Here is a 57,194-nt window from a genome sequence, read left to right on the forward strand (position 1 = left end):
AGCCGGAAGGCTCGCCCGAGACTGCGGCGTCGTCGGGAGAGTCGGCACCCGAGTCGACACCGACGACCGAGGAAAGCTCCACCGCCGAAGCGACACCGACCGTCGTGGCGCCCGTCGACGCCGGTGCGGCAGCGGAGGCCTTGAGAGCAGCCAACCCGAACATCGCAGCGGTCACCGTGTACGACGAGACGAACGACCCCAACAACCTGATCGGCCGTCCCGGCCAATACACCTCCGCCGCACAGATCACAGACGGCCGTGCTGCCGGCGGCGAGGGAATCGACGCCGGTGCGGTGGTAGAGGTCTTTGCCACCCCGCAGGAGGCTCAGGCCCGGTCGACCTACATCCAAGAGACCCTCGCTGAGCTCGGTCCGGCGTTCGGGACCGAGTGGCATCACCTGCAGGGCACGCACCTGTTGCGAGTCAGCGGCACGCTCGTCCCGTCGGCGAACGAGGAGTACGCCGTGGCATGGAATGCGTTGTTGCCCGCGCCGTGAGCAGTGTTCGCCGCGCACAGCATCGAGTCCGACGCGAGGACCTCGAGACGAATCCAGGCGTCCCAGGAACGACAGAACTCCCGGTCAGATCGCTCTGACCGGGAGTTCCGGTACTGCCCAGGCGGTTCCTTGGAGAACCACCCACTGTGCGCGAGGGGGGATTTGAACCCACATTCGTGGGAGATCTCCCAGAGTCGGGTTCTGCCGTCCACGACGACGCCCAAGGCTGGTCGCTGCCGACGTTCAGGTACCCGCGCCTCTTCACCACCGCCGGATCGTACGATCCGGCTCGGCGCGATCAGTATCGGCCCATGTCGTACCCAGGGCATCGACACCTGGTCTCCACCTGCGCAACAATCACGCCGTTCCGCCCGCGAGCGGTCAGTGCACGACGACGGGGGTCAATCGGAGTGTCCGGCGCGCGAAAGGAACCACCGCCCCTCAGCCCTGCCACCGTCTCCGCGACTGTTCGTGGATCCTGCGCGATCGGTGGGCTCTGCCTCATCGTGATCGGGTGCGTCGGAATCTTTGTCTCCGACAACGGAACTGGCACGGCAGCGGCACTTGCCGCAGGAACCGCGCTGCTGCTCGTGGGCGTCCTCGCGGACCGAATCACAACGCTCGAAGCAGGCGGCGTTAAGGTCCAGCTCGGCCAGGTCGCCGGCAAGCTCGAAGCAGCTGAGCTTGCCGACCAGTCTGGGGATCACGAGCTCGCCGCGCGTCTGCGCCACGAGGCAGTGGAACTGATCACGGGCAACGCCGCTCAGACGGCGCAGTTCAGCCAGACACGGCAGGCTCCTTCCGGCTGGCGACGAACCGCGGAGCTCGAGCGCCAGATGCACCGATGGGCCGACGAAGCCCGAACCATGTCGCCAACGCGTGCATCGCTTGAGGGCGTGTTCGCAGATGGCTCCGAGGCGAACCGAGCGATGGCGCTGGCCATGATGACCGGTGCACCCTCGGCGGCGAGCTACACGACTGCCATCGACGCCATCACGGCTCCAAGGTCGGCCTTCGAGCAGTACCACGGCCTCGTAGTCGCTCGTCTCCTCGCGTCGCGAAACCCGACCGCGGATGAGACCCAAAGGCTTCGTGAGGTCGTCCAAGTAGCACTGCAGTCGGGTGCCCTTGGAGCGCCCAACTCGGACCGCGTCACCCTGGCGAAGCGCATCCTCGAGCTGACGCCGAACGAGTAGCGGCCCGCAGCGATTGCGCTCCTAAGAGCCCGAGGAGTGCGGCGTCAAGACTGCTTCGCGGAGTGCCGATGCAGTGAGCACCGTTCTTGAAGGGACGCCGCCGTGAGCGATCGGGTGCCACTGCCACGCACCATCGAGCAAGCAGAGGGCCGTGCCGCATTCCTAGTGCTCCTCGAGCTCGTCGGGCGCGAGGTGAGCAGCCTCTGCCAACCCATGCTCGCTGACGAATACGGGCAGGAGTGGCCGCTGACTCTGCAACGCATCTATCTGCCATCGGCGCGGCACGCATCCCCCATCGACCTGTCACTGCTCCTGAAGGAAGTTCTGCGCCAGCCGGGCAGGTCCGGCATCCCGAAAGGGGTGTGCCGCAGCGCATTGAGCCGCGACGCCGAGTGGCTTGACACAGCCCGCCGCGTCCTCCGACTTCGTCACGAGGTCGCGCACCCGGACGACCAGGCGGCCGGCTGGGCGGTGCGAGGAGCAAGGGACCTGGTTGCATTGACGAGCGAAGTCGGGTTGGAGTGCGCGCCCGACTGCGGTGCACTCCTCACACGTCTCCTCGCCCTTCGCGAGGGCACATGGAAGGCAGTCCAGGAGGAACCTCCTGAGCTCGTCGCGTTGCGGGTGCTCGCTGAGGACGACCTGGCCAGGATTCAGCAGCTCGAGGCCGACATGCTGTCCAAGGATGAGCGCATTGCCGAACTCGAGCGCGTCGTAGAGACCAGCGCGCAAACGCCGACACCCACTTCTGCCGACGAGGTAGTGGAGCCTGCTACCGCACCTGCGCGCAGTCCTCACCGGCCGTCCGCCGCACCCAGGACATCCCGGCCGCGCACGCGGACTACGTCTCCACCGGTGCGCGCCTCGGCTGCCGTCACGGTGCCTGGCGCGATTGTCGCCGCACGTCTCACTGAGACTCCCGAGGCGCACGACACTCGCTGGGATGCAGCCCTGCGGCGGCTCGGAGATCGTGCGGTCGCCACCTCCGCACCACTACCCGCATCGGGACAGCCGTGGCCGTTCGCGCTCGGCAAGCAGCGTTGGGTGCTGTCTGCGGCGCGACGACGCATGACTCGCAACGCCGACAAGGCGACCCTCGAGAGCTTGGTCGGTCAGGCCGCAGCCGACGAGCTCGTCGAGGAGTTCCTGGCAATCCGCCCCGTCGGCGGCAAGGTGTTCGTTGACGAGGACCTCGACGCGGTCGCTTGGCTCAGCGGGACGTGGGTGTACCTCGGACGCCTGCGCGATTCGGCCCAGCCCAGCGTTGTCGCGCCTGGCACCGTCATCCCGGGGCCTCCGCAGGGTCGCAAGTACAAGATGACCTTGGACGGCACGATCACGTCGGCCGCCGGCGGCCCCACCCTCCAGTCTAAGATCGGCTCACGGGCAGAGGGGGTCGCGGATCGTGTACGCACAATCAAGCCCTCCGGCGGCCGCGTGTGGGTCGACCGCGCGACGCGTCTGATGACTGCCGTAGTCGGTGGGCGGACCGTGGTTGTCACAACACTCGAGCCGCAGGATTGGTTCGCTTGGCTGGTCGCCTGACCGCACCACCCTGCATTTCCCTACCCGCCAGCGCCGACGCGGCGTTCTACTTCGCGTTCGAGCGACGCGCACACGGTCCCGGATCACGCAGCCAGTGGCACGATGTATGTAGTTGTTGCGTACCCGAGCTAACTGAATTGCGTCGTGGGTGCGAGCGAGAACCTGCGCCGAGCACACCGGGGAAGGGACGGGGATGACGTGGCCAGCGGTAGCCAGCCCATCGCAAGCTTCGGCGCCTACGGCATCGTGCGTGAGCGCTCACGTGGAGAACTGGCCGCGTTTGCCGCCAAGGTCTCATCCGACATCGGCCAGAACGCCCCACGGTTGGCGGCTGCTCGGTTGCGCGCCGGTGCAAGGGTGGCACGGGTCCGCTATGACCTCCTTATTGCGGGAGCGGACCTTCGCCTGACCGACAAGGACGTCGTGGACCTGGACGCCTATGAGGCGCTGCAGACTTCAGGTGGCGCACGTCCTCATCACGACAAGAAGGGGCGACGCATCGACGATTCCGCTCCGGGGGTTCTGATCGGACGTGCGAATCTTCGCGAGGCACCTCACCCCTTTCCCCCGCCCAAGATCGTGCGGGGTGGGCTTCCGGGTTCTGGGCGCCGCTGATACCTTTCGGCGGTTCACCGCGAGGGCAAACCCTCAGAGGTCCTTTCGTGGAAACTTGCGCGTCGGTCTCCGCTACCGCGAGCAGATGCAACTGCTCCGTCGGGCGGCTCCGATCGTGCGGAAGTTCCACTGCCTCGCCGAGACTCTGCCAGACCTCCCGCTATCAGTTCGTCGCTTCGGGGAACCGCTGCCCCCGCGACACCGCCAATGTCCCGCGAGTGCTGGACGCGACCTCGTCGGTGCCGGAGCCGTGCCGCTCGAAGTCGTCGTGATCAGGTACCAGGAGCTGACGGACGTCGTGGGCTCCGATGGTTATGTGCGTGGCCCAAACGTTCGCTGTCGAGTACGACACGACGCCTCCCAGCTCATCCCAAGCAGGTTCGGGACTGACCTGCGTCGATGCAACGAGTCTGGCCGATCGCCGCGAGCCGTCCAAGGACCGTGCCCACCGGTCATGGAAGTAGGACTGGGTTCAGCAGCCGTTGGCGAACGCGCATCACGACTCGGCAGAGGGAAGAACACATCTTGTTGGCCTGGCACTTGCCGGGAACAACCCGACCAGCGTTGGGCTCGGAGCCTCCATAGCCGAGCACATCAATGTCGTACCCGCTGGTTGGCGAGAGCCGACGACGGGCTGCCAGGCTGCCTTCACACCGCGCCGCTTTGCCGGCGTGACAAGCTCCACCGCCGCTGGGGTGACCTCGAACGCTCCCGTGACGACCTGGGCGATGTCTGCACCCCCAGCGAGCACGATCTGCCCGTCTCCGGCCGTCACCGCGACCACAGCGTCACCGACGGTTACGTCCAGGCGTCCACGGGCAGCAGCCGGCAATGTCAGCCGACCTGCGACGTATCGCGACGCGACCTCGAGCGGGCTGGTCGGCAACCCGACGCTGACGTATACACGGCCCGGTTCGACGCGGAGGACGACTGCAACGTCGTCTGCCCAGCCGAGCGCCGGAGCCAACTTCGTGATCGAGAGCCGGTTCTGTGCGTCAAGTACGCAACAGACCAGACCCCGCTCGACGCCATCTCGCTCGGCCCACGGGGACGACTCCTGACCTGCGGTGTGCCAGAAATGCTCGGGGTCGGCGACGGGAGCGGCGCCGGTGCCGCGGATCGCGCGCAGGCGCGTCCGGATGCTGTGGTGGGTGACAAGTCCGTGAACCATGTCCGGATTGGTTCCCGGTAGACCGAGTTCGACAATCGCCCCGTCAGTCTCCGACCCATGGCTCACGACGTGGGATGGCTGCGCTTGGCCGCCGCCCCCGGACTGTGAGGAGTGCGGAGCTACCGACTCGGCATCCTCGGGGGAACGACAGAGAGTCGGGAACCCTTGGGTCCCCGACTCTCGGTCTCCCTGGGAAATCTCCCAAGGATCTGTGGGTAGTTGCAGAAACTCGCTGACCTCGCGCAGAACTGCAGCTTCGCGAGACCGAGGCACACCCTGAGCGACGTCTCAGGCACACCTTGCGAGGGCGTCGACACGCGTGCTCCTCGAAGGATGGCAAAGGGGCCCGGTTACAGGAGCCTGACCGGGACATGCCCTCTGTGGTTCCGAACCCCACAAACGTCGACGAACGATCGCGACGATCGCGTTGCCGACCCCCTTGCGGGTTAGGCTTCGAGAGATACTCAGGCGATCTGCAGGCGGTACGCCTTCGCGACGGTCTGCAGGTCCTCGTCGTGGGCGCTGATCAGCCGGGCCGGGTACTCAGTCGGGTAGATCGTGGCGTTCGGGCGCAGCCACAGGGCGTAGTTGCGGCCCCACCCGCGCTTGGACTCCCACGTGACCCCCAGCGGGTGTGCGCGTCCGTCCAGCTCCAGGCCATAGAGCACATCGGCGATCGCGGTTGTCAGCTCCCGATCCTCGCCAAGGAGGTGCGCCGTCGTCAGCCCGCTCTCAGGCACGCCGTACCGCGTCAGTCGGGTGCCCATCTTCTGCTCCAGGACAGCGATGGACCGGCCAGCGAGGATGTCGATGAACTCCCCCTGAGGGAGCTCGACCGGCCAGAGGCGTCGGTCGGCCCGCCACTGCGCCCAGTCCTCCTCGGGGACGTCGTCAATCTCATCGGCGCCCATGAAGTTGGCGTCGGCGCTGGGCGCGGGGAGGCGCTTGTAGGCACCCAGCGCTTCGGCGTATGCCGTCTGCGGGGTCTCACCGAAGTACGCCGTGCGGCCCTCGACGTCGAACCTGCTCCAGCACCGCCGAGGGTAGGGCGCGTTGTGGTGGGCGAGCAGCGAGTAGACGGGGAGTCGGTCAGGCGGGTTCAGCGGGCCGTGCTTGAACCGTGCGACCCGCCAGACCACTCGGGCCGCAGGCCGCATGAGCGCCAGAGTTGTCGCTCTGTCGATGCGCCTGCTGTCGTCCCCGGTCATTGAGTCAGCCCGTCCAGTCGTCATTCACCTGTGCGTCGATCGCCCGGACGACTTCGACGTCTCGGTCCTCGCGGATCGCCGAGATCGGTGTGCTCTCTCCCAGAAGCGGGTTGCCCCCAAGGAACCAAGAGCGAGCGACGCCTGGGCCGTCATGTGCGGTGATTGCGGTTAGCGCTCGGTGCGCGAGTCGCAGCCGTCGCTCGACCGCGGCGTCCCGCACGACACGGGTTCCGGCGATCCACTCGCCGGGCGCCTTGCGATCCTTGATGCCGGCTGCAGCAGCAACGAGCGTCGGTCCAAGTGTGTCGACGAGTTCACGGACGGCCTGGGGCAGGTCGACCTTGAGCGAGTCACGGTGATTCTGAGCAATTGTGAAGTTGGTTGGCATGAGGTGGCGGCCTCCTTGGCCTACTGCCGGTTCGGACCCAGCTTGCGCCTTGCTGCCGGATGGACCCGGCCGCTGGCTCCGGATCCGGCGTCCGACCACGCTAGCACTAACCACCCCTCAAAGCACCTGCAGCCACCCATGGACCACCCTTCGATCCCGCTCATCCACCCGGCGCTTAAGACGCCGATACGATCCGGGCAACCACTCGTCCGGCCACGAGAACGTCAATACTGCATCAGTAATGACATCCTTCTGACATGCGGACAGGGCGAACCGTGCTCGCTCGCGAGGCGCTGCGGGAGTTCGCGGAGGAGCAGAACGGCATGCTTACCCGGCGCCAGGCGGTGGAGGACCTGGGACTGAGCTCGGGTGCGGTCGACAACCTCGTCGCGCGGGGTCGGCTGGATCGGGTCGCGCACGGGATCTACCGCTACCCGCACCTGCCGGGGATGGCGGATGAGCAGTACCAGGTCGCCTTGCTACGGACCGGGGACCCCGATGCTGCGCTCAGCCACGAGACGGCCCTGCAGCTGCACGAGCTCAGCGACGTGAACCCCGCCCGCTACCACGTGACCGTGCCGCAGCCCCTTCGAATCCGGCGCAGCGACAACGACCGGTACGTCGTGCACGTGCAACCGCTCACCGCCCGCCAGGTCACCTGGTGGCACCAGATGCGGATCGTGACGCCGGCGGCCGCGATCGAGCAGTGCCTGGTCTACGGGACGCCGACATATCTGCTGCGCCAAGCGATCGACCAGGGCCAGCGCATCGGATCGGTGCGAAACGACGACGCCACGCGACTCCGGGCTGCACTGGAGACACGGACATGAGTCGCCATCCCCGTCAGTGCAACGCTACCCAGACCACGCAACCTGGAGCCTCTGGAGTCCTCTGGCGGTGCGGAGTAGCGCGTCGCCCTGTCCTGCGAGGGCCTCTGCCCCTCCCTCATCGAGGATGATCCGGCTGTCCGTTGCGGTCTTGACTCGGAGTGCGAGCTGAGCGGGCAGGTTCGATCGGATCGTCGTCGAGATGACATCGGCACTGGGCCTCTGCGTCGCAGCGATCACGTGGATCCCAGCGGCGCGAGCCTTCTGCGTCAGCCGCCGCAGCAGCGCCTCGATCCTCGTCTTGTCGTCGGGGTCGCTGGTCAGATCGGCGTACTCGTCCAGCACGATGACGATCCACGGCTTTCGGTCTTCGACCGCCACCGCTTCGTTGTACTGAACGAGGTTGCGGGCGCGAAGGGGACGCATCAGTTCGTACCGCCGCTGCATCTCAGCGACGGCGTCCTCGAGAATCTCGAGCGCGTCGACGGCGTCGCCCCCGATGAGGCCCTCGGTGTGCGGGTCATCTTCGAAGTCCAGTAGTTCGGTTCCCTTTGGATCGACTAGCTTGAGCCGCAGCGACTCGGCCGGGTACCTCGTCAGGCCGTGGAGGATCGTCTCCAGCGCGACGGACTTCCCGCTTCCGGTGGTACCTGCCACAAGTAGGTGGGGTGAGTCCGGTGACGAGAAGTCCAACTGAACGGGCTGTCCGGCGATGTCAGCACCAATGGGCACGACGAGCCGGCCGACTTCAGGCGGACAGACCTGCCAGAGGTCGCTCGCCAGCACTGGATAACGCTCGTCGGGCGTCTTCGGGACCTCGAAGACGATGGTGCCGCGGTCGAGCGAAGTACGGATCTGGTGACCTGCCGGGAGCTGAAGCGAGAGGGCGATCTCGTTGACACGGTTCACCACTCGGTCGACTGTGACCCCGGCCTTCGGGGCCACCCGAAGGACGTAGAAGCCGGGTCCTTCGAGCCATGGTTCGGCGTTGGCAGGGGCAACCGGCACGTTGTGTACTCGAAGCACGTCCAGGACGCGCTCGTACCGCACTCTTAGCTCAGCGTCCCCCAGTCCGGCCGCCCGGCGGCTTGGAACGACCATCTCGATTGCGGCTTCGACTGCACTGCTGGTGTCGTCGCTTGCTGGCGTAGGCGCTGGCTCGCTAGCGATCAGCTCGTGCGCCATCGCAGCATCTCGTCTTGCGGCTTGCAGCAGAGCAGCCGCTCCAGCCGATGGCTCGATTCCGGCGACCAGGTCGCTGATCACCTTCCGCAGTTCGGGCTGGTTCAACCTGACCAGGGTGTGCGCGCCGAGTTCCGACGCGCTCGGCGCATCGTCCAGATTGGCCGCCGCCACAGCAACGGCTACGCCCCGAACTGAATCGAGCATGACCTGTCCTGTACGAAGCGCTCCGATGATCCGCGCCTCGGAGGACTCACCGCCGAGATCGAGGTACCGGCGGGCCGGCAGCTCCGCCGCAGACTGGCGGATCGCACTCGTCTGCTCGACCGCGGCGGCGAGTTCCTGGAACCAGAACTCCCGGTCGTCTGGCGGAGCGTCCCCCGAGCGGAAGGCCGCTTGACACAGTTCGGTCGTGCGATCGAGCTGTTGCTCGGCTGCGCCGATGTCGAACGACTGTCTGAACTTCGACTCGACCACCAGAATCTCGAGGCGGACTTCGTCGTCCTCATCCAGGGTCAGCAAGAAGCGGCCCAAGTCAGCCCTCGTCCGCTGGCTCCGGCCGAACCAGCTCTGCTGCTCATCGAAGCTGATCCAGACTTCCAACCCCGGACGATCGGTTCGGACAGGTATCTGCTGGGCGACAGCGAACCTGCTCGCCACGAGCCCGACGATCTCGTTCGTGGCTCGCCCAAGGCCTAGTGCACGAAGCACCGCCCCGGGCACCACGTTCCGCCCGACTTCGTAGATCCGCTCCGCTGTTGCGCCGGCGGACAGCGCATCGGCAACACCGATCTCCTTGAGCTTTCGACCCAGGCGCTGCACCACGAACCGTCGCCCCGTAGCCGAGCTCACGATGAGTGTGTAGGCCTCGTTCTTACCGACCCCGGGTCGCACGAGGATGACGTCTGGCTTGTCATCGAGGGCATCGATCTGATCGCGTCCGATGAATGCGTCGAGTGTCACGACCCAGTGCGCGACCTGATGCAACTCCTGGAACAACTTCTGATGACGGTCGAACCTGACTTGCATCTCGAAGTAGTCGGTGTTCCCGATCGCTTGAGGTGCTACGGCTGAGTGCGCGTCGTGCCGGACACACAGAGTCGACCACGTTTCGAGCAAAGGATCGCGCTGGCCAGGAAGCATCGCTCGGACGACGTTCTGGCTGGTCTCTTCGATGTCGTGAGTGGATCGATGCAGCCACGGGTCGTAGGAGCCCGAGATGCCGGCGGACGCGTCCCTCGTCTTCTGATTCAAGGTGGTGCGCGTACCGAAGAGTGCTGGCGCCAGGGCGAGATCAACACGGTCCCGGAACGCCTCGAGATTGGGCTCGGTTTCAGGTACCCAGTCACGGAGAACTAGTTGCACGTCAGGCAAGAGTCGCTCGTCGCCGACTTCGTCGTCAGCGAACTCCGCGTCGAATGCTCGGATGATGTCGTGATGCCCAGCAGGGTTCGTCAGAACCAGGAGTTCGAATCGGATCCGTGGGATCCGCGCCCTGATTCTGCGGGCCAGCCGGAGCGGCAGTCGGGGCGACTCCTCGCGATCCAGCAAGAGCAGCGACAGGCCGTCCAGCTTGTGCGGGTACGTCTCGACGTACGACGCTTTGACCTTGACCAGCTCTTCGACAGCAGCGTCGTCGACCGCGGCGAGCCAGTCCCGGGACTCTCTCCCGTTCTGGCGGAGTGGCACGTACTCCTCATGTCCGCCCGACTCCCGAACGGCGATAGCGACGATCTCGTCAGGTCCGACGACAAGGGGCGGCGTCCTGTGTGGCGAAACGCGCTGCAGCCACTCGAAGAAGAGCTCGTTGTTCTCCGGGTTCAAGTCGAGTCCGGTTGCCAGACACTGGACCAGGAGTTTCGACATTCGGCGTAGGTGCCGAGCGAGCCACCGCAACCGAAGCGGGTGTGTCGCCAGCATGACCAGTCGACTCTGGCTCAGCTGGAGGACGTCGGTGAGGACCACCGACGCGAGGTCTTCATCAGGTGCGTTCGCTGGCACAAGAGTTTGTCGAGCCTCGTTGAGGATGGGTTCCCACTCGGCCAGGTACTGATCGAGTGAGTCCGCATCGATGCCCGAAACCCAACTCCTGAGGTGGTCGTCTCGAAGGTCCGCCAGCCGAGACGAGACCGGGCCGGAGTTTGGTGCCTGGATCTGGCGTTCCCACTCCCGAGGATCGTTGAAGCCCTCGAAGAACGTTTCGAGGTCGCCGTCGAACTGCTCGCCAGGGACCACCGAGTAGCCGACAACGAGAGCGGCGAAGGCAGTCAGTCCCGGAGTGGCCAACGGGTCCCATCGGAACCGTCGGACGCCGACGTCCGAGATCGACACGACAAGCCGGAGTGGGGCCCACGACACCGGTGCTTCGAACTCGCTTTCCTCATCGAGTTCAGGCGGTGCGGAAGCGTCAAGCAGCGAGTCGTCCACTCGGAGGGTCAGCCGTCCCTCCTCTGCGCGTTCCCGAACGCCACTGAGCGTTGGGCCGTACAGGAAGGCGAACAGCCACCTCGACCAGGCTCCGACGTCGTCCGGTCCCTCGACGCGTAGCTCCGCGGCTGCATCGGAGTTGTCGTCGAGAACACTCAGAGCGTGGAGCAGCGCTCGGAGCGGGTCTGGCTCGATCTGCGAGTCGGGAAACGCGACCTTCTCGACGCGCCGACGGAGGGCTGGCGGCAGTGTTTCAACCAGTGGGCGAAGTGCCTCTGGCGGTTCGGCCCGGAGGAGTTGCTCAGCGGCTCTCTGCTCGCTGTGATCCAGGCCCGCCTCCACGTCGAGGTCGTCGAACTCAGAGAGCCGGGATTCCGCCTGTGTGGCGATCGAGGCTCTGACCTGCTGTCCCAGCCCTGCCCGCTCTGCACGCCGCTCGTACAGCTCGAGCCACAGACTGAGGTCCACGCCGGCGCGGGCTCCCGCCCCGCCTCCGAGTACCACCTCCCGCATTCGATCCCGCGCCTGCGGGTCCGAGAGACCGAACCTCTCCAGGGCCGACGTCGACAGTTCGGCTGCGGCGATGCGTGCGAGCACGTCGTCGTCCGAAATGAACGGCCCGCTCGGCTGTCTGCTCTGGCTGACGTTGACGTTCCTCGCCAAGCGCGACCGTGCTGCTGCGTCGCTCACGAAGAGATCGACGTCAGGGAACAGATCCAGCTCACGAAGGCTCTCTGCCGCCGCACGCTCCACCACATCAGGCGTACGCAGAGGTGCTTGCTGAACCTCGAGACAGGAGGCGATGACGTACGCAGTCCAGCGCCGAAGTGAGAGTCGGCCGCTGGCACCGATGGCTTCTCTCACGACGCTCAGGACTGCGGCCAGGTGGCTTGGGGGCTCGCCGGATCCGCCGGCGAACGCCCAAGCCGCGCGGTTGACCAGATCGAAGCGGGCGCTGTCGTTCCCGTCCTCTTCGTTCAGCAGGCTCATGTCATCTAGGCGATTGACGGCCGCGAGCCCTTCTTCGTCTCGCTGGGCGTCCCAGTCGAAGAGGACGATTGCCGGAACGTTCTGGTTACGCCAGTGGGTGAGCGTCTGGCCCTCCTGCAGGAGGTACTCCGCTGGTACCCCCGGAACGGGCGCCTTGGTCCCGACCTTGATGACGAGGCCTGACGAGCCGCGCTCACGACCGATCCGCTCCAGCGCACCCACCGCGGCGATGACCTCGTCGTTCGCGAACCCTGTTACTCGCAACGCCGGCCTCGGACCGAACCCCTGCGTCAGCAGCGAATCCCAAACGACGGTCGCGACGACCGCTCCCACCACGTCGGCGACGCCCGGCGTCATCTCGGCTCCCCATGAATGATGCTCGTGGCGTCGGAGTAGTGCGTCAGCAGGCCGGCTGACGCGAGTCGAAGTTTGAAGGCTTCCGCGTTGAGCGCGAAGACGCCAGCGTCAATGTCCGTGGTCAGGCCAGCGGACCGAGCCGTTCGGTCGTCGACGACGAGCCCGAGTTCCGTGTGGAGGCGTTGGCAGAAGCGGTAGAACTCGACCTCCTCGCCGGGGGCGAGAAGGGCAGCTACGAGCGCCTCCAGCATCGGCGGTTTGAAGGTGAAGTGCCGACGCCCGCTGGTGGAGTTGAGGGCACCGACAGCAGCGAGAGTTTCGGAGAAGAACGCGCGAGGCGACTTCGTGATGTTCGCGTTCGGTTGCGCGAACTTCGCCCAACGCTCGGCCTGATCGACGTCGCCCCGCTCACTCGCTGCCTGCTGGTGTTGGGCTGCCCTCTCCGTCAGTGCCTTCGCGATGTTCCAGCGAAACTTGTCGAGGCTCTCCTGGGAACGTCGCCTGAGTGGATTAGCATCGTGAGTCGCGTCCAGCAGGATCATCGCGTCCGGCTCGCCCAGCGCTCGTCGTGCAAGGTGCAGTTGATGCCGCGCCAGGCAGTACGGCACCCAGTGCATGAGACTTTCGGTCCTCTTCGCACGAGGAACCTGAGTTCGACTGACGATCGAGTGGACACCACGCCTGAGGAGCTCGGGCCACGGGCTGTCGGCGTCTCGCGGTTCGCTCTCCGATTCGGAAAGGTCGGTGAACTCTGTCGGTCGGGCCGCGTCATGAGACTGCAGCGCTGCAGCAACCCGTCCGAGCGGAGTGCCGCTGTCGCCTACGAGGACGGCGAGCCCGTCCCGGGCTTCTGTTCGTCGAACGCCGTCCGGGTCGGAACGCAGCACGTGGTACGCCCAGCCACCCCCGTCCCGGAAGACGTAGCGCTCGATCGCAGGAGCTCCCCGTCTCTGGACAGCGTCGTAGTGGACGAGCTCTCCGACGAACGGGTAGAAGTGCGACGAGAACCATCGTGGGGTGCGCCTCCTGCCAGGAACCTCCACGAGCAAGGACGACAGCAGAGCGGAGAGCGTCTCGTAGGCAGCATCTCCCTGTACCGCGGAGGCCAGAACCTCCTGCTGTAGCTCTTCACCGACTGCAATGCGCCGAGCAAGGTCATGGGACGCGCGCACGTACGTGACATGCCCGCTCGTCGGAGCGAGCAACTGATTCGGATCGAGCAGCATCACACCGCGCGCGATTGCCAGCAGCTCCAGTGCGACATAGAACCCTCGGCCCTGCTCCTGCACATTCACGCCGAACAGTTCTTGGACCAGCGACGCGCCACCGCGATCGTGCGAGGTGGCCATCACGCACCGCCAGACCTGATGCGATCGCCTACGTCGATCGTGAGCGTGCGGCGTTCGCCACCAACGAGAACACCGATGTCGTCTTCGTCGGCGGCTGTAGGCGCGAGGGCGGCCAGTGCACTGGTGAGACTCCGGATCTCGGCCTCGTGCTGGCCGCGGCTGCTCAGGCCAGCGGCCCATCGGATGAGCAGCTCGAATCGCATCAGGTCGAGTTGGACAGGGATGACGGCGCCCCCTGCTCCTGGGAGGCGCACGTAGACAGATCGGCTGGACCACTCGACCGCCCGAGGAAGTTGCGGTTGCACGGTCCCGGCAGCGGTCCACTGCTGGTTCTGCGAGACGATCTCGACGCTGCGGCCTTGGATCCGCTTCGCGATGACGGCAGCGCGACTTCGATGGGAGAAGAACGCAGGGTCGAGCACCAGGAAGTCCGGCGAGTCCGCCGGTCGATGGACTCCCTGGACCGCCTCAAGACCTCGAAGCAGCGCATCGCGCACCTTCACGAGGCCGGCCTGGGTTCCCTCGTTCACGGCGAGAAACTCGTCGCCGGATTCGAGGCCGAGCCGACTCAGCCGGTTTCGGCTGGTTCCTTCGAAGTAGTCAAGACGGCGTAGGAAGACGATCGCCGATCGCAGGAGCTCTGACTCGCGCTGGGCCGCAGTCCGAGATTTCGGGCTGCCCTCGTCTCCTGACGGCTCCGGGGGGAGGAATGGAACGTTCGCGGTCTCGGGGTCCAGAGTGTCGTCCACCCACCGCAAAGCGGTCTTGCCGGGATCGAGGCGCCGGATGGCTCGGAAAGCGGGCACCTGCCGTCGCTTCTGCGACGTGAGTAGGTCCCCGAAGAGAGCCTGGTGGTAGAGGTAGGGAAACTGCCACGAACGGTCTGAATCATCGCGGCGGTACCGCTTGTGGACGTCCTCACAGACGAGACCCCCGCTGATGGAGTGTGCGGTTAACGCCAGGGCTTGCCGAGTAGTGACGACGGCACCCGTCCGTTCCGCCGTACTGAAGACGTGGCGGAAGGCCGTCTGCCGCTCTGTGCCGCGTCCCTCCTCGGCCAACGCCCCGTGATTGGCGTAGATCGGGCAGACGGGTCTGGCGTCGCACTGCTGGCAGGCTCGCCACCGACGGCGATCCGCTCCCCACGCGTTGACTGCCCAGTCCACCAACCCAGCTGAGGCGTCCGGGGCGACCGATTGGTAGTTCAGGTTGATCACGTACACGGACGAGTTCTGGTCAGCAACCGTGCCCTTCTCGATTCCTGCCTCGAGGGTCTGCGTGATGACCCTCGCTCGTCCGGACTCGTCGGCGGCGACAGAACTCCTTAGATGGCCTTCGTTCGCGCATACGATCGCGACACCGTCCTGTGGCGAGTCGAGCAGGCTGACCAGGAGCGCTGAGGCGGGATCGGTCTCGAGTCCGCTCAGGTCGACCATGAGAGACAGCGGCCGTCCGGACTTGGTGTGGGCAGCCGGCGCCGAAGCGTCGCCAAGAGAACGGACTGCGTCGGCGGCCTGCACGGGCGATCGTCCGAGCTCCTCCAGAAGTCGAGCGCAGAGACTGGTCTTGCCGTGCCCGGCATCACCAGTCAGCACGATGAGACGGGTTGCTGGCATCTCGATCAGCTGCTCGAGATAGCTGAGGGTCGAGACGCGGAACGATGGCTCGTTAGGGTTGGTCTGTTCGTAGATGAGCTCGGCGCTGTCGGGCTGGAAAGGCTGAAAACGACGCAGTCGACTGACGTGGGTGTTGACCTCGAGCGCCATCGCTGTTCTTCCCCCCGTGGACTGTTCCTCGTCTCAAATTGAACCTACCGCGACGGTACGACGGGGCTGCTCGACTTGAAGGTGCGCGTCGCGGCACTAACACGGATGAACCAGGATGGCCCCGACAGTGCCAGCGGGTGCCCCGGCCGAATCGGAGGTCGCATGGAAGCGTGGGCGAGCACGGAGAAGGGTCGACACCTCCGCGGGCGCTCGTCGAAGAACACCGCTCCTGAGCTGGCGCTACGGCGCGAACTGCACAGGCGTGGACTACGGTTCCGCCTGCATGTCACGTTGGAACGAGGCTGCAACCCGGACCTCGTCTTGCCTCGTCATCGCTTGGCGGTGTGGGTCGACGGATGCTTCTGGCATGGGCACAGCAGTCACACGTGGACCCCGAGAACAGGCCCGAACGTCGATCTCTGGAGAGCGAAGATCGAGGCCAACCGTGAACGGGACGTCCGCGCACTCGCACTCGCGTCCGAGTCGGGCTGGACAGGCATCCGCGTGTGGGAGTGTGAGATCAAGGCCGATGTGTCCGCGGCAGCCGATTTGGTCTCCTCTCGGACTGCCCCTCTGACGTGAGCGAGTCGCACACCATGTGGGTGCGCTCGAGTACGCTCGGAAGCTGGACTGGACCCAACCCCGCGCAGCCGTCAGGAGTGATGTTCGTTGTCGACGGTGCACCCACTCCGTCGCAGGCATCGGCCCGCCTTCGAGAGTGGATCGAGGACTCTCTCGGTAGTCGATCTGTTCGCCGGGTGTGGGGGACTCACGCTCGGAACGGCTGAGGCGGCCCACGCGCACGGCTTCGCGATTGACGTGCGGCTCGCCGTCGACTTCGAAGATGCGGCAATCCGGGCCTACCAAGCGAACTTCCCGTCCGCGAAGACGCAGGTGGCAGCCGTTGAGGCGATCTTCGACGGTGATTTGGGCAGCAAGCCGAGCGGGTCAGAGCTCTCAGTTGCTCGCTCCGTGGGCACTTTGGACGTCCTCGTTGGCGGTCCTCCGTGCCAGGGCCACAGCAGCCTCAACAACCACACGCGGCGAGCTGACCCGAAGAATCGCTTCTACCTGAGAATGGCTCGTGCTGCGGAGGTACTCCGCCCGAAGGTCGTTCTCATAGAGAATGTGCCCGCGGTTGTCCATGACTCTGAGGGCGTCGTGGACCGAGCCACGAAAGCGCTCAACGCTGCCGGCTACACCGTGACGAACTCGATACTCGAACTCGTGCGTCTGGGCGTCCCCCAGAAGCGGCGCCGCCACGTCCTCCTGGGCATCAGGACCGGACTCGTCGGCGATGACATCGACTTGGGGGAGGTACTCGCCGCTGGCACGCAGAGGTCGCGCGACCTCCGTTGGGCAATCGGTGATCTCGCGAACCAGACCTCGAACTCGTGGGTGGACACCCCGTCGAGACCGAGCGCCGAAAACTCGGCACGCATGCAGTGGCTGATCGACAACGACGAGCACGACCTCCCGAACCGGCTGAGGCCACCGTGTCACCAGGGCGATCACTCGTACGTATCGATGTATGGCCGCTTAAAGTGGAAAGAACCCGCGCAGACAATCACCAGCGGGTTTGGCAGCCTCGGCCAGGGAAGGTTCATGCATCCGTCTCTGTGTCGAACCCTCACTCCCCACGAGGCCGCTCGAATCCAGGGCTTCCCGGACTACTTCACATTCGATGCAGCGGTAACCAGAACCGAGCTGTCAGTCATCATCGGCAACGCAGTGCCCCCTGCCCTGGCCGCGACTCTCATAGCACGGCTCATCGCTGCCGACGTCTTCGGCGAGCCCGACACATCGCGGCCCGCTCCAGAGTGACGCCAGCCTCAAGCCCTGCGGGACCTGGTGACGAGGGTGCGCACTAGGGCGTGTCTCCCAAGTCCGCGTTTCGGCCCATCGTGGGGCTAGGTTGCTTGATCTGGGTCAGCGTTCACGCTGGTCAGAGCGTGATTCGGAATGTCCGTTCGGGACGAACACGTGTTTCTGGAGGGTGCGCAGGACGTCGCTGGCGACCTCTTGTGTGTGATCCATAGCGCGCAGCCCCCCATCGGGTTCGGTGTCGTCGTCGACGATCTCGTCCTGGACTCCGGCCTCGATGAGGTCCATCACGGCTCGACCCGCCCAGCGCGACAGGGCCGGCTGGTCCGGTGCCGCGAGGACCTCGATCGCAACGAGCTCCGCGACGGCGGTCTCTCTCCAGCGTTCCGCCTCGGTCTTGGTCGAGGACCACGGGACGTTCGCGAAGTGCCGGATGAGCGTCAACGCCGAGATTGTGACTCGTTCCTCGCGCCGCTGCTTGGCTTCGTCAGCCCGCCGAGTGGCATCTCTGTTCCGCTCGACTCGCAGCGTCAGCCAGAACACGGCGAACAGCCCGACGAGGCTGAGGACGGCCGCGACGCTGCCCTGGAGGAGATTGGCCCACCACTGCTCCGGAGTCATAGCCGGACGGTAGCGGCAGCCGCCGCGCTCACGATGTCGACGACGGCGCCCAGGGGTCGCCGCCGGGCCACTGGGCCGCGCTGGCGCGTCCCAGGCAAGCGATGAGGAGCTGCTGCGTGGCCTCCTCGGTCGCGAGATGCTCGAGGCCCAGGAGCAACTCCTGACGAACCAGCTCTACCCGCTGCCAACGCGGCTGCGCCTTCACATCGGTGCGTACGCGAGCGGCGAACTCCTCCGCATCGACCACGAACGCCTTGAACAGCAACTGAGTGAGATTGTTCGTCCACGCTGACGCGAAAGGGTCCGACCGCTGGGCGGATACGCGGAATGTAGCTAGGCGCGAGGTCACCTCGAACAGCCCCTGGTGGACTTCCTGAGGGCCCCCTCGGGTGGGCATGTTGAGGTACTGGATGGCGGAGACCAATGCGTCGTCAATCCGCGCCCGAACCGCACGTTCACGCTCGCTTGTCAGAGCCTGCGCCGCCAGCTCCCTCTCCAGGTCCTGTGCCTTGGTCGCCAGCGTCCGCTCGTGGCGAATGGTCAGCCACAGGGCGATGAACACGCCGACCAGCCCCACGCTGCCGTCGAGCAGGACCGCCCACCATTGCTCTCCCGTCACGCGCTGACCGTAGCCGGTGCGCCGCAGGTCACGACGCCGTGAGGCGCATCCGGTACTGGTTGCCGAGGCTCTTCGGCTGGATGTCGTCGACCACCGCATCCAGCAGGGCCCCCCGGACCGCCGCAGGAGACCACACGGGCGCCGACCTGGAGTCGGCCGACCGCGTCACCTCAGGGTTGGGAGACACGGCCTAGTTGCGATGTCCAGGGAGGTTGGTCAGTCGGGTGACTGGCGGCTTGCCTCCGAGGGCGGAGTGGGCGCGGTGGTGATTGTAGAAGTGCAGCCATCCGGGCAGGGCGGCGTCGCGCTTGGCGGTTGAGGGATAGAGGCGGGCGTAGGCCCAGCCGTCGGCGAGGGTGCGGTGAGAGCGTTCGATCTTGCCGTTCGTCTGCGGGCGGTAGGGGCGGGTTCTTTTGTGGGCGATCTCGAGTTCCGTGCAGGCATCGCGCCAGCCGTAGGAGCGGTAGCAGCTGCCGTAGTCGGACAGCACCCGCTCGACGTTCACGCCGCGGGCGGCGAACCAGTCGACCGCGCGTCGCAGTACGCCGATCGCGGTGGTCGTCTTTTCGTCGGGGCAGATCTCAGCGTAGGCGACGCGGGAGTGGTCATCGATGACGGTGTGCAGGTAGGCAGTCCCGATCAGCGGCCGGTAGTCCTTGCCACGTTTCGCCGGTGCGGTGTGCTGTGGCGCGACTGTTGGACTTGCTCTGCTGGCGGCTGAGGAACTTGTGCCCGCCACCATCGGGGATGTTGGCGAACTTCGTGACGTCTACGTGGTTCAACGACCCCGGATGGTCGTGCTCGTAGCGGCGCAGCGGTTCGCCGGTGACCCGGTCGATGTGGCACAGCCGGTTGATCCGGCATCGCCTCGGCACGGCATGCACGGTCGAGGCCGGCAGGCCGAGGCGGCCGCCGATCTGGACCGGGCCGAGCCGTTGCCGCCAGCGCAGCGCGACGATCCGTTTGACGACCTCGGGACCGGTCTTGGTCGGGCTCGTGTGGGGTCGCGAACTGCGGTCACCCATCCCGGCCGACCTCTCGGCGCGGTAGCGGTCGGCCCACTTCTTGGCGGTACGCGGGGTGACCATGAACATCTTCGCTGCGGCGGCATATGTCCAGCCGTCCTTGATGACGAGCAGCGCGAGCCGTTCGCGAGTTCGTGGAGTCAAGACGGCGTTAGCGTGGGACACGAGGGCCTCCGGTCGGTGAAGCGGTGAACTAGACAGCTCCACTTCACAACCGGAGGCCTTCGTCTGTCAGCCCGACTCACCACCGAGCGGCGGGACAACCTCCCTGGACATCGCACCTAGTCGAGCCGCCGACGTTATGCCGCACCGGGGAAGAACGGTCTGATTGAGTCGCCAAACCGACGGCCCCTCCATCGCGGCCTCCATATAGCCGTAAGACCGGCCGCCATTAGACACGAGATATCGCTCGACTCGGAGACAGGTCCCGGCTGGATTGTCGGCGTAGAACGCGGGCGAAAGGTGCCGACTCGAGCGATACCTTCGGGCGGGTCGCTGGTCGGACGCAGGCCGTGGCATCTGCTCTCGAAGGACTGCCAGGAAGACTTTTGCTCGCCCGGAACTGCGATTCGGACGAGGCCGGACTAGCCATCCGGACGCTGTGGGGAGATTGCCCTTCAGCGCGCAGAATCTGGAGGCAGTGAAGTGCCCGAAGCCACCCCCGCGCCCGTTCATGTGGCCCCAGCTCGCGCAGGTCGGCCGCCGTCGGGCACCCGCGTGTACCGGCCTGAGGAACTCGTGCGAGTCGAGATCCGCATTCCGGCCCACCTGGCGCGCCAGCTGTTCGAGCGGGCGAACGCGACTGGTCGGGCCGTCAGCGCCACCGCCACCGCGTTGCTCAGTGATGCCCTCTCGGATTCCTCGGCTGGCCGCATGCCCTGACCGGTCGCGGCGCAGGTCGCCGATCTCCTGACATGCGAAAGGCCGGGACTCGTAATCCCGGCCAGATCGCACCCCAGCGGGTGGCACCGCTGCATCGAAGCAAAACCCCGTCAAGAGGAACTTTCGTGTGCCCATCATCGGATTCCAGAACTCCTGCAGTCAACCGCCACGCCGAGTCGATCGAAACCATGACGGCTGTCGCGAGGTACACCCCCGTCAACCGCCAGGGCTGGTTAGAGGTCGGCGACTTCGTGCGGGCTGTCGCGGTCGACCTGTACCCCGACAAGCCGAAAGCAGCGCTCGAAGCGATCAATACTGTTGCTCCCTTCGTCCAGTGGGCACACGGTGAAGGGCTGACCGTGCCTCGTGAGGCGCTGTTCACTCCCGACGTCGTTGAGCGGTACACCGAGGTCGCGTGCGGGCATCTGGCCGAGTCGTCAATAGCGACCAAGCGCTCGAACCTGCGCCGCTACGGACGGGCGATCACCGAAAAGGCACCGTGGCCACCGCCGGAGCGGGCGGTGCGCAGCCATGCAGGGGTCGCGCCGTACACCGACGCAGAGTGGCGCGCCTGCTCGAGGTCGCCAGTCAACAGAGAGTGCCCAGCCGACGCCGCCAGATGCAGGCACTCCTCGCTCTGACCCTCGGTGCTGGCCTCTACCCTCGGGAGGCCTGGTCCGTGTCGACCGGCGACCTCATCGAGCTGCACGGGTGCCTGTGCGTGCGTGCGTCCGGCAAGCACCCGCGCATCGTTCCCATCACGGCTCCCCACGACGAGACACTGCGACGGATCGCAGCTGCAGATCCGGGGTCGACGTTGCTGGGAATGGACCCGTCGAGCTGGACTCGTTCGAGGCTGGACCGCATAACCCAACGCGTCGCTCTGCCCGCGGACTGCCCGCGGATCGTGACCCACCGACTTCGCTCCACGTGGGTCCGCGTCCACCTCGAACACCAGGTCGACCTCGGCGGCCTGGCCCGGATGGCCGCTGTGACGTCGGGAAAGTTCTTCGAGAACGTCATACCCTACCTGCGCCCCGTCGCTGACGACGAACTGTTCGCGACCATGGCTCGCCAATGAGCCGAACCCGCCACCCAACACGATCGTTCCCGACCAGAACTCCGTCCGGGGTCAGCGAGTACGTCTACATCCCCAACCCGATGACCACGACTCAGCGGGTCGCCAGGGCGCGCGCCTTCACTGACTCTGAAGTGGTCCGACAGCTCGTCGCGCAGCGCACCCGCACCAACGGCCGCCCACGCAAGATCTCGCTCCATGCGGTGATGGCCGCACTCGCGATGCACGGCGTGAGCCGTCCGGGGACGGCGTGCATCGCCGCTGTCGTCGAAACGCTGCGCACCCTGAGCGCGTCGGACCTTGCAGTCCTTGGCTTCCGGTCGCAGAAGCAGATCACCTACCGCCGAATGCTGTCCGGGATCCACGCCTAGAGCGAAGCAATCTCGGGAGGACTACTGATCGATCACGACCACGATCTGGAGGCCGACCCGAGCACCGGCGAGGTACTGCCCTGCCCGCCCGACTGCCCCTACCTTCCTGCCACACTCGAAGACGTCGGTACCCTACTCGTCCAAGCATCGTTACCGCCGGCGATGACGAGGTGGAAGGGCGTTGCGATCGACGGCACCGACATCGAGTAGCACACGCGCCCACGCCGCAATTTCGTCGGCCCGAGCGGCCACGTGCAGGTTTCGGTGGACCCCGACGTTCGATGGGGCAAGCGCACGGCCACGGATCGCCGGCCCGAAGAGAAGTACGTGGGCTACGAACTGCACCTAGCGACCTACGTCCCGCCCACGGGCGCCGACCCAATCCCGCAACTCACCGCAGGGATGGTGCTTCGATCCGGCGTCACGCGACGCGCGCCGGCAGTGGTGGCGATCCTCGACACCCTCGGCGACGTCGACGAAGTCCTGCTTGACCGCGGCTACACCCAGGCGAAGGCCGAGAACCTCGCCCGTCCGCTGCGCGTGCGCGGCGTCGAGGTGACGATGGACCTGCACTCCACCCAGCGCGGCGTCCGGCCTGGACCGATACCCGGCACGATCTGGGTCGACGGACACCTCTACATCTCAGCGATGCCCGAGGCGCTGCAGAACCTCGACGAACCGCCCATGTCGATCAGCCAGGACGAACGCAAAGAGATCCGCGGACGATTCGACAAGCGCGAGGCGTACCGCTTCACCGCACTGGCCAAGCACCGCGACGACCGCAACAGTCAGCGGTTCAAAGGGCCCGCCCTCGCCGGGCACCTGCGCTGTGTCAACACACCGGCATCCATCCGCCTCGGCCACCACCTGCCGACCACGAGCTGCGCCAAGGGCGCGCCATGCGGCTGCGGGAAGACGGTGACCGTCCCCGACACTGACGTCGAGCGCGACCGTCAGCCACACCCGTGGCAGTCCACCGCCTGGGTCCGCTCCTACAACCGGCGCAGCCTGATCGAGGGCCTCAACGCCCAGATCCGCTTCCAGTCCTTGAACATCAACCGCGGGTTCATCCGGCTCAACGGCCTCGCCTCCACGACACTGCTGCTCGCAGTCACGCTCGCCGGCCGCAACTTCGACCGCCTGCACGACTGGCACACCGCACGCGGCCTGAACGACCCCTGGCAAGACCATCTCGGAGAACCGCCCGACGATCGGCCCCTCGACCGCTACACCCGGACCAGAGGCAAACCCCGACGCTGGCGGCAGTAGTCGCCACCGGAACACCGCGACCGCGTCACCTGCTCCACTGTGCAGCAGCGGCATGCCGCCGTCCGGCTAACAGTTGAACTCTGCCCGGGACCGCTCGCACCAGCCCGCCGCAGCGCCACAGACCGCCGGGAACGACGAAACTCCCGGTCAGATCACTCTGACCGGGAGTTTCGGTACTCCATAAGCAGTTCCAAGAGGAACCGCCCCACTGTGCGCGAGGGGGGATTTGAACCCCCACGCCCTTTCGGACACTGGCACCTGAAGCCAGCGCGTCTGCCGTTCCGCCACTCGCGCGCGCCGCAGAACACTAGCACGATGCGAGGGCTGGTCCTGAACCGTCGCGGAGGCTCCCAGGGACGCCGCGCGCACATCACCCTCCTTCCGACCCCGTACCGGCGCGTCACAGATACGATCAAGGCGGATTGCGGTCAGGGCAGCTGCACGCAGACGTGCACGAGGGACTGGGGAGGTGGGCGTGGGCATCCTCGACAGGTTCGAGAACGGCGTGGAGCGGGTGGTCAACAACGCCATCGCCAAGGCCTTCAAGAGCGAGCTCAAACCGCTCGACCTCTCGAGCGCGCTGCGCCGCGAGGTGGACGACCGGGCGGCTGTCGTGGGGCGGGATCGCACGGTCGTGCCCAACGAGTTCACGATCGAGCTCGCGACTGCCGACTACGACCAGGTGGAGTCGTGGGGTGCGGAGGCGTTGGCGGACGAGTTCGCCAACAACGTCACCGACTACGCGGCCAGCCAGCGCTACGCGTTCGTGGGTCCGGTGACGGTGTCGTTCAGCGAGGACAGCGAGCTGGAGGCGGCGCGGTTCCGGGTGCACAGCGCGACGGTCCGCGGTGCGGTGGCGCCTGCGTCGGCGAGCTCGGCCCCGAGCGCCCGACACCCCCTGGTGGACATCGACGGTCAGCGGTACATCCTCACCGGCCCGGTCACGGTCATCGGGCGCGGCTCGGAGGCGGACATCATCGTCGACGACCCGGGCGTCTCGCGCAGGCACCTGGAGATCCGGGTGACCGCTGAGGGGGTCGTCGCGACGGACATGGGCTCGACCAACGGACTCTTCGTCGAGGGCCACCAGGTTCCGGCCGCGACCCTGCTGGACGGCAACACGCTGACCATCGGGCGCACCCGGATCCTGTTCTGGACAGGCGGCGAGCCGGACCTGGACGAGTGACGCCCGCACATGAGTGAACTGACGATCACCCTGCTGCGGCTGGGTTACCTGGCCCTGCTGTGGGTGCTCGTGCTCTTCGCCATCGGCGTGCTGCGGCGCGACCTGTACGGGACGAGGATCACGGACCGACGGCGTCGCAAGGCGGCCGTGCCCGCAGCTGCAGCGGCCGCCGTGGCGACCGAGCCGTCCAAGCCCGAGACCGCCCCGACGCGCATCCCGCGGGCGGCGCGCAGCGGCAGCGGTCCGGGGCGCCTGGTCGTCACCGAGGGTCCGCTGCGCGGGACGATCGTCCCGCTGGGCACGTCGTCGGTGCTGATCGGCCGCGCGCCCGGCTGCACGCTCGTCCTGGACGACGACTACTCGTCGTCGCGGCACGCCCGGATCTTCCCGCAGAACGGCCAGTGGTTCGTCGAGGACCTGGGGTCCACGAACGGGACGTTCGTGGCGGACCAGCGCGTCGAGGCTCCGACTCCCGTCCCGACGGGTACACCCGTCCGCGTGGGTCAGAGCGTTCTCGAGCTGCAGAGGTAACCCGGTGTCCGTCGCACTCAGATATGCGGCGCGGTCCGACGTCGGACTCGTGCGCTCCAACAACCAGGACTCGGCCTACGCCGGTCCGCACCTGCTGATGGTCGCGGACGGCATGGGTGGGCACGCGGGCGGCGACGTCGCGTCGTCGGTCGCGGTCGCCGCGTTCGCGCCGCTGGACGGGGAGTCGCACGGTCCCGACGACGCGCTGGACCAGCTGGAGACGGCGCTGGCCGACGCGCGCGACGAGATCATCGCGCGCAGCGACGCCGACCCGGAGCTGAGCGGCATGGGCACGACGGTGCTCGCCATCCTGCGCGCCGGCAACAAGCTCGCGATGGTGCACCTGGGCGACTCGCGCGGGTACCTGATGCGCGACGGGGTCCTCACGCAGGTCACCACGGACCACACGTTCGTGCAGCACCTCGTGGACATCGGCCGGATCACGCCCGAGGAGGCCGAGCACCACCCGCAGCGGTCGGTCGTGATGCGGGTGCTGGGCGACTTCGACCCGGAGGTGACCCCGGACCTGTCGGTCCGGGAGGCGCGCAAGGGCGACCGGTGGCTGCTGTGCTCGGACGGCCTGTCGGGCTTCGTGAGCGCGGAGACCATCGAGGAGACGATGGCGACGATCGCCGACGTCGACGCGTGTGCCGACCGCCTGGTGCAGCTCGCGCTGCGGGCCGGCGGCGGGGACAACATCACGGTCGTGCTCGCGGACGTGGTCGAGCTCGACGACGTCGCCGACGGCGAGGGCCCGACGACGAACGCGACGGTGGTCGGAGCCGCGGCGCTGAGCCGCAACGACCCGACGTCCGCCGCCGACGGGCCGGCGGCGCGTGCCGCGGGTCTGGCACGAGCCGCGCAGGTGGTCGACGAGGACGCGCAGGACGGTGCTCCCGCCGCGGTCGGGACGGACGAGGACGACGAGCCGGCGCCGGCGCCGCGCCGCTGGCGGACCGTCGTGGTGTGGCTGGGCATCGCTGCTCTGGTCGTCGGTGCCGCCGCGATCGCCTACGGCTGGACGCAGACGCAGTACTACGTGGGGGTCGACGACGAGGAGGTCGTGATCTTCCGCGGGCTGCCGCAGACCCTGGGACCGGTCGCGCTGTCGTCCGTCGTGGAGCGGACCGGCACGTCGCTGGACGAGCTCGGCTCGCGCTACCTGCGGGAGCGCGTCGAGCAGACCATCCACGCTGACTCCCTCGATGACGCCCGTGACCTCGTCGCGATGCTCGAGGAGGACGCGGAGCCGTCGCCGCGCCCGACCGCCACGCCCACCGCCACCCCCGCCCCTTCCGGGACGGCCACACCGTGAGCCGCGAGTGATGGCTACCGTCCAGCCGCACCGCGTGCGGGCCGGCCGGGGCGTCGAGCTCGGTCTGCTGCTGCTCGCGCTCGCCATCGGCGTGGCGTCGTACGCGCTCGCCGGCATCGGCACCACCGACAAGGTCCCGCCCGACGTCCTCGGCTACGGGCTCGGCATGGCCGCCCTCGCGATCGGCATCCACCTGGTGCTGCGCTGGCGTGCGCCGTTCGCCGACCCGGTGATCCTGCCGATCACGGTGGCGCTCAACGGCATCGGGCTCGCGATGATCTACCGGATCGACTTCGCGTACGCGGCGCGCGGTCGGGAGGACGGGTTCGCGCAGCGCCAGCTGGTGTGGACCGCCGTCTCGGTGGTCCTCGCGGCGGCCGTGATCATCCTGCTGCGCGACCACCGCACCCTGCGCCGCTACACCTACACCGCGATGATCGCCGGTCTCGTCCTCGTGCTGCTGCCGCTGGTGCCCGGGCTGGGGCGCACCATCAACGGTGCCAGCATCTGGGTGCGCGTCGGCGGGGTCGGCTTCCAGCCGGCCGAGTTCGCCAAGATCGCGTTCGCGATCTTCTTCGCGGGGTATCTGGTCACCCATCGCGACACGCTCGCGCTCGCCGGGCCGAAGGTGCTGGGCCTGCAGCTGCCGCGCCCGCGGGACCTGGGCCCGATCCTCATCGTCTGGGGCGCGTCGGTCGCGGTCCTCGTCCTCGAACGGGACCTCGGCACCTCGCTGCTGTTCTTCGGCCTGTTCGTCGCGATGCTGTACCTGGCCACCGAACGCCTGAGCTGGGTGGTCATCGGCCTGCTCCTGTTCGTCGCCGGAGCGGTCATCGCGGCCGGGGCGTTCTCGCACGTCGGAGCTCGTTTCGACGCCTGGCTGAACGCGTTCGACCCGGCCGTCTTCGACCAGAGCCCGGGCGGTTCCGGCCAGCTGGTCCGGGGGCTGTTCGGCATGGCCAGCGGCGGCCTGTTCGGCACCGGCTGGGGGCAGGGGCGGCCGGACCTCGTGCCGTTCGCGGAGTCGGACTTCATCGTCGCGTCCCTCGGCGAGGAGCTGGGCCTGACCGGCCTGCTCGCGATCCTGCTCTTCTTCGCGATCCTCACCGAGCGCGGCATGCGCACCGCGATCGGGGTCCGCGACGGCTTCGGCAAGCTCCTCGCGGGCGGCCTGGCGTTCATCGTGGCGCTGCAGACGTTCGTCGTGGTCGGCGGCGTCACCCGGATCATCCCGCTCACGGGCCTGACCACGCCGTTCATCGCGTACGGCGGCTCGTCGCTCGTCGCCAACTGGGTCATCGTCGCGCTGCTGCTGCGGATCTCCGACGAGGCCCGCCGCCCGGCACCGTCGATGAAGCCGTCGCTGACGCCCGTCGCGGGCACCCCCGTCGTCGCCGGTGACGACGACCAGCCGACCGAGGTCATGCGGGGGGTGCGATGAACACCCCGCTCCGTCGCCTCGCCACGGTCGTCCTGGTGATGTTCGTCGGCCTGATGGCCAGCGCCACCTGGGTGCAGTACGTCCAGGCCGACCGCCTCAACAACGACAGCCGCAACGTCCGCACCCTGTACCGCGAGTTCGGCAACGCCCGCGGCCCGATCGTCGTCGCCGGGGAGGCCATCGCCCTGTCCACGAAGGTCGAGGACTCGTACGGCTACCAGCGGTCGTACACCAACGGTGAGCTGTACTCCGCCGTGACGGGCTTCTACTCCGTGGTGAACGGCCGCTCCCAGCTGGAGCGGGCCGCGAACGAGGAGCTGACCGGCCGCGGGGACCGCCTGTTCTTCTCCCGCATCCGTGACCTGATCACGGGGAGCCAGCCGGAGGGCGCCGCCGTCGAGACGACGATCAACCCCGCCGCGCAGCAGGCCGCGCTCGACGGCCTGGCCGGCCAGCAGGGTGCCGTCGTCGCGATCGAGCCGTCGACGGGTCGGATCCTCGCCCTCGTCTCGACGCCCGGATTCGACCCGAACGCCCTCGCGACGCACGACATCACCGCCGCGAGCGCCGCGTACCAGGCGCTGGACGTCGCGGACGGCAACCCCCTGCGCAGCAACGCGACGCAGGAGCGCTACCCGCCGGGATCGACGTTCAAGCTCGTCACGGCCGCGGCCGCGCTCGAGAGCGGCCAGTTCACGCCGGCCAGCACCCTGCCCGCCCCGGTCCGGCTCACGCTGCCGCAGACGTCCTCGACGATCGGCAACTTCGGCGGCGGTGGCTGCGGCGCGGACCCGATCTCGCTGGCGGACGCGCTGCGCATCTCCTGCAACACCTCGTTCGCGCAGCTGGGCATGGACGTCGGCTCCGACGCGCTGCTCACGCAGGCGGAGCGGTTCGGGTTCAACGACCCCGACCTGACGATCCCCATGCTGGTCGCCGAGAGCGTGTTCCCCGAGGACATGGACGTGCCGGTCACGGCGCAGTCGGCGATCGGGCAGCGCGACGTGCAGGCGACCCCCATGCAGATGGCGATGGTGTCCGCCGCGATCGCGAACGGTGGTCAGCTGATGACGCCGTACCTCGTGCAGACCGTGCGCTCGGCCGACCTGCACCGCGTCTACGAGACGGAGCCCGAGCTGTACTCGACCGCGACCTCACCGGGGACGGCCGCATCGCTGCGGGACATGATGGTCGGTGTCGTCGAGAGCGGGTCAGGCACGTCCGCGCAGATCCCCGGGGTCCCGGTCGCCGGCAAGACCGGCACCGCGCAGACGGCCGACGGCCAGGCACCGCACGCGTGGTTCACGGCGTTCGCGCCGGCCGACGCGCCGCGTGTCGCGGTCGCGGTGATCGTCGAGCACGGCGGGAACGCCGGTAACGAGGCGACGGGCGGGCGGGTCGCGGCGCCCATCGCGAAGGCCGTCATCGAGGCGGTGCTGGGCTCATGAAGACGGCATCGGGTCTCCTGCTCGGCCAGCGCTACCGCCTGGTCAAGCAGATCGCCGTGGGCGGCATGGGCGAGGTGTGGGAGGGGTACGACGACGCCCTCGCCCGCCCGGTCGCCGTCAAGGTGCTGCGCTCGGAGTTCGCCGGCGACCGCGGCTTCCTCGAGCGGTTCCGCACCGAGGCGCGCAACTCCGCGTCCCTGTCGCACCCGAACATCGCGCAGCTGTTCGACTACGGCGAGCAGGAGGGCTCGGGCTTCCTGATCATGGAGCTCGTCGTCGGCGAGCCCCTGTCCGACCTGCTCGAGCGTGAGCCGGTGCTGCCGACCCGTCGCCTGCTGCCGATCCTCGCGCAGACGGCCCGCGCCCTGCACGCGGCGCACCTGGCGGGCGTGGTGCACCGGGACGTCAAGCCGGGCAACATCCTGCTGGGCCGTGGCGGCCGCGTGAAGATCACCGACTTCGGTGTCTCGCTGGCCCGCAACCAGGTGACGATGACGGCGACCGGCATGGTGATGGGCACCGCCCAGTACCTGTCACCCGAGCAGGCCGTCGGGAAGCCCGCGACACCCCTGTCGGACCTGTACTCGCTGGGGATCATCGCGTACGAGGCCCTCGTCGGGCACCGGCCCTTCACCGGTCCGACGGCCGTCGACATCGCCGTGGCCCACGTGAACAACGCCGTCCCGCCCCTGCCGGCCAGCGTCGACAAGCCGTTGGCCGCCCTCGTGCTGCGGCTGCTGTCCAAGGAGCCGACCGCACGGCCGGCATCGGGCGAGGAGCTGGCGCAGCTGCTGGACAAGCTGGTCCCCCGCACGCCGCCCTCGGGCATCCCCGTGCTGATCAGCAAGCTGCAGCGCACGCCGGACACCTTCGCGACCGCGTCCACCCCGATCGACCCGCCGGCCGGTCCGCCGCCGTCGTACCCGCCACGCCGGACGCGCCGGGTCGAGGAGCCGACCGGTCGCGCAGCAGCGCGGCGGGCGTCGACGAGCACCGGGGTGCGGCTCGGTCGCACCGGCCGGCTGTCGTGGCCGCTCCTCGCGCTCGTCCTGCTGCTGATCGGTCTGCTCGGGGCGGCCCTTGCGACCAGGATCACCAGCGCGGGCGGACCATCCCAGGACGGAACCCGACTCGTGGCCTCAGACGCCCACTACCCTCGTGCCGATGCCCCGGATGGGATGATCACGGACAACGGGTCCGCGGCGTTCGCCGCAGACCCCGCATCGACGGAAGCAAAGGACGCCTAGTGGTGGACGACGGATCCCGCACCCTCGCCGGACGGTACGAGGTCGGCGAGCTCATCGGCCGTGGTGGCATGGCCGAGGTGCACATCGGCCACGACACCCGGCTGGGCCGCACGGTGGCCATCAAGATCCTGCGCTCCGACCTGGCCCGGGACCCGTCGTTCCAGAACCGGTTCCGCCGCGAGGCGCAGTCCGCCGCCGCGCTGAACCACCCCGCGATCGTCTCGGTCTACGACACGGGCGAGGACGTCTTCACGGAGCCGACGGGCGTCGTCGCCCACGTCCCGTTCATCGTCATGGAGTACGTGGAGGGCCACACCGTCCGCGACATCCTGCGGGACGGTCACGCGGTGCCCATCGAGGAGGCCGTGGAGATCACCTCCGGCGTCCTGTCCGCGCTGGAGTACTCGCACCACGCGGGCATCGTGCACCGCGACATCAAGCCCGCCAACGTCATGCTCACCCCGACGGGTGCGGTCAAGGTCATGGACTTCGGCATCGCGCGCGCGATGGCGGACTCCGCCGCGACCATGACCCAGACGCAGGCCGTCATCGGCACCGCGCAGTACCTGTCGCCGGAGCAGGCGCGCGGCGAGACCGTGGACGCCCGCTCCGACCTGTACTCGACCGGTTGCCTGCTGTTCGAGCTGCTCACCGGCCGCCCGCCGTTCACCGGCGACTCGCCCGTGGCCGTGGCCTACCAGCACGTCCGCGAGGCCGCTCCCATCCCGTCGACGTTCGCGTCCGACGTGCCCGACTCGCTCGACCGCATCACGCTCAAGGCCCTCGCCAAGGAGCGGGACTCCCGCTACTCCAGCGCCGCCGAGTTCCGTTCCGACCTGGAGGCCGCGGTGCGCGGCGGTGCCGTGGGCGCGCCGGCCGTCGGGGCGCTCGCCGCTGCGGCGCTCGTCGCGACGCCCGCCACCGAGGCCACGCAGCTCATGGCTCCGCCGGTCGCGACGACGCAGGCGATGCCGCCGGCCACCTCGCCGTGGGCGGCCACCGGTGCGGCGGTGTCGACGACGGGCGGTCTCGACGACGAGGAGGAGGAGAACAAGCGGCCGTGGCTGCTGCCCCTGCTCATCGGGATCGCCGTGCTGGCCGTGGCCGGGATCGTGGCGCTGCTCATCGCAACGCTCGGCCAGGACCCGCCTGCGACGACGGTGCAGGTGCCGGCGGTCGTCGGACTCACCGAGGCGGAGGCCAAGGAGAAGATCACGGCGGAGGACCTGCTCTACGAACGCGCCGAGGAAGCGAACGACACCGTCCCGGCCGGGTCCGTCATCCGGACCGAGCCGGCCGAGGGCACCGAGGTCGAGCCCGAGTCGGTCGTGAAGGCCATCATCTCCACAGGACCCGCCAGCCTGGCCGTGCCCCGGGTCGCCGGGATGACCGAGCAGCAGGCGACCGACGCGCTCGAGGACGCCGGGCTCGTCGTCTCGGCCAACCGCCAGGACGACGACAACCCGGAGTTTCCGCAGGGCCAGGTCACCAAGACCGACCCCGCCGAGGGCACGTCGGTCGCGGCCGGCTCCACCGTCACGCTGTTCGTGTCCACCGGCAACGTCCTGGTGCCCGACGTCGTCGGCAAGACGGCTGCCGAGGCGACGGCGCTCCTCAACGCGGCCAAGCTGCAGGTCAACACGTCGCCCGTCGAGTCACCCAACACCCCCGACACGGTCGTGACGCAGGATGTCCCCGCCAACACGCCGGTCAAGCAGGGTCGGGTCATCAACCTGACGATCGCCCAGGCGCCGACCACGGCGGTCATCCCGAACGACCTCGTCGGGAAGTCGTACGACCAGGCCGTCGAGCAGCTGCGGGCACTCGGGCTGACGAACGTCAGAAGGGTCGACGACCCGTCCGAGGAGCCCGTCAACCAGGTGCTGCGGACGGACCCGACCGCCGGCGACGAGGTCCCGTTGGACCAGCAGATCGACATCCACGTGTCGAAGGGACCGGGTGGAGCGACGACCGCTCCGCCGCCGGGCAACGACGACTAGCAGTGCGAGCATGACGAAGGGGCCGTCCCGGCTGGGACGGCCCCTTCGTCACGTCCTCAGAGGCGGACGAGCGGGTGCAGCCCCTCGGAGCGCGCCACGGCCTGGTCGTCGCCGCAGATCTCGAGCCAGTTGGCCAGCAGACGGTGGCCGCCCTCGGTCAGCACCGACTCGGGGTGGAACTGGACCCCGTGCAGGGGGAGCGACACGTGCTGGAGACCCATGATGATGCCGTGGGCGGTAGCCGTGACCTCGAGCTCGTCGGACACGGTGTCGTTGACGACCGCGAGCGAGTGGTAGCGCGTCGCCGTGAACGGGTCCGCCAGTCCGGCCAGCACACCCTCCCCCTTGTGCTCCACCTGGCTGGTCTTGCCGTGCATGAGCTCCGGGGCGTGCGTGACCGTCCCACCGAACACCTCACCGAGCGCCTGGTGGCCGAGGCACACCCCGAGCATCGGCAGGCCTTCGTCGGCGCAGTCGCGGATGACCTGCATGCTCTGCCCGGCGTCGGCAGGGGTGCCCGGACCGGGGCTGACCAGGACGCCGTCGAAGCCGGCGCGCTCCGCGACGGGCGGTACGGCGTCGTTGCGGACCACGACCGTCTCGGCGCCGAGCTGGTTGAGGTAGCCGACGATCGTGTAGACGAACGAGTCGTAGTTGTCGATCACCAGGATCCGCGTCACGTCACTCACCCACCGTGGTCTCGTTGAACGGCATGAACGGCGCGATCGCCGGGAACAGCCACAGGAAGCAGGCCGCCAGGACGGCCAGCGCGGCGAGCGTCAGGATCAGCGCACGCACCGCGGCGGGTCCGGGCAACCGGTGCCACAGCCATCCGTACATCAGCGTCCTCCGTCCCGCGTGCAGGTGACCATCATGCGCCACCGACCAGCTCGGCCGGGATCCCGTCCGACGTGGGCGCCCAGTAGTCCAGGACGCCGTGCACGATGAACCGCTCCCGGGCGGAGAACATCGGGTGGCACGTGGTCAGCGTGATGAAGCGCTCGGTCGGCACCGCGCCGGGGTCGCCGGGGACCGGCGCGATGACGTCGATCGCGGACGGGGGCACGACCTGCGTCGACGTGACGCGGTAGACGTACCAGATGTTGTCGGTCGTCCGGATGACCAGCGGGTCCCCGACCTGGAGCTCCTCGACCCGGTTGAAGGGCTTGGCGTACGTCGTCCGGTGGCCGGCGACCGCGAAGTTGCCGACGTCGCCGGGCATCGCCGTGCCCTCGTAGTGCCCGGCGCCGAGCACGTCGAGCACGGTCGCGCGGTCGGTCCCCTGGCTGATGGGACGCTCGGGCTCGCCTGCCCAGCGCGGCACCTGGATCGTCGCGAACGTCGTGCCGTGGGCAGGCTCCGCCATCACGGGCGGCGGCTCGTCGCGCCGTGGCGGGGCGATGACCGGTCCGGCGGGCGCCCCGGCGCTGGGCGTCGCGGTCGGCACCGGCTCGAACGGGAGCTCCGCCACGATCTCGGCCTGCACCCGGTTGCCGACGACGTCCGTCCACCACAGCTGCCACAGCAGGAACGCGAAGAGCAGCACACCGAGCGTGATGAGCACCTCACCGATCACCCCGACGACGCTGTAGACCACGTCGCGGGCGTGGCTGCGGCCGGCCTTGCGGCGCTCCCGGCGCGTGGGAGCAGCGGGCTCGGTCGTCGTCTCGCTGGTCACTGCTTGTCCTCGGGTCCGACGGTCGCGGTGGGTCCGGTGCTGGCCTGCTGCGCTTCCTCGGCGGCCTCCAGCCCGGGAAGGATCTCGACGCCGTCAGGGACCGTCGCGGCCGACAGCTCGGTGGCACCCGAGTACGCGTCGAGCTCGAGCGGCTCGTCCGCGTCCGTCACGGACCAGCCCAGCCCGACCTCCGCGGCGTCCCGCACGTAGAGCTGGACGGCCGGGGACGCGTCCAGGCCCTTGCGCAGGTCGTCGGGGTTGCCGATCGCCCGCACCACGTACGGCGGCGAGTACACCCGGCCGTGCAGCTTCAGGACGTTGCCGACGCACTGGAACGCGCTCGTCGAGATCACCCGCTGGTCCATCAGCGACATCGCCTCGGCGCCCCCGGCCCACAGGGCGTTGATCACGGCCTGCAGGTCCTGCTGGTGCACCAGGAGCGAGTCGGGGTCGGCGTCCTCGCGGCGCGGCGAGTCGACGGGTGCGTCCTCGAGCCGGACGGTCACCCCCGGACCTGTGACCGGCAGGACCCCGCCCTCGATCAGGTAGCCGGTGCTGGGCTCACCCACGGGCGACCCGGCGTTCTGCGCGGCGGTCAGGTCGTCGACGACCGCTCGCAGGGAGTCGACCTCGGTGGACAGCCGCGCCACCCGTTCGGTCTCGACCTGGGCCAGCTCGCGCAGGTCCTGCGGGTGGCGGTCGCCGGAGGCCCGCGCGAACTTGGCGTTGGCTGCGAAGAGAGCGCCCGACAGGGCCAGGACGAGCGCGACCGACAGCGTCCCGCGCGCGACGACGCCACGCGCGCGGTGCGGGTGGTCGGTCACGGACGGCTCCTCGGGCAGGTGCAGCAACGGGCGGGCTTCCCGCGGGCACTACGCTAGGTCACGAAGCGAGGAGTCCGTGACGAAGCGGCCCCCCGCACCATCATCGACCGCCCGACGACCACGACATCACCCGCGTGGTCTCCCGTGGCCCGAGGGCCGCACCGCCGCAGGACAGGAGCACGGACGTGCCTGAGTCGAAGTCGCGCAAGAAGGCGACGTACACACCGCCGCCCGCCAAGTCGACGGGACCCAAGGTCAACGCGCCCTGGTTCCTCCCCGTGATGCTCGGGCTGATGATCCTCGGACTGATCTGGATCGTCGTCACGTACCTCACGCAGTCGCAGTACCCGATCCCGGGCATCGACCAGTGGAACCTGCTCATCGGGTTCGGCTTCATCGTGGCCGGCTTCGCGATGACGACGCGCTGGCGCTGACGCCGGTCGCACGTCGGTCCGGAGGCGCCGTCCGCAGCTCGCGGGCGGCGCCTTCGTCGACCCCGGGGCCCGGCTGAGCGCCGAGCGCTCCCGTCCGCTTCGTCCCCATGGTCACCCACGGGTCCCATCCACAGGCGCCGCTTCTGACCTGCGAGAACATCGGGGCTGTCCCCAGCGGTGCACAAGTCTGTGGATAACTACACGGTTGTAGTTCCACAGGTGTGAACAACGATGGGGATGGCGCCGGGGTCGTCGAAACCGGCTCCCCAGGCCGTCGTGCGCGCGGAGCGCCACGCCGTGGTCGACCCCGCCGCAGGAAGCGCGTCAGGAGGAGAAGGCGCCGATCGACGCGTACGCGAGCAGCGTGGCGACGAGGAGCACGGCGCCGAGGGCCACCGGCGCGAGGACCGCGACGAGCTGGCGTCGGGCCGGCGGGGCGTAGGCGTACGCAGCCGCGAGGAGCCCACCGGTGACCAGCCCGCCGACGTGCGCCTGCCAGGCGATGTTCGACATGACGAACCCGAGCGCCAGGTTGATGCCGATGAGCACGAGGATGCCGCGGACGTCGCCGCCCAGCCGCTTGCTGACCACGAGGATCGCGCCGAACAGCCCGAACACGGCACCGGACGCACCGACGCTGCTGGTCGCCCAGCTGTCCGTCGCGGTGGCCAGCAGCACGGAACCCACCGAGCCACCGACGGCGGACATCAGGTAGAGCGTGATGTACCGGGCGCGCCCGAGCGCGTTCTCGAGGGTGGGACCGACGAACCAGAGGGCCACCATGTTGAACACGATGTGCAGGTACTGGCCGGGGGAGTGCAGGAACGCGGCGGTGAGGAAGCGCCACGGTTCGTAGAACGCGACGACCGGGTGGAAGAGCCACCGGGTGGTCCAGTCCGGCACGACGAGCTGCAGGACGAAGCTGACGACGCACAGGCCGATCAGCGTGAGCGTGACGATCGGTCGACCCTCGTGCCGGACACCGCCGAGCGCGGTCCGGGTGGTCGGGAGCGCGCGCGCCGCCTCGGCGACGCAGTCGACGCAGTGGATTCCGACGGCGGCCTGCCGCTGGCACTCGGGGCAGGTGGGCCGGCCGCACCGCTGGCACCGCACGTACGACACCCGGTCGGGGTGCCGCGGGCAGACCGGCGGCGCGACCGGCGCGCCCGGGTCGGGAGTCGTGCTGATGGTGTCTCAGTCCTCGATCGTGATCGAGTTGATGACGATGTCCTCGACGGGACGGTCGCCGGGGCGGACGCGCGTCTTCTCGATGGCGTCGACCACGGCGCGGCTCTCGTCGTCGGCGACCTTGCCGAAGATCGTGTGCTTGCCGTTGAGCCACTCCGTGGGGGCCACGGAGATGAAGAACTGCGAGCCGTTGGTGCCGCCGACCTTGCCGGTGGCGGGGTCGAGGCGCTTGCCGGCGTTGGCCATGGCGAGCAGGTAGGGCTCGTTGAACGACAGCTCCGGGTGGATCTCGTCGTCGAACGTGTAGCCCGGGCCGCCGCGTCCGGTGCCCAGCGGGTCCCCGCCCTGGATCATGAAGCCGGAGATCACGCGGTGGAACACGACGCCGTCGTACAGCGGGTCGGTCCGCTCCTCGCCCGTGGTCGGGTCCGTCCACGGGGTCGATCCCGTGGCCAGCCCGGTGAAGTTCTGCACCGTGCGGGGCGCGTGGTTCGGGTACAGCTCGATCCGGATGTCTCCGGCGGTCGTGTGGAGGGTCGCAAACATGCGAGAAGTCTCGCACGCGACCTCCCTGAGCACCCGAAATCACACGGTTGCCCAGGCCACAGCCCCTGCACTACCCCGCGCACGGTGGCAGAGTGGGAGGCCAGTGCAGCCGACGAGCCGGGAGCCGAGAATGCCGTTCACGAAGAGCCGCCCGAAGATCGATGTCGACACGGAGAAGCTGAAGGACCAGGCGGCCGACCTGGGCGCGACGCTCGCCGACGCCGCGAAGAGCGCGAAGGAGACCGCCGGGACTGCCGCGTCGAAGGCCGGGGACGCTGCCACCCAGGCCAAGGACTGGACCACGCCGAAGGTCGAGCAGGCCATCGACTGGCTCCTGCCCCGGGTGGAGCACCTGTACAAGGAGAGCGTCAAGGCGGCCGCGCCCAAGGTGGAGAGCGCCGCGGAGAAGGTCTCGCCCGCCATCGACACCGCACACGACAAGCTCGTCGACGACCTCCTGCCCAAGCTGGTCGCCGCGATGAACGAGGCCGCGGTCCGGGCCGGCGCCGCCGTGGAGCAGGCCGCCGACAGCGCAGCCAAGGGTGGCAAGAAGAGGGCCGCCGCCCTCGCCGCGGCGGCCGAGGCCGCGTCCGGCAAGAAGAAGCACACGGGTGCCAAGGTCTTCTGGCTGCTCGCCGCCCTCATCGGCATCGGTGCGGGGGTCGCCGCCTGGACGCGTTCGCGCTCGAGCGTGGACCCGTGGGCCGAGCCGTGGGAGCCGACGGACGCCAGCTCGGCCCACACCCGGGTGGGCGACGCCGCGGACGCGGTCGGGGAGGCCGCGGGCAGTGCCGTCGCCAAGGGCCTGGACGCCACCCGCAAGGCCGCCGAGAAGGTGACCGCCGCGACGGACGTCGCCAAGGAGAAGGTCGCCGACGCCAGCGAGAAGGTCGCCGAGGTGACCGACGCCGCCAAGGAGAAGGTCGCGGAGGCGACGGAGGCCGCCAAGAAGGCGACCACCCGCCGCACCACCAAGCCGGCCGACGGCGTGGCGCCCGACCCGGTCGTCAACCCGACGGTCGAGGGCGACAAGCCCGTCTGACGCACAGGTCGCACGGCCCCCGGTCCCCATGGACCGGGGGCCGTCGTCGTGTACCGAAACGTTTTGGCCGTTGACCCTCTGACCAGGCGCTCTGCACGATGCGCCAGGCGCGTCGTGCCGGGGCCGCAGCGAGGCGACGCCGGGGCCACCCGCCGGCCCCTGTTTCTCCCGTGCCGTGGAAGAGGACCTCATGCCCCGCCCCAGATCCCGCGGTCGCGTCGCGATCGCGTGCACCACCGCGCTCACCGTCGCCGCCGGGCTCCTCGTAGCCCCGCTGGCCACCGCCGCCACCGCGGCGGACCCCGCGTACAACTACGCGGAGGCCCTTCAGAAGTCGATGTTCTTCTACCAGGCGCAGCGGGCCGGTGACCTGCCCGCCGACAACCCCGTCTCGTGGCGCGGCGACTCCGCCCTGACCGACGGTGCCGACGTGGGCAAGGACCTCACCGGTGGCTGGTACGACGCGGGCGACCACGTGAAGTTCGGCCTGCCGATGGCGTTCAGCTCCACGATGCTCGCGTGGGGCGCGATCGCCGCCCCGCAGGGCTACACGAAGGCCGGGCAGCTCGACGAGCTCAAGGGCAACCTGCGCTGGGTCAACGACTACTTCGTCAAGGCGCACACCGCCCCCAACGAGCTCTACGTGCAGATCGGCGACGGCGAGGCCGACCACAAGTGGTGGGGTCCCGCCGAGGTCATGACCATGGCCCGGCCGTCGCACAAGATCACCGCGTCGTGCCCCGGGTCCGACGTCGCCGCCGAGACCGCGGCGTCGCTCGCGTCGGCGGCCATCGTCTTCAAGACCGACGACCCGACGTACTCCGCGACGCTCCTGTCGCACGCCAAGCAGCTCTACTCGTTCGCGGACACCTACCGCGGGAAGTACTCCGACTGCGTGACGGCCGCCGCCGCGTACTACAAGTCGTGGTCCGGCTACCAGGACGAGCTGGTCTGGGGCGCCTACTGGCTCTACAAGGCGACCGGTGACGCCACCTACCTGGCCAAGGCCGAGGCCGAGTACACCAAGCTGAGCGTCGAGAACCAGACGACGACCCGGTCCTACAAGTGGACGGTCGCGTGGGACGACAAGTCCTACGCGATGTACCCGCTGCTCGCCATGGAGACCGGCAAGCAGCAGTACGTCGACGACGCCAACCGGTGGCTCGACTACTGGACCGTCGGGTTCAACGGCCAGCGGATCCCGTACTCGCCCGGCGGCCAGGCCGTCCTCGACTCGTGGGGCTCGCTGCGCTACGCCGCGAACACCTCGTTCGTCGCGCTCGTGTACTCCGACTGGCTGACGGACGCCACGCGCAAGGCGCGGTACCACGACTTCGGTGTGCGCCAGATCAACTACGCGCTCGGCGACAACCCCCGCAAGTCCAGCTACGTCGTGGGCTTCGGCGCCAACCCGCCGCAGAACCCGCACCACCGCACCGCGCACGGCTCGTGGCTCGACTCGCTGACCCAGCCCGAGAAGACCCGGCACGTCCTGTACGGCGCGCTCGTCGGGGGCCCCAGCGGTCCCAACGACAACTACACCGACCTGCGGTCCGACTACACCGCGAACGAGGTGGCCACCGACTACAACGCCGGCTTCTCGAGCGCGCTCGCGCGGCTCACGCAGGAGTACGGCGGCACCCCGCTGGCCGGCTTCCCCGTCGCCGAGCAGCCCGACGGCGACGAGATCTTCGTCGAGGCCATGTTCAACCAGCCTCCCGGTGGCACGTTCACCGAGGTCAAGGCCATGATCCGCAACCAGTCGGCGTACCCGGCGCGCGCGCTGAAGAACGGCACGCTGCGGTACTGGTTCACGCTCGACTCCGGCGACTCCGCGGCGAACCTCACGCTCTCGGCCAACTACAGCGAGTGCGGGCCGCAGACCGCCAAGCCGGTGAGCGCCGGCGGGACGCTCTACTACGCCGAGCTCACCTGCGTGGGGCAGAACATCCACCCCGGTGGTCAGTCTCAGCACCGGCGCGAGCTGCAGTTCCGGGTGACCGGCGGTTCCACGTGGAACGCGGCCAACGACCCGTCGGCCGCAGGCCTGACCACGACGGCGCTCGCCAAGACGAAGGCGATCACGCTCTACGACGGCGGCAAGCTGATCTGGGGCAACGAGCCCACCGGCACGGTCACCGACACCACCGCGCCGACCGTCCCCGGCACCCCCGTGGCGACCGGCATCACCTCGACCGGTGCGTCGCTGAGCTGGACCGCGTCGACCGACGCGGGCAGCGGCGTCGCCGGGTACGACGTCTACCGCGTCCAGGGCTCCACCTCGACCCTGGTGACCTCGACCACGACCGCGTCGACCGTCCTGTCCGGCCTCACGCCGAGCACCGCGTACTCGTACACGGTCCGGGCCAAGGACGCCGCGGGGAACGTCTCGGCCGCGTCGTCGGCCGGTACGTTCACCACGGCGGACCCGCCGGTCGACGTCGTGCTCCCCGGCCGGCCCGGCACCCCCGTGGCGTCCGCGATCACGACCACCGGCGCGACCCTCACGTGGACGCCGTCCACCGCCGGTACCTACGCCGTCGCCGGGTACGAGGTGCACCGGGTCGTCGGCACCACGGCGACGCTCGTGGCGTCGACCACGGGCACGACGACCACCCTCGCCGGTCTCACGCCGGGCACCGCGTACACGTACACCGTCCGGGCCAAGGACTCCGCGGGGAACGTCTCGCTGAACTCGGTCGGCGTCACGTTCACCACGACCGCGGCGACCGACACCACCGCACCGACCGTCCCGGGCACCCCGGCCGCGTCGTCGGTGACCCAGACCGGAGCGACCCTCACCTGGACCGCGTCGACCGACACGGGCGGCAGCGGGCTCGCCGGGTACGACGTCCTGCGCGTCAGCGGGTCGACGAGCACGGTCGTCGGCACGGCCACGAGCGCGACCTTCGCCCTCACCGGCCTCACCGCGAACACCGCGTACACCTACGCGGTGCGGGCCAAGGACGGCGCCGGCAACACGTCCGCGGCGAGCTCGCCGGTGACCTTCACGACCCTCCCGACGACGTCCACCAGCAGCTGCGCCGTGAAGTACTCGGCCAACAGCTGGAACGTCGGCTTCACGGGCAGCCTGAAGATCACCAACACGTCGACCTCCCCGGTGACGTGGAGCCTCGGGTTCACGTTCCCCTCGGGCCAGCAGGTCACCCAGGGCTGGAGCGCCACGTGGTCCCAGACGGGGTCCGTCGTGACGGCGACCGGGCTCGGGTGGAACGCCACCCTCGCGCCGGGAGCCAGCACGGACATCGGTTTCAACGGGTCCCACACCGGCACCAACACGGCCCCGACCGCCTTCACGGTGAACGGGGCGACCTGCACGGTCGGCTGACCGACAGGACGTCGAAGGGCGCTCACCCCGCTGACCGGGGTGGGCGCCCTTCGGCGTCTGTGCTGGGGTCAGTCGGCGCTGTGCACCGGGCGCACGCGCTCGCCCAGCTCGGCGAGCTGCGCCTTCATCTCCCCGACCGTCAGGGTGTGCTCGACGCGCGGCGAGTAGAGCATCGAGCTGGTGATCGCTCCCGTGGCGCCGATCCGGAACGCGTCCGCGACGTGGCTGACCAGCCCGGCGCCGCCCGAGGCGATGACCGGCAGCGACACCGCCTCGGTGATCTGCTGCGTGATGTCCAGGTCGTAGCCCGAGCCCGTGCCGTCGCGGTCGATGCTGTTCACGACGATCTCGCCCGCGCCCAGGTCCTGCCCGCGCTTCGCCCACTCGACCGCGTCCATGCCGGTGTAGGTGCGCGCGCCGTCGATGGCGATCTCGTAGCCGCTGGGGATCGTCGCGGTCTTCTCGACGCGCTTGACCTGCATGCTCAGCACGATGCACTGCCGGCCGAACTCGACCGACCCCTGCGTGATGATCTGCGGGTTCCGCACGGCCATCGAGTCGATGCTGATCTTCTCCGCACCCGCCCGCAGGACCTCGTGCATGTCCTCGAGGTGCCGGATCCCGCCCCCGACCGTCAGCGGCACGAACGTCCGGTGCGCCGCCCTGCGGATCATGGCGAGGTCGATCTGGCGCTTCTGGGCGCTGGCCATGATGTCGTAGATGACGATCTCGTCGACGTCCTCGTGGTACAGCCGGTCCGCCAGCTCGGCGGGGTCCCCCACGTCGATGTTGTCCTGGAACTGCTGGGCCTTGGTGACGCGCCCGTCCTTGACGTCGAAGCAGGCGATCAGCCGGTTAGCGAGCATCCGTCACGTCCTTGATGTCGAGGTCGCAGAACGCCTTCAGCACCTGGAGGCCCGCGCGGGCGCTCTTCTCGGTGTGGAACTGCGTCGCCATGATGTTCTTGTGCGCGACGGCGGCCGCGAACTGCTGGCCGTACGTCGTGACCCCGACCAGCGTGGAATCGTCGGACGGACGCGCATAGAAAGAATTCACGAAGTAGTAGTAGCCGCCCGGCGTGAATGCGCGGGAAAAGGGGTGGTCGCCGTGCACCTCGACGGTGTTCCAGCCCATGTGCGGCACCCGGACCTGGGAGCTGTCGAACTCGTGCACGCTGCCCTGGAGCCAGCCGAGGCACTCGACGTCACCCTCGGCAGAGTGCTCGAACAGCACCTGCAGACCGACGCACACACCGAGAAACCCCTGGCCATCGCCGAGAACCTTCTCGGTGAGGTGGTCGATCCAGCCCTCCTGGGCGAGCGACTCCATGGTCACGCCCGCTGCGCCGACCCCGGGCAGGATGTACTTGTCGACCTCGTCGCACTCACCCGGCTTGGCCACGAGCGCGTGCGGGACACCGAGATGTTCGAGCGCATAAGAAATGCTCTGCGAATTACCGGTGCGGTAGTCGATGATCCCGATCACTTGCCCAATCCTACACCGGACAGATGTCTCGAATGCCGGACGTCAGTCGAGGAACAGCGCCCGCAGCCGGACGGTCGTGAACGCCAGGCCGAGGCCGATCATGACGACGAAGTACGCCACGTGCGTGAGCATCGCGCCGTCGAGGACCCCGAGCGTCAGGCCACGGACCAGCTCCACCGCGTGCCACAGCGGCAGCGCCTTGATCAGGCCCTGGATCCAGCCGGGGTAGACCGTGATCGGGTAGAACGTCGCCGAGAACAGGAACATCGGCAGCATGACGAAGTTGATCCAGTCCATCTGCTGGAAGGTCTTCATGTAGCTGGTGACGGCCATCCCGACGGAGGCGAACCCGAACGCCACGAGCAGCACCGCGGGGATGGCGAGCGCGGCGGTCCAGGCCAGGTTGAGGCCCATGACCTGCATGACCGTGAGGAAGCCGATGGCGTAGACGCCGCCGCGCAGGAGCGCGTACGTGATCTCCCCGAACGCCACGTCCAGCGGTCCGAGCGACGTTGCGAGCATCCCGTCGTAGAGCTTGCCGAAGTGCATCTTGAAGAACACGTTCCACGTCGAGTCGTACACCGCGCCGTTCATCGCCGAGACGGCGAGCAGGGCCGGCGCGATGAAGGCCGCGTAGGACACGGACGTGCCGTTCGGCAGCTCGACGTCGCCGATGAACGTGCCCAGCCCGAGTCCCATCGCGAGCAGGAAGAACACCGGCTCGAAGAAGCCGGACAGCACGATGACCCAGTTGGTGCTCCTGGTCGCCTTGAGCCCGCGCGCGACGACGGACCGCGCGTTGCGCGCGTACAGCGAGCTGATCGTGGCCCGGTGGGTGGGTTCGGTCGTGGTCGTGGTCATCCCGCCCTCAGCCTCCGCACGAACACCCGTCGCGCCAGCACCCAGCCGACGACGGCGAGGACGACGAGGATCACCAGGTGCCAGCCGACCGGCCAGGCGCCGGGCGGTGAGCCGTAGGAGAGTGTCCGGCCGATCTCGCTGGCGTGCCAGATGGGCGAGATCCAGCCGATCCACTGCAGCCAGGTGGGCAGGGTCGCCAGGGGGAAGAAGGTGCCCGAGAACAGGAACAGCGGTGTGAAGACGAACCGGTTGACCAGCGCGAACTGCCCCTTGTCCTCGGTCAGCCCGGCCGAGAACGCCATGAGCGGCAGCCCGAACGCCAGGCCGCCGAGCACCCCGACCAGCGGCATCAGCGCCCCGGTCAGCGGATCGCCGACGGCACCGAACGCCAGGATCAGCAGGTAGTAGATCGTGCAGGTGAACAGCATCCGCAGCACGACCGAGATCACGAGCCCGGCGGCGATCTGCGGCGGCGCGATCGGGGAGGCGTTCATGCCCCAGAAGATCCGGCGCCACTTGAACCCGGCCATGATGACGAACGTGAACTCGTCCATCGCCACCGTGACGGCGGCGGTGGCCAGCAGCGCGGGCGCCACGAACCACACGTAGTCCACGAGCCCGTCGGCACCCGACGCGATGGGCTGGTCCAAGAACGCCGCGAGGCCGAGCCCGATGCCGAGCAGGTAGAGCAGCGGGTTGCCGACGCTGCCGACCACGATGGTCCAGCCGTACGCCTTCATCCCGCGCAGCTGGTGCTCGGCGATGTACCAGGCGCCGAACCGGCGCGGCCGGGCGGCCGCCGTGACCGCGGCCTCGGAGATCGTCGTCGTCACTCGATCAGGCTCCGTCCCGTGAGCCGCAGGAACACGTCCTCCAGGCTGGACCGGCGCACCAGCGACGTCGTCGGGTGCAGGCCCAGGTGCGTGACGCGCTCCAGCACCGCCTCGCCGTCCTGCGCGTAGAGCAGCACCCGGTCGGGGAGGACCTCGATGCGCTCCACCAGACCCGCCATCTGCTCGGCGGCGGCCGCGTTGCGCTCCGACCCGAACCGCAGCTCGACCACCTCGCGCGTCGAGTACTGCCGGATCAGGGACGACGGGCTGCCCTCGGCCATGATCCTGCCCTTGTCGACGACCACCAGCCGGTCGCACAGCTGCTCTGCCTCGTCCATGTAGTGCGTGGTGAGCACGAGCGTCGTGCCACGCTCCTTCAGGCGGAACAGCCGGTCCCACAGCACGTGCCGCGCCTGCGGGTCGAGGCCCGTCGTCGGCTCGTCGAGCATGAGGATGCGCGGCTCGTTGATCAGCGCGCGGGCGATGGTGAGCCGGCGCTTCATGCCACCCGACAGGTCGTCGACCTTGGCGTTGCGCTTCTCCTCCAGCTGCGCGAAGCCGAGCAGCTCGTCGGCCCTCGTCGCGCACACCGACCGCGGGATGCCGAAGTAGCGACCGTAGACGATCAGGTTGTCCCGCACGCGCAGCTCGGTGTCGAGGTTGTCCTCCTGGGGCACCACCCCGAGCAGCGACCGGATCTCCGGACCGTGCGAGTCCGGGTCGAGGCCGAGCACCGTCAGGTCCCCGGCGGTGCGCTGCGACACCGCGCCGACCATCCGCATCGTCGTGGACTTGCCGGCACCGTTGGGCCCGAGCAGGCCGAACGACTCGCCCGGCGGGACCTCGAAGTCGATGCCGTCGACGGCGGTGAAGTCGCCGAAGCGCTTGGTGAGGCCGTGGGCGGCGATGACGGGTGCGGTCACAGCGGACCAACCTATGCGAGGGGACCGACAGCACCCAGCGCATTCCAGTTGACCAGGGCAGTGGGTGCGGGCAGCCTGCACCGATGGACGACCTCTGGCCCCTCGCCGGCCTGCGCGTGCGCAGCGGAGACCTCGAGCTGCGGTACATGGACGACGCGGACGTCCACGCCCTCGCCCGGCTCGCGGCCGACGGCGTCCACGCACCCGAGGCGATGCCGTTCACCGTCCCGTGGACGCGCGGCACACCGACCGAGGTCGCCCGCAGCGTGCTGACCTACCAGTGGGGTGCGCGCGTGTCGGCATCGCGGGACGCGTGGAACCTGGAGCTCGCGGTCGTGCGGGACGGGGAGGTGCTGGGCACTCAGTCGCTGACGGCGACCGCCTTCCCCGTCACGCGGACGGCCGAGACCGGCTCGTGGCTGGGGCTGCGCCACCACGGGCGCGGCGTCGGCACCCGGATGCGGCTGATGATCCTGCACCTGCTCTTCGAGGGCTTCGACGGGCTCCGGGCCACCACGAGCGCGTTCGACGACAACGCGTCGTCGACCGGGGTGACCCGCCGGCTCGGCTACGCGGAGAACGGCGTCGACGTGCTGGACCGCGAAGGCTCACCGGCGACGAGCCGCCGGTACGTCCTCGACCGTGCCACCTGGGACGCGCGGCCGGCCGAGCAGCGGCCCGTGGTCGAGCTCGACGGGGTGCCGGCCGCGCGGGTACAGCTCGGCATCTAGCGGTCGTCGGCCGCGTCGTGCACGTACCGCGCGACCTGCACCCGGTTGGTCACCTCCAGCTTGGTGAACACGCTGCCCACGTGCGTCTTCACGGTGGCGACGCCGAGGTGCAGCGACCGGGCGATCTCGGTGTTCGTCATCCCGGCGGACACGGCGTCGGCCACCTCCCTCTCCCGTTCCGTGAGGCGCGTGAGCAGGGTGCGTGCCTTGCGTCGACGCCCGTCGTCCGCCGGCCGGGTGACCGCGGCGATCAGCTGGTTGGTCACGCTCGGTGAGAGCATCGGCTCACCGAGCGCGACGCGACGCACCGCCACCACGAGGTCCGCCGGGGCGGTGTCCTTGAGCAGGAACCCCGCGGCGCCCAGCTGCAGGGCCGTGAGGACCATCTCGTCGGTGTCGAACGTGGTCAGCACGATGATCCTCGCGGTCGTGCCGCGCTCTCGGAGCCGTCGCGTCGCCGCCAGGCCGTCCATCCGTGGCATGCGGATGTCCATGAGCACCACGTCGGGCAGCTCGCGTGCGATGACGTCCATCGCGTCCTGCCCGTCGACCGCCTCACCCACGACGTCCAGGTCGGGCGCCCCGCCCAGGATCATCCGCAGACCGGCGCGCACCAGGGGGTCGTCGTCGACGACCACGACCCTCACGCCGGCCATGGCAGCCTCGCCCCCACGACGAACGACCCGTCCGGCCCGACACCGTGCTCGAGCTCGCCGCCCGCCAGCTCGGCGCGCTCGGCGAGGCCCGCGAGCCCGACGCCGCCCGTCCGCCCGTCCGGAACCGTGCTGAGACCGTTCCGGACCTCGATCTCGAGCTGTCCGCCGGGTCCGCCCGCGAGCCGGACGCTCACCGGCTCACCGGGTGCGTGCTTGCGCGCATTGGTCAAGGCCTCCTGGACGATCCGGAACGACGTGCGGGACAGGGTCTGCGGGCCAGGCTCCTCGAGCAGGGCCGTGGTGTCGAGCGCGATGTCCGACCCGGCCTCGCGGGCGTCGGCGAGCAGCGCGGGAAGCTCCGCCAGGGTGGGCTGCGGAGGTTCGACGCCGACCGCCTCGGCCCCGGCCCGCAGCACGCCGAGCACCTGGCGGAGCTCGCTGAGGGCCAGCTGCGCATTGGACTGGATGGTCTGTGCGGTCTCACGCGTCTCCTCCCGGGTGAGGTCGTCCCGGTAGGCCAGCGCACCCGCGTGGAGCGCGACCAGCGAGATCCGGTGCGCGAGGACGTCGTGCATCTCCCGCGCGATCCGGGTGCGCTCGGCGTCGCGTGCCCGCTCCGACGCCAGCTCCCGTTCGCGGTCCGCCGTCGCCACCTGCTCGTGCAGCGACGCCACCAGCTCCCGCCGGGTGCCGATGTAGTAGCCGGTGGTCATCGTCGCAGCGAAGTAGATGATCCCCACCAGGACGGAGAACAGCGTCGCGTAGGTCTCCGTCGGCGGGCCGGGGAACGCCGTCCGGTAGTACACCTCGGAGACGATCCCGGTGAGCAGCGCGACCGCTCCGACGAGCACCACCCAGGAACGCCGACGCCACGTCGCCATCGAGACCAGCGCGATCGTCGCCGCTCCGATGCTGGCCGTGGAGACCGCCGTGGCCGCGATCGTGAGGCACGCGACCGCCAGCGGGTACCGCCGGCGCAACGGGAGCAGACAGAGGGTCACGATCCCGAGCAGCAGGTCGAGCGCTGTGAGCACGAGGGTGACCTCGTCCAGCTCCGGCTCGAAGCTCGCGTGCTCGGCGAGCATGACTCCCCACGCGCCCACCCCGACGATCGCCGCCACCAGGTACCGCCACACGCGGGACCACAGCGACAGCGCCGCCTGCGGCGGGGTCGGCGTGGTGAAGAGCATGACGGCAGCCTAGGCAGTGGGGCTGCGACCCTCGCCCACCTTCCGGCCGCTCCGCCTCCACCATCCGGTGGAGCCAGGGCTGACCCCAGCGCCGATGTCGCGACGAGCCCGCCCCCGGGACCGTGGGTCCGCCATCGATCGACCACCGACCCTGGAGCAGCTCCCATGACCAGACCGCTCACGCTCGCGCGCACCGCGGGCGCCCTCTACCTCCTCCTCGCCCTGCTGGGCTCCTGGGCCCAGCTCGCCGCGCGCGGGTCGCTCTACGTCCCGGGCGACGCGGACGCCACCGCCACGGGGATCGTCGAGCACGAGACCCTGTTCCGGCTCAGCCTCGTGGCCGACATCCTCATGGCCGTCGTCTTCGTCCTCCTCGGCCTCACGCTCTTCCGGCTCCTCGACGGCGTGCACCGCCGAGCGGGCACCGCCCTGCTGGTGTTCGTCGCGGTCGGTGCCAGCTCGATCCTGGTGAACCTGACGTTCCAGGTGGGCGCCCTCCTGACCGCCACCGACCCCGCCTTCGACGCGGCGACCACCCTGCTGCTGCTCGACCTGCACGCGTACGGCTACGCGCTCGGCGGCGTGTTCTTCGGCCTCTGGCTCCTCCCGATGGGGTGGGCGGCGGTCCGCACGACGCTGTTCCCGACGTGGCTCGGGGTGCTCCTGATCGCGGGCTCCGTCGCCTGGGTGCTCGACCCGGTGATCCTGTTCGGGCTTCCCGACGCCGACCTCCTGCCCGCGGTGGTCGCGACGGTCACCACCGTCGCCGAGCTCACTCTGATCGTGTACCTGCTGGTCCGAGGGGTGCGTCGGGAAGCACCGGTCGGCGTCACGTTCCCACGCGCGGACCACCGTCAGGGTTCGCCGCAGACACCGTGAGATGGGTGGCGAGCCGCCCGACGGTCTCGGCGAGATCGGCCGGCTCCTCGACGGCAACCCGCGCGCTGAGCGCGAGGCGGGCGACGGTCATGGCGAGCCGGCCGAGATCCTCGCTGCGGACCTGGACGACGCACGAGTCCGGGCCCAGCTCGATCGGTGAGTGGTCGACCCAGCGGAGCACCCCCTCCAGGTCGGCGAACGCGGCGTCGACGGCGAGCCTCGCCTCGTGGGGACGGGGTATCGACCCGATCGAGCCGGCGACGAAGCTCGCCGCATCGCCACCCGGGATCTCGCGCGCCGCGAAGAAGCTGCCCCGGCCCCGCGGCTCGCGGAGACGGTCCAGCCGGAACGTGCGCCAGTCGCCTCGACCCTGGTCCCAGGCCACGAGATACCAGCGGCGGCCGGCGGTGACGAGCTGGTGCGGCTGCACGAGCCGCCGGCCGGCCGTGCCGTCGCGGGGTCGGTAGTCGAAGCTCACGTCCTCACGGTCTCGGCACGCCGCGGCGAGAACACTGAGCGCCTCAGGGTCGACGACGTCGTCGTCGGCCGTCCACGGCATCGACGTGACGCTGGAGTGCAGCGCGGAGACCCGCCGGCGCAGCCGGTGCGGCAGGAGCTGTTCGAGCTTCGTCAGGGCGCGCAGCGACGCCTCGTCCATCCCGTCGATCGCGGCCTCTGCGGCGTATCGCAGCCCGACGGCCACCGCGACCGCCTCGTCGTCGTCGAGGACAAGAGGCGGCACGTGCGCCCCCGCCGCGAGTCGGTAGCCGCCGTACCTGCCTGGCGTGGCATCGACCGGATACCCGAGCTCGCGCAGCCGGTCGACGTCGCGGCGCACCGTGCGCTCCGTGACCTCGAGGCGTCGGGCGAGCTCGTCGCCGCGCCACGACCGGTGGGTCTGCAGGAGCGAGAGCAGCTGCAGCGCCCGGCCGGTGGGGTCCTTCCGCATCTCCGGAGTCTGGCACCTGTTCAGGACCGAATCTGTCCGCAGTGCCGCCTACCGTGCGGGCAACCGAGATCGCCTGACCCCGACGAGAGAGCGAGAAACACCATGTCCGGTGCCACCGACTTCCCCGAGCCCACCGTCATCGCCGTCAACGGGGTGAAGCTCGAAGTGTTCGAGGCAGGCCAGGACAATGTCGGGAATCCCGTCGTGCTCTGTCACGGATGGCCCGAGCACGCCTTCACGTGGCGCCGACAGATGTCCGCCCTCGCGGCCGCGGGGTATCACGTCATCGCCCCGAACCAACGGGGTTACGGGGAGTCGTCCCGTCCGGACGACGTGACGGACTACGACATCGAGCACCTGACGGGTGACCTCGTCGCACTCCTCGACCACTACGGGTACGCGGATGCCACGTTCGTCGGGCACGACTGGGGTGCCATGGTCGTCTGGGGCCTGACCTTGTTGCACCCGGACCGCGTGAACAAGGTGATCAACCTGAGCCTGCCCTACATGGAGCGCGGAGAGATGCCCTGGCTCCAGCTGATGGAGGCCGTGTTCGGCGGCGACCACTACTTCGTCCACTTCACGCAGCAGCCCGGCGTCGCCGATGCCGTGTTCGAGGAGAACACCCACCAGTTCCTGCGCAACCTGTACCGGAAGAATGAGCCCCCCGCGGACCCGCAGCCGGGCATGGTCATGATCAACCTCGCCCAGGCGGAGGCTCCGCGCGGGGAGCCCGTCCTGAGTGACGACGACCTGGCCGTGTTCGTCTCCGCGTTCGAGTCCTCGGGCTTCACGGGCAGCGTCAACTGGTACCGGAACCTGGACCGCAACTGGCACCAGCTCGCAGACGCCGACCCCGTCATCCACCAGCCCACCCTCATGATCTACGGCGACCGGGACCCGGTGAGGGCGTCGGAGAACCTGAGGGAGTTCGTGCCGAACGTCGACGTGGTCACCCTGGACTGCGGTCACTGGATCCAGGAGGAGAAGCCGGACGAGGTCAACCGAGCGATCCTGACCTGGCTCGGACAGCAGGACGCCACCTGACTCCTGGGAGTCCCTGAGATCTCCCGGCACCACGGCGGCCCACACGACGATGCCCTCGCCCGACCCGGGCGAGGGCATCCGCGACGACGAACCGCGCGCGGCGGCTCTGGTGGAGCCAAGGGGACTCGAACCCCTAACCCCCTGCTTGCAAAGCAGGTGCGCTACCAATTGCGCCATGGCCCCGTCAGGGACCGACCCGTTACTCGAAGGTGTCGGTGACCTCTGCCCACAGGTCTCGCTCGTCGCGATCCTGCGCGTACTTCTGCCACACGACGAATCCGATGGCGGCAACAGCCGCCAGGAGCAGGAGCTTCTTCATCGGTTCCCCCACGGGTCGGGAGTGGGCCTAACAGGACTTGAACCTGTGACCTCTTCCTTATCAGGGAAGCGCTCTAACCGTCTGAGCTATAGGCCCGTGCACTACGCGCGCCGTACTGGCGCCGGATGAGACTACCCCAGGGCGGGGGCGCTGCCCAAACCGTCGATCACTCGTCCGTCATGGTCACGTGCACCCCGCCGACGAGCGCCGCGACGATGTTGTAGAGGAAGGCGCCGATGGTCGCGAGAGCCGTCAGGAGGAAGACGTCGATGACCGCGACGAGCGTCGCGCCGGAGATGATCCGCTGGAACTCGACGTACTGCAGGATGTCGATCCCGCTCTCGGTCCCGGTGATCTGCGTGACCAGGTCGTCGGCCTTGGTGAACACCTGGAGCCCGTTGAGCGTGAACCAGACGACGGCTGCTGCGACGACGATCATCACGCCGATCGCGACGGACAGCAGGAACGACAGTTTCATCACGGACCACGGGTCGACACGTGAGATCGCCAGCCGGACACGGCGCGGTGCACCGTGCGACCCGATCGTCGGGATGCGTCCCGTGGTCGGCCGAGCGCCCGTGAGGTTGTCGGACGAGGTGGCTGTCCGAGGGGCCGCCGGAGTGGTGGTCATGGACGGCTCCTTGGGACGGGGTCGGGTGGCCGCGGCGATCGCGGCAGACGTGGCGACTCCGGCTCGCTTGAGCCAGACGGTGGCGGTGTCCACCGCAACCATCATCGGGGACGGAGGGTCGTGCTCGTCGCCAGAGGCGGAGACGGACGTGTCACGATCCTGTGGAGATGTCGCGGTGGCTGTCCTGGTTTCGGACTGTTCCGGACGGATCGGCGCTGCCGTCCTGGCCGCTGACGTGGACGTGCGCGTCGGGGTCGCCGTCGGGGGCATCACGCTCGCGGGCACGGTGAACGCGGTCGAGCCGTTCGAGCCGTTCAGGTTGGGCACGTGCGTCGCGGCGTCCTCGCTGTCGCTCCACGTCGGTCCGGATCCCGTGCGCGGCGCGGACGTCGTCTGACGGCCGGCGGTCGTCGGGGTCGTCGGACGCTTGCGCGGCGGGATCGAGGGGGGCGTGGAATCGGTCATGCGTCCTCCGCTGACGGGTCTGTCACAGCTTCGGTCTCGGACACCTCGGTGTCGACGGGAGCGTCCGTGACGTCCGGAACCTGGCCATTCTCAGCGCTCACGGTACCCGGCTCGTCGGCCAGGTGTCGCTCGGTGTTGCGCGCGACCGCGATGATCCGGTCACCGCTGTCCGGCTTGGCGAAGATGACACCCTGCGTCGTGCGGCCCGTCGCGTTGACCTCCGCCGTGGCCGAACGCACGATCTTTCCGCGCTCCATGATGACGAGGACCTCGTCGTCAGGGTCCACGACGAGCGCGCCGACCAGGTCGCCGTTGGCCTCCGGCAGGTTCGCGACCTTGATGCCCAGGCCGCCGCGGCCCTGCTGGCGGTAGTTCTCCACGGTCAGGGCGGTCCGCTTCGCGATGCCGCCCTGCGTGACGGTGAACAGGTAGGCGTCCTCGCGCACGACGTCCATCGCCAGCAGCTCGTCGTCGGCCCGGAACTTCATGCCCGTGACTCCCGACGTGGCCCGGCCCATCGGGCGCAGCGACTCGTCCGACGCGGTGAACCGCACCGACTGACCCTTGCGGGACACCAGGATGAGGTCCTGGTCGGAGTCGACGAGGCGTGCCGAGACCAGCTCGTCCGGCAGCCCGTCCTCGTCCTCGCGCAGGTTGATCGCGATGACGCCACCGGACCGGTTCGAGTCGTAGTCGCTCAGCCGCGTCTTCTTCACCAGCCCGCGCTGCGTGGCCAGCACCAGGTACTCGGCCTTGGTGTAGTCCCGGATGTCGAGCACCTGGGCGATCTTCTCGCCCGGCTGGAACGCGAGCAGGTTGGCGACGTGCTGTCCCTTCGCGTCGCGACCGCCCTCGGGCAGCTCGTACGCCTTGGCCCGGTAGACGCGACCCAGGTTGGTGAAGAAGAGCAGCCAGTGGTGGGTCGTCGTGACGAAGAAGTGGTCGACCAGGTCGTCCTCGCGCAGCTGCGCGCCGCGCACACCCTTGCCGCCGCGACGCTGCGCCCGGTAGTTGTCCGACCGGGTCCGCTTGGCGTAGCCGCCGCGGGTGATCGTGACGACCATCTCCTCCTCGGCGATGAGGTCCTCGACGCTCACCTCGCCGTCGAACGGGAGGATCGTGGTGCGGCGCTCGTCGCCGTACTTCGCGACGATCTCGCCGAGCTCCTCGGAGACGATGTCGCGCTGCCGCTGCTCGGAGGCGAGGATCGCCTGGTACTCCAGGATCTCCGCCTCGAGCTTGGCGTAGCGCTCGAGGATCTCCTGGCGCTGCAGCGCGGCCAGCCGGCGCAGCTGCAGGTTGAGGATGGCGTTCGCCTGCAGCTCGTCGATGTCGAGCAGGGCCATCAGGCCGGCGCGCGCCTCGTCGGCGTCGGGCGAGCGGCGGATGAGCGCGATGACCTCGTCGAGCGCGTCGAGCGCCTTGAGGTACCCGCGGTAGATGTGGATGTCCGCCTCGGCCTCGCGCAGCTTGAACGCGGTGCGACGGACGACGACCTCGAGCTGGTGGGTGACCCAGTGGCGCACGAACGCGTCGATGCTCAGCGTGCGGGGGACGTCGTCGACGAGCGCGAGCATGTTCGCGCCGAACGTGTCCTGCAGCTGCGTGTGCTTGTAGAGGTTGTTCAGCACGACCTTCGCGACGGCGTCGCGCTTGAGCACGATGACCAGGCGCTGGCCGGCGCGGCCGGACGTCTCGTCGCGGATGTCCGCGATCCCCGTGACCTTGTTCTCGCGGACCAGGTCCGCGATCTTCTTCGCCAGGGTGTCCGGGTTCACCTGGTAGGGGAGCTCGGTGACGACGAGGCAGATGCGGCCCTGGATCTCCTCGACCTCGACGATCGCGCGCATCGTGATCGAGCCGCGACCGGTGCGGTACGCCTCCTCGATGCCCTTGTGGCCCAGGATCGTGGCGCCCGTCGGGAAGTCCGGGCCCTTGATGCGCAGCAGGAGCGCCGCGAGCAGCTCCTCGCGCGACGCCTCGGGGTGGTCCAGGTGCCACTGGACACCCTCGGCGACCTCGCGCAGGTTGTGCGGCGGGATGTTGGTCGCCATGCCGACCGCGATGCCGGCCGAGCCGTTGACCAGCAGGTTAGGGAATCGCGACGGCAGGACCGTCGGCTCCTGCGTGCGGCCGTCGTAGTTGTCCTGGAAGTCGACGGTGTCCTTGTCGATGTCGCGGACCATCTCCATGGACAGCGGGGCCATCTTGCACTCGGTGTACCGCGGGGCGGCCGCCGGGTCGTCGCCCGGCGAGCCGAAGTTCCCCTGCCCGGACACCAGCGGGTACCGCAGCGACCAGTCCTGGACCAGGCGGACCAGGGCGTCGTAGATCGCCGTGTCACCGTGCGGGTGGTACTTGCCCATGACGTCGCCGACGACGCGCGAGCACTTCGAGAACTGCCGGTCCGGGCGGTAGCCGCCGTCGTACATCGCGTAGAGCACCCGGCGGTGCACGGGCTTGAGACCGTCGCGGACGTCCGGCAGGGCGCGGCCGACGATGACGGACATGGCGTAGTCGAGGTACGACCGCTGCATCTCCAGCTGCAGGTCGACCTGGTCGATGCGGCCGTGCTCGATCTCGTTGCCGGTGGTCTCGCTCAACGTGCTTCCTTACGTTCGGTGCTTGCTTGCTCGGCCCGTGCGCGCTCGATCAGATGTCGAGGAAGCGCACGTCCTTCGCGTTGCGCTGGATGAACGAGCGGCGGGACTCGACGTCCTCGCCCATGAGGATCGAGAAGATCTCGTCGGCCGCCGCGGCCTCGTCGAGGGTGACCTGCAGGAGCGTGCGGTGCTCGGGCGACATGGTCGTCTCCCACAGCTCCTGGTAGTCCATCTCGCCCAGACCCTTGTACCGCTGGATCGCGTTGTCCTTCGGCAGTCGCTTGCCGTTGGCCTGGCCGTCGGCGACGACGGCGTCGCGCTCCCGGTCGGTGTACACGTAGTCGTGGTCCGCGTTGGCCCACTTGACCCGGTACAGCGGCGGCTGGGCGATGTACACGTGACCGTGCGTGATCAGGTTCGGCATGTACCTGAAGAGGAGAGTCAGGAGCAACGTCCGGATGTGCTGACCGTCGACGTCGGCGTCGGCCATGATCACGATCTTGTGGTACCTGAGCTTCTCGAGGTCGAAGTCCTCGCCGATGCCGGTGCCGAACGCCGTGATCAGCGCCTGGACCTCCTGGTTGCCCAGCGCACGGTCCAGGCGGGCCCGCTCGACGTTGAGGATCTTCCCGCGGATCGGCAGGATCGCCTGCGTGCGCGGGTTGCGCCCGCGGACCGCGGAACCACCGGCCGAGTCGCCCTCGACGATGAAGACCTCGCACTCCTCGGCGCGGCTCGACTGGCAGTCCCGGAGCTTGCCCGGCATGCCGCCCGACTCGAGCAGACCCTTGCGCCGCGTCGCCTCGCGGGCCTTGCGTGCCGCCATGCGCGCGGCAGCGGCCTGGATCGACTTGCGGATGACGTCCCGGGCCTCGTTCGGGTGCGAGTCCAGCCAGTCACCCAGCTGCTCGTTGACGACCCGCTGCACGAACGTCTTGGCCTCGGTGTTGCCGAGCTTCGTCTTGGTCTGGCCCTCGAACTGCGGCTCGCCGAGCTTGATCGAGATCACCGCGGTCAGGCCCTCACGGATGTCGTCGCCCGTGAGGTTCTCGTCCTTCTCCTTCAGGATGCCCTTGTCCCGCGCGTAGCGGTTGATCAGGGACGTCATCGCGGCGCGGAAGCCCTCTTCGTGCGTGCCGCCCTCGGTGGTCGAGATCGTGTTCGCGTACGTGTGCACCGACTCGGAGTACGCGTTGGTCCACTGCATGGCGATCTCGACGGCGATCCGGCGCTCGGTGTCCTCGGACTCGAAGTCGATGATCTCCGGGTGGACGACCTCCACCTTCTTGGCGCTGTTCAGGTGCTTGACGTAGTCGACGAGCCCGTCGTCGTACTTGTACGTGACGTTCCGGAACGCCGGCGTGCTGGCGTCGGCCTCGTCGCCCTCGCCCGCGACCTCGTCACCGGTGCCCAGGTGCTCGGGGCGCTCGTCGGTCAGCGAGATCTCGAGGCCCTTGTTGAGGAACGCGTACTGCTGGAACCGCGCACGCAGCGTCTCGAAGTCGTACTCCGTGGTCTCGAAGATGGAGGGGTCGGCCCAGAACGTCTGCGACGTGCCCGTCTCGTCGGTCGGCTCGCCCTTCTGCAGCTCGCCCAGCGGCTTGCCGCCGTCGGAGAAGTTCTGCTGCCACGTGAAGCCGTCGCGCTTGACCACCGTCTCCACGCGCGTGGAGAGCGCGTTCACGACGGAGATGCCGACGCCGTGCAGACCACCGGACACCGCGTAGCCCGCGCCGCCGAACTTGCCGCCCGCGTGCAGGATCGTCATGACGACCTCGACGGTCGGCCGGCCCTCGGTCGGGTGGATGGCGACGGGGATGCCGCGCCCGTTGTCGACGACGCGCACGCCGCCGTCCGCCAGCAGCGTGACCTCGACGCGGTCGCAGTAGCCGGCGAGGGCCTCGTCCACGGAGTTGTCGACGACCTCGGAGACCAGGTGGTGCAGGCCGCGCTCGCCGGTCGAGCCGATGTACATGCCCGGCCGCTTGCGGACTGCCTCGAGGCCTTCGAGCACCGTGATCGCGCTGGCGTCGTACCCGCCGTTGCCGCTCTTCGTCGTGCTGGTGGAGGGGGTGCTCTGCTCGGCCACGGGCGGTGGTGCTCCTCAAGCTCTCACACGCGACGGAGGGCGCCGATCGAGGTTCGCCGGATCGGATCACTCCATGACGCTGGAGTTCTGGTCTGGA

51 protein-coding genes, 3 tRNA genes and 1 pseudogene are annotated in these 57,194 nt (G+C 68.9%); 25 read left to right on the top strand and 30 right to left on the bottom strand.

Annotated features, from left to right (window positions below):
• The 4 genes from CTE05_RS20375 to CTE05_RS16985 form a co-directional block, all read left to right on the top strand.
• A partial coding sequence (locus CTE05_RS20375) for a PGRS-family protein (RefSeq protein ID WP_186814914.1) occupies positions 1-497 on the top strand: 497 nt, incomplete at its 5' end.
• A 590-nt stretch (positions 498-1,087) separates the two neighbouring features.
• Positions 1,088-1,693 (top strand): hypothetical protein, encoded by a 606-nt coding sequence (locus tag CTE05_RS16975; protein WP_146847495.1) that lies wholly within the window; start codon positions 1,088-1,090, stop codon positions 1,691-1,693.
• A gap of 102 nt (positions 1,694-1,795) precedes the next feature.
• Positions 1,796-3,238, top strand: a complete 1,443-nt coding sequence (locus CTE05_RS16980; RefSeq protein ID WP_146847496.1) for a hypothetical protein — start codon at positions 1,796-1,798, stop codon at positions 3,236-3,238.
• Positions 3,239-3,436: 198 nt separating this feature from the next.
• Positions 3,437-3,853 (top strand): hypothetical protein, encoded by a 417-nt coding sequence (locus CTE05_RS16985; RefSeq protein ID WP_146847497.1) that lies wholly within the window; start codon positions 3,437-3,439, stop codon positions 3,851-3,853.
• Positions 3,854-4,349: 496 nt separating this feature from the next.
• On the opposite strand, the gene CTE05_RS16990 is transcribed toward CTE05_RS16985, so the two are convergent.
• The 3 genes from CTE05_RS16990 to CTE05_RS17000 form a co-directional block, all read right to left on the bottom strand.
• Positions 4,350-5,024, bottom strand: a complete 675-nt coding sequence (locus CTE05_RS16990; RefSeq protein ID WP_146847498.1) for a hypothetical protein — start codon at positions 5,022-5,024, stop codon at positions 4,350-4,352.
• A gap of 464 nt (positions 5,025-5,488) precedes the next feature.
• Positions 5,489-6,181 (bottom strand): RES domain-containing protein, encoded by a 693-nt coding sequence (locus CTE05_RS16995; protein ID WP_186814915.1) that lies wholly within the window; start codon positions 6,179-6,181, stop codon positions 5,489-5,491.
• A gap of 55 nt (positions 6,182-6,236) precedes the next feature.
• Entirely contained in the window at positions 6,237-6,620 is a 384-nt protein-coding gene (locus tag CTE05_RS17000) for a hypothetical protein (protein ID WP_146847500.1), read from the bottom strand.
• Positions 6,621-6,877: 257 nt separating this feature from the next.
• Here CTE05_RS17000 and CTE05_RS17005 point away from each other — a divergent pair, with 257 nt between their 5' ends.
• Positions 6,878-7,450: a type IV toxin-antitoxin system AbiEi family antitoxin domain-containing protein gene (locus CTE05_RS17005; protein WP_146847501.1), complete on the top strand. Its 573-nt coding sequence runs from the start codon at positions 6,878-6,880 to the stop codon at positions 7,448-7,450.
• Between the two features lie 24 nt (positions 7,451-7,474).
• Here CTE05_RS17005 and CTE05_RS17010 read toward each other — a convergent pair whose 3' ends face one another.
• From CTE05_RS17010 to CTE05_RS17020, 3 genes are read right to left on the bottom strand one after another with little or no spacing between them, the layout of a single operon-like run.
• Positions 7,475-12,403: an FtsK/SpoIIIE domain-containing protein gene (locus tag CTE05_RS17010; protein ID WP_146847502.1), complete on the bottom strand. Its 4,929-nt coding sequence runs from the start codon at positions 12,401-12,403 to the stop codon at positions 7,475-7,477.
• Positions 12,400-13,752 (bottom strand): hypothetical protein, encoded by a 1,353-nt coding sequence (locus CTE05_RS17015; protein WP_146847503.1) that lies wholly within the window; start codon positions 13,750-13,752, stop codon positions 12,400-12,402. Before CTE05_RS17015 ends, CTE05_RS17010 begins: the two co-directional genes overlap by 4 nt.
• Positions 13,752-15,518: a hypothetical protein gene (locus tag CTE05_RS17020; protein WP_146847504.1), complete on the bottom strand. Its 1,767-nt coding sequence runs from the start codon at positions 15,516-15,518 to the stop codon at positions 13,752-13,754. The genes CTE05_RS17015 and CTE05_RS17020 overlap by 1 nt, the downstream gene beginning before the upstream one ends.
• A gap of 162 nt (positions 15,519-15,680) precedes the next feature.
• On the opposite strand from CTE05_RS17020, the gene CTE05_RS17025 reads away from it, so the two are divergent.
• Entirely contained in the window at positions 15,681-16,100 is a 420-nt protein-coding gene (locus CTE05_RS17025; protein ID WP_146847505.1) for a very short patch repair endonuclease, read from the top strand.
• Positions 16,101-16,196: 96 nt separating this feature from the next.
• Positions 16,197-17,342: a DNA cytosine methyltransferase gene (locus CTE05_RS17030; protein WP_246123724.1), complete on the top strand. Its 1,146-nt coding sequence runs from the start codon at positions 16,197-16,199 to the stop codon at positions 17,340-17,342.
• A gap of 105 nt (positions 17,343-17,447) precedes the next feature.
• On the opposite strand, the gene CTE05_RS17035 is transcribed toward CTE05_RS17030, so the two are convergent.
• The 3 genes and pseudogenes from CTE05_RS17035 to CTE05_RS17045 form a co-directional block, all read right to left on the bottom strand.
• Positions 17,448-17,963 carry a hypothetical protein gene (locus tag CTE05_RS17035; protein WP_146847507.1) on the bottom strand — a complete coding sequence of 172 codons (516 nt, stop codon included), beginning with the start codon at positions 17,961-17,963 and terminating at the stop codon, positions 17,448-17,450.
• A 28-nt stretch (positions 17,964-17,991) separates the two neighbouring features.
• Positions 17,992-18,582: a hypothetical protein gene (locus tag CTE05_RS17040; RefSeq protein WP_146847508.1), complete on the bottom strand. Its 591-nt coding sequence runs from the start codon at positions 18,580-18,582 to the stop codon at positions 17,992-17,994.
• Positions 18,583-18,772: 190 nt separating this feature from the next.
• Positions 18,773-19,772: pseudogene (locus CTE05_RS17045) on the bottom strand (IS481 family transposase).
• 905 nt (positions 19,773-20,677) lie between these two features.
• Here CTE05_RS17045 and CTE05_RS20640 point away from each other — a divergent pair.
• The 4 genes from CTE05_RS20640 (at position 20,678) to CTE05_RS20655 (ending at position 23,207) form a co-directional block, all read left to right on the top strand.
• On the top strand, positions 20,678-21,130 hold the full coding sequence (locus CTE05_RS20640) for a hypothetical protein (protein WP_246123714.1): 453 nt from the start codon (positions 20,678-20,680) through the stop codon (positions 21,128-21,130).
• 38 nt (positions 21,131-21,168) lie between these two features.
• Complete coding sequence (locus tag CTE05_RS20645) at positions 21,169-21,570, top strand: hypothetical protein (protein WP_246123715.1); 402 nt, start codon at positions 21,169-21,171, stop codon at positions 21,568-21,570.
• Between the two features lie 80 nt (positions 21,571-21,650).
• Complete coding sequence (locus tag CTE05_RS20650; protein ID WP_246123716.1) at positions 21,651-21,938, top strand: hypothetical protein; 288 nt, start codon at positions 21,651-21,653, stop codon at positions 21,936-21,938.
• A gap of 264 nt (positions 21,939-22,202) precedes the next feature.
• Complete coding sequence (locus tag CTE05_RS20655) at positions 22,203-23,207, top strand: hypothetical protein (RefSeq protein ID WP_246123717.1); 1,005 nt, start codon at positions 22,203-22,205, stop codon at positions 23,205-23,207.
• Positions 23,208-23,418: 211 nt separating this feature from the next.
• On the opposite strand, the gene CTE05_RS17065 is transcribed toward CTE05_RS20655, so the two are convergent.
• Positions 23,419-23,501 (bottom strand) — tRNA-Leu (locus CTE05_RS17065).
• Between the two features lie 181 nt (positions 23,502-23,682).
• On the opposite strand from CTE05_RS17065, the gene CTE05_RS17070 reads away from it, so the two are divergent.
• Genes CTE05_RS17070 through pknB form a run of 7 tightly spaced genes read left to right on the top strand, consistent with a single transcriptional unit; the run spans position 23,683 to position 32,375 of the window.
• Positions 23,683-24,393: an FHA domain-containing protein gene (locus tag CTE05_RS17070; RefSeq protein WP_146847510.1), complete on the top strand. Its 711-nt coding sequence runs from the start codon at positions 23,683-23,685 to the stop codon at positions 24,391-24,393.
• A gap of 9 nt (positions 24,394-24,402) precedes the next feature.
• A complete protein-coding gene (locus tag CTE05_RS17075; RefSeq protein ID WP_146847511.1) occupies positions 24,403-24,924 on the top strand; it encodes an FHA domain-containing protein FhaB/FipA in 522 nt (173 codons plus the stop codon).
• Between the two features lie 4 nt (positions 24,925-24,928).
• Complete coding sequence (locus CTE05_RS17080; protein ID WP_146847512.1) at positions 24,929-26,239, top strand: Stp1/IreP family PP2C-type Ser/Thr phosphatase; 1,311 nt, start codon at positions 24,929-24,931, stop codon at positions 26,237-26,239.
• A 10-nt stretch (positions 26,240-26,249) separates the two neighbouring features.
• Entirely contained in the window at positions 26,250-27,680 is a 1,431-nt protein-coding gene (locus CTE05_RS17085; RefSeq protein WP_146847513.1) for an FtsW/RodA/SpoVE family cell cycle protein, read from the top strand.
• Complete coding sequence (locus tag CTE05_RS17090) at positions 27,677-29,128, top strand: peptidoglycan D,D-transpeptidase FtsI family protein (RefSeq protein WP_146847514.1); 1,452 nt, start codon at positions 27,677-27,679, stop codon at positions 29,126-29,128. Before CTE05_RS17085 ends, CTE05_RS17090 begins: the two co-directional genes overlap by 4 nt.
• The gene (locus tag CTE05_RS17095) at positions 29,125-30,375 is read left to right on the top strand and encodes a serine/threonine-protein kinase (protein WP_146847515.1); all 1,251 of its coding nucleotides are present in this window, start codon (positions 29,125-29,127) and stop codon (positions 30,373-30,375) included. The genes CTE05_RS17090 and CTE05_RS17095 overlap by 4 nt, the downstream gene beginning before the upstream one ends.
• Complete coding sequence (gene pknB, locus CTE05_RS17100; RefSeq protein ID WP_146847516.1) at positions 30,375-32,375, top strand: Stk1 family PASTA domain-containing Ser/Thr kinase; 2,001 nt, start codon at positions 30,375-30,377, stop codon at positions 32,373-32,375. Before CTE05_RS17095 ends, pknB begins: the two co-directional genes overlap by 1 nt.
• Positions 32,376-32,431: 56 nt before the next feature.
• On the opposite strand, the gene CTE05_RS17105 is transcribed toward pknB, so the two are convergent.
• The 4 genes from CTE05_RS17105 to CTE05_RS17115 are packed head-to-tail and all read right to left on the bottom strand — an operon-like array spanning position 32,432 to position 34,877.
• A complete protein-coding gene (locus tag CTE05_RS17105; protein ID WP_146847517.1) occupies positions 32,432-33,055 on the bottom strand; it encodes an aminodeoxychorismate/anthranilate synthase component II in 624 nt (207 codons plus the stop codon).
• Position 33,056: 1 nt separating this feature from the next.
• Entirely contained in the window at positions 33,057-33,215 is a 159-nt protein-coding gene (locus tag CTE05_RS20380; RefSeq protein ID WP_186814916.1) for a hypothetical protein, read from the bottom strand.
• 31 nt (positions 33,216-33,246) lie between these two features.
• Positions 33,247-34,053: a class E sortase gene (locus tag CTE05_RS17110; protein ID WP_146847518.1), complete on the bottom strand. Its 807-nt coding sequence runs from the start codon at positions 34,051-34,053 to the stop codon at positions 33,247-33,249.
• Complete coding sequence (locus CTE05_RS17115) at positions 34,050-34,877, bottom strand: DUF881 domain-containing protein (RefSeq protein ID WP_146847519.1); 828 nt, start codon at positions 34,875-34,877, stop codon at positions 34,050-34,052. Before CTE05_RS17115 ends, CTE05_RS17110 begins: the two co-directional genes overlap by 4 nt.
• Before the next feature lie 185 nt (positions 34,878-35,062).
• Here CTE05_RS17115 and crgA point away from each other — a divergent pair, with 185 nt between their 5' ends.
• On the top strand, positions 35,063-35,311 hold the full coding sequence (gene crgA, locus CTE05_RS17120) for a cell division protein CrgA (RefSeq protein ID WP_146847520.1): 249 nt from the start codon (positions 35,063-35,065) through the stop codon (positions 35,309-35,311).
• A 324-nt stretch (positions 35,312-35,635) separates the two neighbouring features.
• On the opposite strand, the gene CTE05_RS17125 is transcribed toward crgA, so the two are convergent.
• Both CTE05_RS17125 and CTE05_RS17130 read right to left on the bottom strand, forming a co-directional pair.
• A complete protein-coding gene (locus CTE05_RS17125; protein ID WP_246123718.1) occupies positions 35,636-36,433 on the bottom strand; it encodes a rhomboid family intramembrane serine protease in 798 nt (265 codons plus the stop codon).
• Positions 36,434-36,505: 72 nt separating this feature from the next.
• Positions 36,506-37,045 carry a peptidylprolyl isomerase gene (locus CTE05_RS17130; RefSeq protein WP_146847522.1) on the bottom strand — a complete coding sequence of 180 codons (540 nt, stop codon included), beginning with the start codon at positions 37,043-37,045 and terminating at the stop codon, positions 36,506-36,508.
• Positions 37,046-37,175: 130 nt separating this feature from the next.
• Between CTE05_RS17130 and CTE05_RS20385 the strand changes: the two genes are divergently transcribed.
• The gene (locus CTE05_RS20385) at positions 37,176-38,087 is read left to right on the top strand and encodes a hypothetical protein (RefSeq protein ID WP_186814917.1); all 912 of its coding nucleotides are present in this window, start codon (positions 37,176-37,178) and stop codon (positions 38,085-38,087) included.
• Positions 38,088-38,277: 190 nt separating this feature from the next.
• Positions 38,278-41,436: a glycoside hydrolase family 9 protein gene (locus CTE05_RS17140; RefSeq protein WP_146847523.1), complete on the top strand. Its 3,159-nt coding sequence runs from the start codon at positions 38,278-38,280 to the stop codon at positions 41,434-41,436.
• Between the two features lie 68 nt (positions 41,437-41,504).
• On the opposite strand, the gene hisF is transcribed toward CTE05_RS17140, so the two are convergent.
• Genes hisF through CTE05_RS20665 form a run of 5 tightly spaced genes read right to left on the bottom strand, consistent with a single transcriptional unit; the run spans position 41,505 to position 45,538 of the window.
• The gene (gene hisF, locus CTE05_RS17145) at positions 41,505-42,302 is read right to left on the bottom strand and encodes an imidazole glycerol phosphate synthase subunit HisF (protein WP_146847524.1); all 798 of its coding nucleotides are present in this window, start codon (positions 42,300-42,302) and stop codon (positions 41,505-41,507) included.
• On the bottom strand, positions 42,292-42,921 hold the full coding sequence (gene hisH / locus CTE05_RS17150; RefSeq protein ID WP_186814918.1) for an imidazole glycerol phosphate synthase subunit HisH: 630 nt from the start codon (positions 42,919-42,921) through the stop codon (positions 42,292-42,294). The genes hisF and hisH overlap by 11 nt, the downstream gene beginning before the upstream one ends.
• A gap of 42 nt (positions 42,922-42,963) precedes the next feature.
• Entirely contained in the window at positions 42,964-43,782 is an 819-nt protein-coding gene (locus CTE05_RS17155) for an ABC transporter permease (protein WP_146847526.1), read from the bottom strand.
• A complete protein-coding gene (locus CTE05_RS20660) occupies positions 43,779-44,615 on the bottom strand; it encodes an ABC transporter permease (protein WP_246123719.1) in 837 nt (278 codons plus the stop codon). The genes CTE05_RS17155 and CTE05_RS20660 overlap by 4 nt, the downstream gene beginning before the upstream one ends.
• A complete protein-coding gene (locus CTE05_RS20665) occupies positions 44,612-45,538 on the bottom strand; it encodes an ABC transporter ATP-binding protein (RefSeq protein WP_246123720.1) in 927 nt (308 codons plus the stop codon). The genes CTE05_RS20660 and CTE05_RS20665 overlap by 4 nt, the downstream gene beginning before the upstream one ends.
• 83 nt (positions 45,539-45,621) lie before the next feature.
• Here CTE05_RS20665 and CTE05_RS17165 point away from each other — a divergent pair, with 83 nt between their 5' ends.
• Entirely contained in the window at positions 45,622-46,269 is a 648-nt protein-coding gene (locus CTE05_RS17165) for a GNAT family N-acetyltransferase (protein WP_146847527.1), read from the top strand.
• Here CTE05_RS17165 and CTE05_RS17170 read toward each other — a convergent pair.
• On the bottom strand, positions 46,266-46,925 hold the full coding sequence (locus CTE05_RS17170; RefSeq protein WP_146847528.1) for a response regulator: 660 nt from the start codon (positions 46,923-46,925) through the stop codon (positions 46,266-46,268). The genes CTE05_RS17165 and CTE05_RS17170 overlap by 4 nt on opposite strands.
• Positions 46,913-48,115, bottom strand: coding sequence for a sensor histidine kinase (locus tag CTE05_RS17175; RefSeq protein ID WP_146847529.1), 1,203 nt, complete (start codon positions 48,113-48,115; stop codon positions 46,913-46,915). Before CTE05_RS17175 ends, CTE05_RS17170 begins: the two co-directional genes overlap by 13 nt.
• Before the next feature lie 165 nt (positions 48,116-48,280).
• Between CTE05_RS17175 and CTE05_RS17180 the strand changes: the two genes are divergently transcribed.
• The gene (locus CTE05_RS17180; protein ID WP_146847530.1) at positions 48,281-48,994 is read left to right on the top strand and encodes a DUF4386 domain-containing protein; all 714 of its coding nucleotides are present in this window, start codon (positions 48,281-48,283) and stop codon (positions 48,992-48,994) included.
• On the opposite strand, the gene CTE05_RS17185 is transcribed toward CTE05_RS17180, so the two are convergent.
• A complete protein-coding gene (locus tag CTE05_RS17185; RefSeq protein ID WP_146847531.1) occupies positions 48,945-49,943 on the bottom strand; it encodes a helix-turn-helix transcriptional regulator in 999 nt (332 codons plus the stop codon). The genes CTE05_RS17180 and CTE05_RS17185 overlap by 50 nt on opposite strands.
• A gap of 102 nt (positions 49,944-50,045) precedes the next feature.
• Here CTE05_RS17185 and CTE05_RS17190 point away from each other — a divergent pair, with 102 nt between their 5' ends.
• A complete protein-coding gene (locus CTE05_RS17190) occupies positions 50,046-50,990 on the top strand; it encodes an alpha/beta fold hydrolase (protein ID WP_146847532.1) in 945 nt (314 codons plus the stop codon).
• 107 nt (positions 50,991-51,097) lie between these two features.
• Here the strand turns inward: CTE05_RS17190 and CTE05_RS17195 are convergent.
• From CTE05_RS17195 to CTE05_RS20670, 4 genes are all read right to left on the bottom strand, one after another.
• A tRNA-Ala gene (locus CTE05_RS17195) sits at positions 51,098-51,173 on the bottom strand.
• 16 nt (positions 51,174-51,189) lie between these two features.
• Positions 51,190-51,309 carry a DLW-39 family protein gene (locus CTE05_RS20480; RefSeq protein ID WP_222595508.1) on the bottom strand — a complete coding sequence of 40 codons (120 nt, stop codon included), beginning with the start codon at positions 51,307-51,309 and terminating at the stop codon, positions 51,190-51,192.
• Positions 51,310-51,331: 22 nt separating this feature from the next.
• Positions 51,332-51,405 (bottom strand) — tRNA-Ile (locus CTE05_RS17200).
• Positions 51,406-51,475: 70 nt separating this feature from the next.
• Positions 51,476-51,940, bottom strand: coding sequence for a DUF3566 domain-containing protein (locus tag CTE05_RS20670; RefSeq protein WP_246123721.1), 465 nt, complete (start codon positions 51,938-51,940; stop codon positions 51,476-51,478).
• A 175-nt stretch (positions 51,941-52,115) separates the two neighbouring features.
• Here CTE05_RS20670 and CTE05_RS20675 point away from each other — a divergent pair, with 175 nt between their 5' ends.
• Positions 52,116-52,337, top strand: a complete 222-nt coding sequence (locus tag CTE05_RS20675; RefSeq protein WP_246123722.1) for a hypothetical protein — start codon at positions 52,116-52,118, stop codon at positions 52,335-52,337.
• 64 nt (positions 52,338-52,401) lie between these two features.
• On the opposite strand, the gene gyrA is transcribed toward CTE05_RS20675, so the two are convergent.
• Both gyrA and gyrB read right to left on the bottom strand, forming a co-directional pair.
• Positions 52,402-55,008 carry a DNA gyrase subunit A gene (gene gyrA, locus CTE05_RS17210; RefSeq protein ID WP_146847534.1) on the bottom strand — a complete coding sequence of 869 codons (2,607 nt, stop codon included), beginning with the start codon at positions 55,006-55,008 and terminating at the stop codon, positions 52,402-52,404.
• Positions 55,009-55,057: 49 nt separating this feature from the next.
• Positions 55,058-57,097, bottom strand: a complete 2,040-nt coding sequence (gyrB, locus tag CTE05_RS17215; protein WP_146847535.1) for a DNA topoisomerase (ATP-hydrolyzing) subunit B — start codon at positions 57,095-57,097, stop codon at positions 55,058-55,060.
• Positions 57,098-57,194: the final 97 nt, after the last annotated feature.

The organism is Cellulomonas terrae (genome assembly GCF_007990265.1).
Lineage (GTDB): Bacteria > Actinomycetota > Actinomycetes > Actinomycetales > Cellulomonadaceae > Cellulomonas > Cellulomonas terrae.

Coding starts and splice junctions, on each gene's coding strand:
- CTE05_RS16990 (WP_146847498.1), bottom strand. CDS start 5,024: ATGGTTCACGGACTTGTCACCCACCACAGCATCCGGACGCGCCTGCGC.
- CTE05_RS16995 (WP_186814915.1), bottom strand. CDS start 6,181: ATGCGGCCTGCGGCCCGAGTGGTCTGGCGGGTCGCACGGTTCAAGCAC.
- CTE05_RS17000 (WP_146847500.1), bottom strand. CDS start 6,620: ATGCCAACCAACTTCACAATTGCTCAGAATCACCGTGACTCGCTCAAG.
- CTE05_RS17005 (WP_146847501.1), top strand. CDS start 6,878: ATGCGGACAGGGCGAACCGTGCTCGCTCGCGAGGCGCTGCGGGAGTTC.
- CTE05_RS17010 (WP_146847502.1), bottom strand. CDS start 12,403: ATGACGCCGGGCGTCGCCGACGTGGTGGGAGCGGTCGTCGCGACCGTC.
- CTE05_RS17015 (WP_146847503.1), bottom strand. CDS start 13,752: ATGGCCACCTCGCACGATCGCGGTGGCGCGTCGCTGGTCCAAGAACTG.
- CTE05_RS17020 (WP_146847504.1), bottom strand. CDS start 15,518: ATGGCGCTCGAGGTCAACACCCACGTCAGTCGACTGCGTCGTTTTCAG.
- CTE05_RS17025 (WP_146847505.1), top strand. CDS start 15,681: ATGGAAGCGTGGGCGAGCACGGAGAAGGGTCGACACCTCCGCGGGCGC.
- CTE05_RS17035 (WP_146847507.1), bottom strand. CDS start 17,963: ATGACTCCGGAGCAGTGGTGGGCCAATCTCCTCCAGGGCAGCGTCGCG.
- CTE05_RS20640 (WP_246123714.1), top strand. CDS start 20,678: ATGACGGCTGTCGCGAGGTACACCCCCGTCAACCGCCAGGGCTGGTTA.
- CTE05_RS20650 (WP_246123716.1), top strand. CDS start 21,651: ATGACCACGACTCAGCGGGTCGCCAGGGCGCGCGCCTTCACTGACTCT.
- CTE05_RS17075 (WP_146847511.1), top strand. CDS start 24,403: ATGAGTGAACTGACGATCACCCTGCTGCGGCTGGGTTACCTGGCCCTG.
- CTE05_RS17085 (WP_146847513.1), top strand. CDS start 26,250: ATGGCTACCGTCCAGCCGCACCGCGTGCGGGCCGGCCGGGGCGTCGAG.
- CTE05_RS17090 (WP_146847514.1), top strand. CDS start 27,677: ATGAACACCCCGCTCCGTCGCCTCGCCACGGTCGTCCTGGTGATGTTC.
- CTE05_RS17095 (WP_146847515.1), top strand. CDS start 29,125: ATGAAGACGGCATCGGGTCTCCTGCTCGGCCAGCGCTACCGCCTGGTC.
- CTE05_RS20380 (WP_186814916.1), bottom strand. CDS start 33,215: ATGTACGGATGGCTGTGGCACCGGTTGCCCGGACCCGCCGCGGTGCGT.
- CTE05_RS17130 (WP_146847522.1), bottom strand. CDS start 37,045: ATGTTTGCGACCCTCCACACGACCGCCGGAGACATCCGGATCGAGCTG.
- CTE05_RS20385 (WP_186814917.1), top strand. CDS start 37,176: ATGCCGTTCACGAAGAGCCGCCCGAAGATCGATGTCGACACGGAGAAG.
- CTE05_RS17140 (WP_146847523.1), top strand. CDS start 38,278: ATGCCCCGCCCCAGATCCCGCGGTCGCGTCGCGATCGCGTGCACCACC.
- hisF (WP_146847524.1), bottom strand. CDS start 42,302: ATGCTCGCTAACCGGCTGATCGCCTGCTTCGACGTCAAGGACGGGCGC.
- CTE05_RS17155 (WP_146847526.1), bottom strand. CDS start 43,782: ATGACCACGACCACGACCGAACCCACCCACCGGGCCACGATCAGCTCG.
- CTE05_RS17165 (WP_146847527.1), top strand. CDS start 45,622: ATGGACGACCTCTGGCCCCTCGCCGGCCTGCGCGTGCGCAGCGGAGAC.
- CTE05_RS17170 (WP_146847528.1), bottom strand. CDS start 46,925: ATGGCCGGCGTGAGGGTCGTGGTCGTCGACGACGACCCCCTGGTGCGC.
- CTE05_RS17175 (WP_146847529.1), bottom strand. CDS start 48,115: ATGCTCTTCACCACGCCGACCCCGCCGCAGGCGGCGCTGTCGCTGTGG.
- CTE05_RS17180 (WP_146847530.1), top strand. CDS start 48,281: ATGACCAGACCGCTCACGCTCGCGCGCACCGCGGGCGCCCTCTACCTC.
- CTE05_RS17185 (WP_146847531.1), bottom strand. CDS start 49,943: ATGCGGAAGGACCCCACCGGCCGGGCGCTGCAGCTGCTCTCGCTCCTG.
- CTE05_RS17190 (WP_146847532.1), top strand. CDS start 50,046: ATGTCCGGTGCCACCGACTTCCCCGAGCCCACCGTCATCGCCGTCAAC.
- CTE05_RS20480 (WP_222595508.1), bottom strand. CDS start 51,309: ATGAAGAAGCTCCTGCTCCTGGCGGCTGTTGCCGCCATCGGATTCGTC.
- CTE05_RS20670 (WP_246123721.1), bottom strand. CDS start 51,940: ATGACCACCACTCCGGCGGCCCCTCGGACAGCCACCTCGTCCGACAAC.